This is a genomic window from Tenacibaculum sp. AWR4_210 (genome assembly GCF_056160945.1).
On the sequence record NZ_JBSWYF010000001.1, the window covers coordinates 230,685 to 288,355 of the forward strand.

Annotated in this window: 50 protein-coding genes and 1 pseudogene; 40 read left to right on the forward strand and 11 right to left on the reverse strand. The window is 36.9% G+C overall.

Going from position 1 to position 57,671, the window contains the following annotated elements; all coding sequences use genetic code 11:
• Positions 1 to 86: 86 nt before the first annotated feature.
• Positions 87 to 1,052 carry a LysR family transcriptional regulator gene (locus ACXAG7_RS00965; RefSeq protein WP_476665632.1) on the reverse strand — a complete coding sequence of 322 codons (966 nt, stop codon included), beginning with the start codon at positions 1,050 to 1,052 and terminating at the stop codon, positions 87 to 89.
• A gap of 95 nt (positions 1,053 to 1,147) precedes the next feature.
• On the opposite strand from ACXAG7_RS00965, the gene ACXAG7_RS00970 reads away from it, so the two are divergent.
• The 18 genes from ACXAG7_RS00970 (at position 1,148) to ACXAG7_RS01055 (ending at position 18,817) form a co-directional block, all read left to right on the forward strand.
• Positions 1,148 to 1,570, forward strand: a complete 423-nt coding sequence (locus ACXAG7_RS00970; protein WP_476665633.1) for an OsmC family protein — start codon at positions 1,148 to 1,150, stop codon at positions 1,568 to 1,570.
• 383 nt (positions 1,571 to 1,953) lie between these two features.
• Entirely contained in the window at positions 1,954 to 2,202 is a 249-nt protein-coding gene (locus ACXAG7_RS00975) for a hypothetical protein (protein ID WP_408043646.1), read from the forward strand.
• A 453-nt stretch (positions 2,203 to 2,655) separates the two neighbouring features.
• Positions 2,656 to 3,588 (forward strand): FHA domain-containing protein, encoded by a 933-nt coding sequence (locus ACXAG7_RS00980; protein WP_476665634.1) that lies wholly within the window; start codon positions 2,656 to 2,658, stop codon positions 3,586 to 3,588.
• 41 nt (positions 3,589 to 3,629) lie between these two features.
• Positions 3,630 to 7,565: a protein kinase domain-containing protein gene (locus ACXAG7_RS00985; RefSeq protein ID WP_476665635.1), complete on the forward strand. Its 3,936-nt coding sequence runs from the start codon at positions 3,630 to 3,632 to the stop codon at positions 7,563 to 7,565.
• 41 nt (positions 7,566 to 7,606) lie between these two features.
• Positions 7,607 to 8,107, forward strand: a complete 501-nt coding sequence (locus ACXAG7_RS00990; RefSeq protein ID WP_476665636.1) for a hypothetical protein — start codon at positions 7,607 to 7,609, stop codon at positions 8,105 to 8,107.
• Positions 8,107 to 9,093 carry a hypothetical protein gene (locus ACXAG7_RS00995; protein WP_476665637.1) on the forward strand — a complete coding sequence of 329 codons (987 nt, stop codon included), beginning with the start codon at positions 8,107 to 8,109 and terminating at the stop codon, positions 9,091 to 9,093. Before ACXAG7_RS00990 ends, ACXAG7_RS00995 begins: the two co-directional genes overlap by 1 nt.
• Positions 9,071 to 10,750, forward strand: coding sequence for an FG-GAP repeat domain-containing protein (locus ACXAG7_RS01000; protein ID WP_476665638.1), 1,680 nt, complete (start codon positions 9,071 to 9,073; stop codon positions 10,748 to 10,750). The genes ACXAG7_RS00995 and ACXAG7_RS01000 overlap by 23 nt, the downstream gene beginning before the upstream one ends.
• A 415-nt stretch (positions 10,751 to 11,165) precedes the next feature.
• The gene (locus tag ACXAG7_RS01005; protein WP_408043652.1) at positions 11,166 to 11,630 is read left to right on the forward strand and encodes a DUF1842 domain-containing protein; all 465 of its coding nucleotides are present in this window, start codon (positions 11,166 to 11,168) and stop codon (positions 11,628 to 11,630) included.
• Between the two features lie 18 nt (positions 11,631 to 11,648).
• Entirely contained in the window at positions 11,649 to 12,125 is a 477-nt protein-coding gene (locus ACXAG7_RS01010) for a hypothetical protein (RefSeq protein ID WP_408043653.1), read from the forward strand.
• A gap of 138 nt (positions 12,126 to 12,263) precedes the next feature.
• Positions 12,264 to 12,746, forward strand: coding sequence for a cupin domain-containing protein (locus tag ACXAG7_RS01015; RefSeq protein WP_476665639.1), 483 nt, complete (start codon positions 12,264 to 12,266; stop codon positions 12,744 to 12,746).
• 160 nt (positions 12,747 to 12,906) lie between these two features.
• On the forward strand, positions 12,907 to 13,197 hold the full coding sequence (locus tag ACXAG7_RS01020; protein ID WP_476665640.1) for a hypothetical protein: 291 nt from the start codon (positions 12,907 to 12,909) through the stop codon (positions 13,195 to 13,197).
• 40 nt (positions 13,198 to 13,237) lie between these two features.
• The gene (locus ACXAG7_RS01025; RefSeq protein WP_476665641.1) at positions 13,238 to 13,654 is read left to right on the forward strand and encodes a hypothetical protein; all 417 of its coding nucleotides are present in this window, start codon (positions 13,238 to 13,240) and stop codon (positions 13,652 to 13,654) included.
• A 188-nt stretch (positions 13,655 to 13,842) separates the two neighbouring features.
• Positions 13,843 to 14,322 carry a hypothetical protein gene (locus ACXAG7_RS01030; RefSeq protein WP_408043657.1) on the forward strand — a complete coding sequence of 160 codons (480 nt, stop codon included), beginning with the start codon at positions 13,843 to 13,845 and terminating at the stop codon, positions 14,320 to 14,322.
• Positions 14,315 to 14,800 carry a hypothetical protein gene (locus ACXAG7_RS01035; RefSeq protein WP_408043658.1) on the forward strand — a complete coding sequence of 162 codons (486 nt, stop codon included), beginning with the start codon at positions 14,315 to 14,317 and terminating at the stop codon, positions 14,798 to 14,800. The genes ACXAG7_RS01030 and ACXAG7_RS01035 overlap by 8 nt, the downstream gene beginning before the upstream one ends.
• 3 nt (positions 14,801 to 14,803) lie before the next feature.
• Positions 14,804 to 16,465 (forward strand): PhoX family protein, encoded by a 1,662-nt coding sequence (locus ACXAG7_RS01040; RefSeq protein WP_476665642.1) that lies wholly within the window; start codon positions 14,804 to 14,806, stop codon positions 16,463 to 16,465.
• A gap of 33 nt (positions 16,466 to 16,498) precedes the next feature.
• Entirely contained in the window at positions 16,499 to 17,128 is a 630-nt protein-coding gene (locus ACXAG7_RS01045; RefSeq protein WP_408043660.1) for an ATP-binding cassette domain-containing protein, read from the forward strand.
• Positions 17,125 to 18,381 (forward strand): ABC transporter permease, encoded by a 1,257-nt coding sequence (locus ACXAG7_RS01050; RefSeq protein WP_476665643.1) that lies wholly within the window; start codon positions 17,125 to 17,127, stop codon positions 18,379 to 18,381. Before ACXAG7_RS01045 ends, ACXAG7_RS01050 begins: the two co-directional genes overlap by 4 nt.
• Entirely contained in the window at positions 18,374 to 18,817 is a 444-nt protein-coding gene (locus ACXAG7_RS01055; RefSeq protein ID WP_476665644.1) for a hypothetical protein, read from the forward strand. Before ACXAG7_RS01050 ends, ACXAG7_RS01055 begins: the two co-directional genes overlap by 8 nt.
• 714 nt (positions 18,818 to 19,531) lie before the next feature.
• Here the strand turns inward: ACXAG7_RS01055 and ACXAG7_RS01060 are convergent.
• Entirely contained in the window at positions 19,532 to 20,620 is a 1,089-nt protein-coding gene (locus ACXAG7_RS01060) for an adenylate/guanylate cyclase domain-containing protein (protein WP_476665645.1), read from the reverse strand.
• 248 nt (positions 20,621 to 20,868) lie between these two features.
• Here ACXAG7_RS01060 and ACXAG7_RS01065 point away from each other — a divergent pair, with 248 nt between their 5' ends.
• From ACXAG7_RS01065 to ACXAG7_RS01090, 6 genes and pseudogenes are all read left to right on the forward strand, one after another.
• The gene (locus tag ACXAG7_RS01065; RefSeq protein ID WP_476665646.1) at positions 20,869 to 21,438 is read left to right on the forward strand and encodes a dihydrofolate reductase family protein; all 570 of its coding nucleotides are present in this window, start codon (positions 20,869 to 20,871) and stop codon (positions 21,436 to 21,438) included.
• 3 nt (positions 21,439 to 21,441) lie between these two features.
• Positions 21,442 to 22,005, forward strand: coding sequence for a TetR/AcrR family transcriptional regulator (locus ACXAG7_RS01070; protein WP_476665647.1), 564 nt, complete (start codon positions 21,442 to 21,444; stop codon positions 22,003 to 22,005).
• A gap of 4 nt (positions 22,006 to 22,009) precedes the next feature.
• Positions 22,010 to 24,268, forward strand: a complete 2,259-nt coding sequence (locus tag ACXAG7_RS01075) for an ATP-binding cassette domain-containing protein (RefSeq protein ID WP_476665648.1) — start codon at positions 22,010 to 22,012, stop codon at positions 24,266 to 24,268.
• 603 nt (positions 24,269 to 24,871) lie between these two features.
• Positions 24,872 to 25,215, forward strand: a pseudogene (locus tag ACXAG7_RS01080) (nucleotidyltransferase substrate binding protein).
• A gap of 20 nt (positions 25,216 to 25,235) precedes the next feature.
• Positions 25,236 to 25,580 (forward strand): nucleotidyltransferase domain-containing protein, encoded by a 345-nt coding sequence (locus ACXAG7_RS01085; protein WP_476665649.1) that lies wholly within the window; start codon positions 25,236 to 25,238, stop codon positions 25,578 to 25,580.
• 694 nt (positions 25,581 to 26,274) lie between these two features.
• A complete protein-coding gene (locus ACXAG7_RS01090) occupies positions 26,275 to 26,874 on the forward strand; it encodes a DUF6642 family protein (RefSeq protein WP_476665650.1) in 600 nt (199 codons plus the stop codon).
• Between the two features lie 211 nt (positions 26,875 to 27,085).
• Here ACXAG7_RS01090 and ACXAG7_RS01095 read toward each other — a convergent pair whose 3' ends face one another.
• A complete protein-coding gene (locus ACXAG7_RS01095) occupies positions 27,086 to 27,295 on the reverse strand; it encodes a hypothetical protein (protein WP_476665651.1) in 210 nt (69 codons plus the stop codon).
• A gap of 146 nt (positions 27,296 to 27,441) precedes the next feature.
• Between ACXAG7_RS01095 and ACXAG7_RS01100 the strand changes: the two genes are divergently transcribed.
• The 5 genes from ACXAG7_RS01100 (at position 27,442) to ACXAG7_RS01120 (ending at position 32,859) form a co-directional block, all read left to right on the forward strand.
• Positions 27,442 to 27,663 (forward strand): helix-turn-helix domain-containing protein, encoded by a 222-nt coding sequence (locus ACXAG7_RS01100; protein WP_476665652.1) that lies wholly within the window; start codon positions 27,442 to 27,444, stop codon positions 27,661 to 27,663.
• Between the two features lie 507 nt (positions 27,664 to 28,170).
• Positions 28,171 to 29,217, forward strand: a complete 1,047-nt coding sequence (locus tag ACXAG7_RS01105) for a ComEC/Rec2 family competence protein (RefSeq protein ID WP_476665653.1) — start codon at positions 28,171 to 28,173, stop codon at positions 29,215 to 29,217.
• Positions 29,214 to 30,359 carry a hypothetical protein gene (locus ACXAG7_RS01110; protein ID WP_476665654.1) on the forward strand — a complete coding sequence of 382 codons (1,146 nt, stop codon included), beginning with the start codon at positions 29,214 to 29,216 and terminating at the stop codon, positions 30,357 to 30,359. The genes ACXAG7_RS01105 and ACXAG7_RS01110 overlap by 4 nt, the downstream gene beginning before the upstream one ends.
• The gene (locus tag ACXAG7_RS01115; RefSeq protein WP_476665655.1) at positions 30,356 to 30,799 is read left to right on the forward strand and encodes a hypothetical protein; all 444 of its coding nucleotides are present in this window, start codon (positions 30,356 to 30,358) and stop codon (positions 30,797 to 30,799) included. The genes ACXAG7_RS01110 and ACXAG7_RS01115 overlap by 4 nt, the downstream gene beginning before the upstream one ends.
• Positions 30,784 to 32,859 carry an AAA family ATPase gene (locus ACXAG7_RS01120; protein WP_476665656.1) on the forward strand — a complete coding sequence of 692 codons (2,076 nt, stop codon included), beginning with the start codon at positions 30,784 to 30,786 and terminating at the stop codon, positions 32,857 to 32,859. The genes ACXAG7_RS01115 and ACXAG7_RS01120 overlap by 16 nt, the downstream gene beginning before the upstream one ends.
• A 278-nt stretch (positions 32,860 to 33,137) precedes the next feature.
• Here the strand turns inward: ACXAG7_RS01120 and ACXAG7_RS01125 are convergent, their stop codons facing one another.
• Both ACXAG7_RS01125 and ppk1 read right to left on the reverse strand, forming a co-directional pair.
• Entirely contained in the window at positions 33,138 to 33,362 is a 225-nt protein-coding gene (locus tag ACXAG7_RS01125) for a JAB domain-containing protein (RefSeq protein ID WP_476665965.1), read from the reverse strand.
• A 954-nt stretch (positions 33,363 to 34,316) separates the two neighbouring features.
• Positions 34,317 to 36,338 carry a polyphosphate kinase 1 gene (gene ppk1 / locus ACXAG7_RS01130; RefSeq protein ID WP_476665657.1) on the reverse strand — a complete coding sequence of 674 codons (2,022 nt, stop codon included), beginning with the start codon at positions 36,336 to 36,338 and terminating at the stop codon, positions 34,317 to 34,319.
• A 674-nt stretch (positions 36,339 to 37,012) separates the two neighbouring features.
• Here ppk1 and ACXAG7_RS01135 point away from each other — a divergent pair.
• The 3 genes from ACXAG7_RS01135 to ACXAG7_RS01145 are packed head-to-tail and all read left to right on the forward strand — an operon-like array spanning position 37,013 to position 39,630.
• Complete coding sequence (locus ACXAG7_RS01135; protein WP_476665658.1) at positions 37,013 to 37,759, forward strand: hypothetical protein; 747 nt, start codon at positions 37,013 to 37,015, stop codon at positions 37,757 to 37,759.
• 55 nt (positions 37,760 to 37,814) lie between these two features.
• Positions 37,815 to 38,867, forward strand: coding sequence for a sensor histidine kinase (locus tag ACXAG7_RS01140; RefSeq protein WP_476665659.1), 1,053 nt, complete (start codon positions 37,815 to 37,817; stop codon positions 38,865 to 38,867).
• On the forward strand, positions 38,860 to 39,630 hold the full coding sequence (locus tag ACXAG7_RS01145; protein WP_476665660.1) for a LytR/AlgR family response regulator transcription factor: 771 nt from the start codon (positions 38,860 to 38,862) through the stop codon (positions 39,628 to 39,630). Before ACXAG7_RS01140 ends, ACXAG7_RS01145 begins: the two co-directional genes overlap by 8 nt.
• 17 nt (positions 39,631 to 39,647) lie before the next feature.
• Here the strand turns inward: ACXAG7_RS01145 and ACXAG7_RS01150 are convergent, their stop codons facing one another.
• Positions 39,648 to 40,286: a transglutaminase-like domain-containing protein gene (locus ACXAG7_RS01150; protein ID WP_476665661.1), complete on the reverse strand. Its 639-nt coding sequence runs from the start codon at positions 40,284 to 40,286 to the stop codon at positions 39,648 to 39,650.
• A gap of 178 nt (positions 40,287 to 40,464) precedes the next feature.
• Entirely contained in the window at positions 40,465 to 41,388 is a 924-nt protein-coding gene (locus tag ACXAG7_RS01155) for a LysR family transcriptional regulator (protein ID WP_408043680.1), read from the reverse strand.
• Positions 41,389 to 41,815: 427 nt separating this feature from the next.
• On the opposite strand from ACXAG7_RS01155, the gene ACXAG7_RS01160 reads away from it, so the two are divergent.
• Both ACXAG7_RS01160 and ACXAG7_RS01165 read left to right on the forward strand, forming a co-directional pair.
• Positions 41,816 to 42,118: a hypothetical protein gene (locus tag ACXAG7_RS01160; RefSeq protein WP_408043681.1), complete on the forward strand. Its 303-nt coding sequence runs from the start codon at positions 41,816 to 41,818 to the stop codon at positions 42,116 to 42,118.
• Positions 42,119 to 42,134: 16 nt separating this feature from the next.
• Entirely contained in the window at positions 42,135 to 43,100 is a 966-nt protein-coding gene (locus ACXAG7_RS01165) for a sodium-dependent bicarbonate transport family permease (RefSeq protein WP_476665662.1), read from the forward strand.
• 58 nt (positions 43,101 to 43,158) lie between these two features.
• Here ACXAG7_RS01165 and ACXAG7_RS01170 read toward each other — a convergent pair whose 3' ends face one another.
• Positions 43,159 to 44,346 carry a MalY/PatB family protein gene (locus tag ACXAG7_RS01170; RefSeq protein ID WP_476665663.1) on the reverse strand — a complete coding sequence of 396 codons (1,188 nt, stop codon included), beginning with the start codon at positions 44,344 to 44,346 and terminating at the stop codon, positions 43,159 to 43,161.
• Between the two features lie 179 nt (positions 44,347 to 44,525).
• On the opposite strand from ACXAG7_RS01170, the gene ACXAG7_RS01175 reads away from it, so the two are divergent.
• Together ACXAG7_RS01175 and ACXAG7_RS01180 are read left to right on the forward strand one after the other, a co-directional pair.
• Positions 44,526 to 44,891, forward strand: coding sequence for a hypothetical protein (locus ACXAG7_RS01175; protein ID WP_476665664.1), 366 nt, complete (start codon positions 44,526 to 44,528; stop codon positions 44,889 to 44,891).
• A gap of 119 nt (positions 44,892 to 45,010) precedes the next feature.
• Entirely contained in the window at positions 45,011 to 45,883 is an 873-nt protein-coding gene (locus tag ACXAG7_RS01180; RefSeq protein ID WP_476665665.1) for an alpha/beta hydrolase, read from the forward strand.
• On the opposite strand, the gene dinB is transcribed toward ACXAG7_RS01180, so the two are convergent.
• Positions 45,880 to 47,097, reverse strand: coding sequence for a DNA polymerase IV (gene dinB / locus ACXAG7_RS01185; protein ID WP_408043686.1), 1,218 nt, complete (start codon positions 47,095 to 47,097; stop codon positions 45,880 to 45,882). The genes ACXAG7_RS01180 and dinB overlap by 4 nt on opposite strands.
• On the reverse strand, positions 47,090 to 50,098 hold the full coding sequence (locus tag ACXAG7_RS01190) for a DNA polymerase III subunit alpha (RefSeq protein ID WP_476665666.1): 3,009 nt from the start codon (positions 50,096 to 50,098) through the stop codon (positions 47,090 to 47,092). The genes dinB and ACXAG7_RS01190 overlap by 8 nt, the downstream gene beginning before the upstream one ends.
• A 303-nt stretch (positions 50,099 to 50,401) precedes the next feature.
• On the opposite strand from ACXAG7_RS01190, the gene ACXAG7_RS01195 reads away from it, so the two are divergent.
• Together ACXAG7_RS01195 and ACXAG7_RS01200 are read left to right on the forward strand one after the other, a co-directional pair.
• A complete protein-coding gene (locus ACXAG7_RS01195) occupies positions 50,402 to 51,172 on the forward strand; it encodes an XRE family transcriptional regulator (RefSeq protein ID WP_476665667.1) in 771 nt (256 codons plus the stop codon).
• Positions 51,172 to 52,569, forward strand: a complete 1,398-nt coding sequence (locus ACXAG7_RS01200) for an exonuclease domain-containing protein (protein ID WP_476665668.1) — start codon at positions 51,172 to 51,174, stop codon at positions 52,567 to 52,569. Before ACXAG7_RS01195 ends, ACXAG7_RS01200 begins: the two co-directional genes overlap by 1 nt.
• Before the next feature lie 299 nt (positions 52,570 to 52,868).
• On the opposite strand, the gene ACXAG7_RS01205 is transcribed toward ACXAG7_RS01200, so the two are convergent.
• Positions 52,869 to 53,759: a LysR family transcriptional regulator gene (locus ACXAG7_RS01205; RefSeq protein WP_408043690.1), complete on the reverse strand. Its 891-nt coding sequence runs from the start codon at positions 53,757 to 53,759 to the stop codon at positions 52,869 to 52,871.
• 76 nt (positions 53,760 to 53,835) lie between these two features.
• Between ACXAG7_RS01205 and hutH the strand changes: the two genes are divergently transcribed.
• Together hutH and ACXAG7_RS01215 are read left to right on the forward strand one after the other, a co-directional pair.
• Positions 53,836 to 55,332, forward strand: coding sequence for a histidine ammonia-lyase (gene hutH / locus ACXAG7_RS01210; protein WP_476665669.1), 1,497 nt, complete (start codon positions 53,836 to 53,838; stop codon positions 55,330 to 55,332).
• Positions 55,333 to 55,334: 2 nt separating this feature from the next.
• The gene (locus ACXAG7_RS01215) at positions 55,335 to 57,332 is read left to right on the forward strand and encodes a urocanate hydratase (protein ID WP_476665670.1); all 1,998 of its coding nucleotides are present in this window, start codon (positions 55,335 to 55,337) and stop codon (positions 57,330 to 57,332) included.
• The last annotated feature ends 339 nt before the right edge of the window (positions 57,333 to 57,671 follow it).

The following is a 57,671-nucleotide window of genomic DNA, read 5'->3' on the forward strand; positions in this document are numbered from 1 at the left end:
TAAAGCCCTATGCTTGCCGTCGATAATTCCCCTAATACCTATACCTAAAACCCCTACAAATGGCAACATTTTCAGCCTAATAAAACTCATAGTTCTTTTGTTTTTTGTCTAAAATAAGGGGCATCATCCCAGCGAATTTTCGTGAAGGTCGTTCCTTGGCGCAAAGAGGGAGGTAAGGCGTTCCAAATACTCTCTTTCATTTTTTCAAGAGCAGCTGTTTTGGTAAAATTTTTAGAAACAACCAAACTAATTTCTCTCACCGGACGCGGTTCTGGAAACCGAAGTAGATAAGCATCATTGGTCTCATGAATGGTAGCCAAACTAGGTATAAAGGCAAAGCCTGCTTTAGCTCTTACCAAGTTTTTTAAGGTAGTGATGGAACTGACTCCAAAGTGAAAAGATCGCTCTTGTGTTACCGGACTTTTCAGATCACAAATAGCTAACAACTGAGAATTATAACAATACTCTTCTTGTAATAATAACAAATTCTCTAAATCCAACATGTCGACCTGAATGTTTGTTGCTGAGGGTTTTAATGTAGGATGAAAATACCCTATGAACTCTTCGTAAAACACAGGGAATTCACGTAAGCGATCTCGTCCGGTAGGAGTTGCCATTAAGGCGATGTCTAAGGTTCCTTGTTGTAAGGAATTTATTAAATCGACAGTAGATTTTTCTACAATTTCAAAGCGAATTGCTGGGAGTGCTGTGCGCAGTGGTTCCATGATTAAAGGAATCAAATAAGGAGCCAAAGTGCTGACAATCCCTAGTTTTAAGGTCCCTGCGAGTTCGTTCTTACTATCGACAATAAAATTGCGAATGGCATCTACATCCTCTAAAATAACACGAGCTTTATCAATGATTTCTTTTCCTTTACCTGTTGGTGAGAGGGGAGTAGTACTACGATTAAATATTTGGATTCCTATGGCTTCTTCTAATTTTTTTAGCTGTATGGTTAATCCGGGTTGCGAAACTGCACAACGCTCGGCTGCTCGTCCAAAGTGCCGTTCGTCATCCAAAGCGACGATATACCTAAGTTGCTGAAGTGTCATGATAAATAATTTTAATCAAAGATAAAAATTATTAATTTGATTTATATGTGCTGCTACCGCTACTTTTACCGCAATAACAATTAAAATTTATACATATGAAATTTACAAGACAAGCTACAGCAACATGGAAAGGAACTGGGATGGAAGGAACTGGAGTACTTTCAACACAGAGTGCAGTACTCAACAATACGGCCTACTCTTTTCATACGCGTTTTAAAGATGAAAAGGGGACGAACCCGGAAGAGCTTATTGGGGCGGCTCATGCTGGCTGCTTTGCCATGCAATTAAGCTTTTTAATCACGGAAACAGGAAGGACGCCCAAAGAGTTAACTACTAGGGCTAAGGTCTACTTTGAAGACGGAAGCATTACGCGCATCACCTTGTACCTCAACGGGGAAGTGCCTGGAATGTCAGAAAAGGATTTTAGAGAGCTCGCACAAAAAGCGAAGGAAATATGCCCAGTATCAAAACTGTTAAGCACTCTGATTGAACTTGAAATTACCTATGTTACCGCTTAAATATTTATGACGAATACAAAATTACCCTAAAAAGGAACTAGCAACCTGATTGGGGTATATTTTTTTAACTATTTACAGGTTTTTCAGTTAATTAAATCAGTACACGTATAGTTATTGAACACCGGATAAAGGCAATATGGTTGCTCCCTAATAGCAATGTATCAGAGACTTGAAAAGAACGATAATTTAACTTTATGAAAGATGAAAATAAGACGTTATACCATTCAGATTTTGAGAATTTATGAAAAAAATTAAGGTAGTAGTTTATCGTTTGCAACGTTGATATTCCCGTTTATTCCGTAAACAAGCAATGCCTTTCCAAACATCATTTTCCTTATTAAAAAACGTTTTACCTTTTTATTGTGCTATAAAAACAAATTATTATGATACAATTAATTAAGAGCTTCGAAACCTTTGTCAATGATGTTCCAGAACTAGTTAAAAACTCCAATTACAAAACGAAATATTTTATTCAACGATTACACATTTCCAAGCCTACCTTTTACAGAAAATTAAAAGACAATAGCTTTACTGTTGAGGAATTGGTGTTACTTGGTGAATTACTGTTTCCAGAAGAATACTATGATTGGCAATTAAAAAATAAATTAAAATTACACAATCAGGATTCCTAAATGATTCATTTCTAGGGATACCTATGCTGGCAATCCTATACTGGGGCAATTTGTTAAATACGAACCTTATTTTTTTCTAAAAAGCTGTGAAATTAGGACATTATGTATTTTTTATTTTGATGCCTATTGAGAATAGCATCATCAGTACGCTACAAAAGTTGTTCCTCTACGAAATTTTGATATTGACCGAGTGCTTACTACCATTTAACGAATATTCAAGATTCAAGTAATGCTTTCTCGCTACTTTTGGATAAAATTAAAAGAAAGTAAGTAAAACCCAAACAGTAAATAATATAACTTGTCAAGTATTTAGAGTCCTCCCTATTTTGAGCTTCGTTTTACGAAGCTCATTTTTTTTGAAATTTTCAATCAAATTCGTTCAGTTAGTATTTCCAAAAGATTTTCTTTTTTATTATATTTGGTTAATAACCAATCTTTTAAAACGTCCCCCACATGGCGCTAGTTCAAAATCAACAACTCAATAGGGTGGTTGTACTTCACAGTCAACACACCATTGGAAGAGATAAAAACAATACGAGTGTATTTACACAAAGTGATATTTCAAGAAAGCACGCAATCATTTTTTGGGAAAATAATCATTGGCAATTGACAGACTTGAGTAGCAATGGTACTAAAGTAAATGGTAAGTTGCTGCACAGAGCGACCTATACGCTAAAGATGAACGACGAAATTCAGTTTTCTTCGAAGTCCAATGATGTTTGGACCATAAGCAATTTAGATGCGCCACAATGCTATTTTAAAGAACTTGATGGAAGCTCGACCCTTTGGATTCACCCCGATGGAGAACTCTTGGAATTAGGAGCACAAACCTATGCGGTTTTTAAAAACCTAGAGCAGTTGTGGGTATTGGATAACGGTAGTGAAGAAGTTGTTCTGGAAGAAGGAATTGCTTATACGTTAAACGGTAAAAAGTTCACCTTTACTATAAACGAGGCCATGGAAAATACGCTTTTAACGGCCGATATTACAAAAAATGCATGCTTCAAATTGTTTTTGAGTTTTGACGAAGAACAAATCATCTCAAAAATTGCCATCAATGATTTAGAACTGGATTTAGGAAATCGTGTATTTAACCACTTGTTATTGTATTTAATACGAGAAAAACAAAAGGATTTGAGTTTTGGAGTAACTGATACTTCTTGTGGATGGGTATACATGGATGATTTGAACAAAGCCATGAGTAAAGAATTGCTCAAAGAAGTGGATGCTTATTATATCAATACCTTGATTCATCGCTTGAGAAAATTTTTGATGAAACTAAAGCCCTATGGTTTTTTATTCGCTAACATCATAGAACGTAAAAAAGGACAACTGCGATTCGGACTGTCTAAGTTTGAAATCAACAAAGAAAGAGCCTTGGCATAAGCTCAGACTTTACTACGCTCACTAATTTAACCTACACTACTATGAATGCGGAACTCAAGTTAGCGCATGGTTTTGAAGGAACCTTGCAAAACTATACCATCATTGAACAACTCGGCGAAGGTGGCTACGGTACGGTTTACAAAGCCATACAATTATCAACAGGGCAATTTGTAGCCATAAAAACAGTCAAGTTTAATAGCGATACGAACGCTATTGACCGACAACGAAAGATCGCTCGATTTAGTAGAGAGACTGAAATTTGCGCTGCATTTAACCATCCTAATATCGTTAAACTTTTAGATAAAGGTTTATTGTCTAACCAAATACCTTATGCTGTTTTTGAGTATGTTGAAGGAGAGAGTTTAAAAGAGCACCTCGTAAAAAATGGCGCTATTACTCCTGAAAACATGGCTATTATTATGCTTCAAGTGTTAGAGGCCTTGAGCTGTGCTCATGCAAAGGGAATTGTTCATCGCGATTTAAAGCCTGCCAACATTATGGTTCGTAAACTGGCTTCTCAATGGCATGTTAAAGTCCTTGATTTTGGTATTGGCGCGTTTTTAGAAGACGCCGTTTTTCCCGGTAATAAGGAGTTAACAATGACACAGGATGTTTTAGGAACTCCTAAGTACAGTGCTCCCGAACAATTGAGAGGTGAACCCGTAACCGCTAAATCGGATTGCTATGCTTGGGGCTTAATTACCATCGAGTGTCTTACAGGTAATCCGGTGTATAATTTCACCTCCATTGCAGAAATATTTCAACAGCAATTGGCCGATGAAATGATTCCTCTACCAACATTTTTGCTAGGCCACGATTTGGGAAGTCTGCTAAGGAGAGTACTAGCAAAAAGTCCATTAAAAAGACCGGCAAATGCCAATGAAATATTACGAGAATTCAATGCCTTAAATTTTTCCAGCATTATTAGACAACCCGCAGGCAAAAAGAGTCAATTTTCTGCTGAAGAAACTGCTGTTACGGAGCATTCTAATTGGTCGCATAGTGACAGTTTTAGAAAGCAATTAACGGTTTTGTCCCTGCAGTTGGATTTGATTACACCACAAGATACTCCCAGTGATATTGAAGTGATTGAGACCGTTCTCAAAGATCAATTGAACCTATGTAAAGACACGGCATCCCGTTTTGGTGCTACCGCATCTAAAATGTACCTCAAGTATTTAACGGTATTTTTTGGTTATCCAGAATCGAGTGACACCGACAGTAGAAGGGCTGCTAGAGCCGCGCTGGAATTGGTGTCGGAGGTTCGAAATAGATCACAAGTTTTAGAAAAGCGTTACGGTATCCGCTTGGAAATTCGAATTGCTTTGCATACTGGAGTAGCATTGATTAAACGAAATAGATTGCCAGAGGGGATGGTCGCATCAGAGGCATTTTCAGCGCTTTTACAAACAACAGCCAATCGTATTTTTGTTACAAAGACCTGCCACAAACTGCTGGTTCCTTATTTACATTTTAAGGGCCCCTTAAAAGAAGGACCCGATCATTGTTATGAATTACTTGGAGAAAAAGGCTTGGAAGCCTACGATCGTTTAAAGCCCAATGCAGGTTTAACTGCGTATTTTGGAAGAGAAGCCATTTTAAAGCGTCTTACAGCGAGCTGGCATGCCATTGCGGACAGCGCCAAGAGTTATTGGATTCAAGGACAAGCTGGAATTGGAAAATCACGGTTACTTTTTGAGATTGAGAAATCATTTATATCTCCGCGAGAACGCTATGTTCAATTCACCTGTTTACCGGAAAATAGTCATGTGGCATTGGCCCCGTTTTTATATTGGTTTAAACTACATTGGGGAATTCGAAAGGAAAATGAAGAAGCTATAAATCATCAAATTATACAGGAGGTTCTCGAGAAACTTACTATCGATGTTACCCCGGCAACGATGGCTGTGCTGTGTTCGTGGCTGGGAGTGCAATTACTAGCTAAGGAGGCACCGAATTTACAGAGTGCCGAACAACAACGCATTTTAATGTATGAAGTATTGAGATTATCTATTTTTGAAACAGCGAAATCTGCTCAAATCCTTGCGATAGAAGATGCGCATTGGATGGACACCATGAGTAAGGAGTTTTTAAATTACCTGCAGTCCAATGCTTTTCCTATTCCTACCTTGTTGTTAGTGAGTTCAAGGACCGAAAGAGACAAAAACATATTGACGGGAACTTGGGAAACAGCACTTCTGAATTCGTTAAGTGAACAGGAAACGGAAATTTTTGCGCAAGAGTTATTGTATCCGCATACTGCCAGTGCTGATGTACTCAGTTTAATTGCGCAAAAATCTGATGGAATCCCATTATTTATAGAAGAATTAACGACTGCTTTAAAGGAGCAGCGAAAGCTTCAATTAAACGAAGGTAAATTCATTTTGGCTAAAGAGGTTGATTTCCTGATTCCCTTAACCTTAAACGACTTACTCAATGCGAAATTGGAAGGATTGGGGCCTATAAAAGAAACAGCCCAACTCGCTGCTGGAATAGGAAGAGCCTTTAGTTTAAAAGTACTTCAGACAGCCATGTTAAAAGACGCCAGTAGCGTTTTGAGTGATTTGAATGTCATGGAACAACAGCAGTTGATTGTAAAGCAACGTTCTGTAAAAGGAACCAAATACCTGTTTAAGCATGCCTTAATTCAGGAAGCGGCCTATCAAATGATGTTGCCCTCTCAACAAAAGGAAGCGCACTGTGCTATTGCGGAAGCCTTGCTTACCATGGAGAATCACATGCACAAATTACACGTTATAGCACTGCATTTCGAACGTGGTGAACAGGATGAAAATGCCCATGAATATTGGTATCGTGCAGCATTGGACAACCGAGAACGATCGGCATCGTACAGTGACACGGTGTTTTTCCTGAATAAATCTCTTGCTTTGCTGCCTAAACTAGCGAATAAAAATAATTGGGTAGAACGAACGGTTGAAATTCACAGGTTGCTTGGTGATAGCCAACTCTACACCAGCGGGTTTACTTCTAAAGAAGTAGAAGATAACTGCGAAAAAGCCTTTCAGCTAGCGTTCGCCAACGACATAGATCCTGAATTGCGATACCAAGTTTTAAATAGTCGCTGTTTTAATAAAATCAACCGAGGAGATCTGCGAACCGCTAAACAAATTGTTGCCAAAATTGCTGAAATTTCTGAGGGAAAAGTCGGATTATCCAGTCGTGTAACTGCACTGACCAACGAAGCCTATGTCGCTTATCTTGAAGCTGACTTTTATGAAGTGCTCAGGCTGGTGAAGGCTATTGATGGATTGATAGCTAGTAAACGTTTGGCGAGTTATGAAATGACCATTATTCACAATTGGATTGTCGTCAAATGTTTTGAATTTATCTCGAATACTGCTTTAGGCAATACAGCCTTGGCAGAACAACAAATTGAAGAGGTATTGACGCGTACGGAAGCGTTAGATTTTAAAGATATGATTGCCGGTGTTCACGGGCAAATATCATCGGCATATTTGCTGCTCCATTCTTTTTTAGCGACCGATACACACTATTTAGAAAGGGCTACTATTCACGTTGAGAAAGCTATAGAAATTGCAGATCAAAATGAATTGGCATTTATTAAATCGTTTGGCCTGCTCATGAAAGCGGGGATTGGTCTTTTGGATGGTACCTATACTTCTGAAAAAGAATTTATTGCTAAGTTTGAAACTTCGGGTTTGCTCGTTTTTAAAGAGTGGTACTATTTGTTCGTGATAACGTTTCACTATAAGAGAGGCGAACATATAAAAGCTCAGGAGCTCGTACATCAAGGAATCACTGCCGCAAAAACCAGCGGTATTCACTTTTCACTCGCTTATTACCATTTGTACAATGCCTTACTCAGCGAGGAGCTCGAAAGCTCAGAAGTCGAAGCGCTGTCATTATTGGCACTTGAATTCTCAGAAAGTAGAGGCTTAAAAACGATTTCAGATACTATTCGACAAAAATATTACCCTAATATACCGACATCATAAAATCAAATACAATCTTAATAACTAACCTAAAACTAGAAACTATGTTAATACACTTAATCTCAGATTTGATGAAAAACAAAGAATTAAACGCTCAATTCCAAACAGATCCTGTGAGTGTTTTCAAAAAATATCAAATTGAGGCAAAAAACCAACTAAAAAAAGAGGGGATAGAGGGGATCTCTGAAGCAATTACCGAGGAAATTAAAAACTTCTTTTCTCATGAAACTCCCATCTATGGTTGGCCAGGTGGAATTATGGAAATTTCTTCGATTGAGCCGACACAACGATCTGCAGGAGAGGCTATTGGAGAAGTTATAATTCACGGGCAATCTTTCAACGATATTGAAAATGAAAAAGAAGTCAATATCGTATTAATTTCGGGGGCTATGAAGCAATATATCGCAAAAGATTTCCAAATACTCTCCGAAGAAAAAATAGCTGCATCCTTTCCGTATTCAATACCTGCCGGAACCTATGTTTTAGCTATCATAAAAGAGGAAAGCGTATTAGCGAAGCTCCCCAATGCGTTAACAGTAGCATAATGGAGCACGGATTAGAAACTTTATTAGAATACTCCAAACCTTATCTAGGGAATTCACTAGTTTCAATAGAGCAATTGGGCTCTATTGAAACTTTGTGTTCTGGCCTGCCTGCTATTTTTCACAACTGTTATTTGGAACTTCGCGAAACAGAAGAGCGGGTTGATTTCATCGCGATGGCTCAAAAATGGAACGTCCAAAAATTTTTGAATATGACCACAACTTCTGCTATCGAAAAATCGCGTATACTGAAAGCCTGGACGGCACAAATTCACCTGCCTATGGTAAGCTATGAATACGATATGATAGTCGGTCAATCAGTGAACCCCATGCTTATGTGGACCTTAGACGACGGCTATATAACGCATCGGAAAAAGGCTACTACGAAAACCGACATATTAGACAAAATAGATCGTTGTTTTCGCTTAGAGCAAGTAACCTTTGATCGGAATACCATCACTGAATTGAATAATTTTGTCACAGCGCTCAAAGTACCGATTCGCTTATTACATTTCGTGAATTTACGTCAACGCGGTTTGGAAGCCTTTAGAATCGTTATTGGTTGTCAAGTCAGTACTTGTTTTGAAGTCCTAGAAATATTGAATTTAGATTTCAGCTTATTAGCGTTTAAAAAATTGCTCAACATCCTTCAGAAGTACCCATTGGGAGTTTCCTTACAACTCACATTTCCACGACTAGAACGCAGGTCTTTTGGTATTGAAGTGTATTTTTCAAATCCACAGGCCTTTGAACAAAACAAGGTTCGTTTAGTACAATTTTTTACAGAGCTCGAACAAGCACAGCTTTTGAGTTCACATAAAACCAAAGCGCTCATTTCTTGGTTGGGAAAGACAGTTGTTACAGATGAGATAACCCCTTATAAATTAGAAATTTTGAGAGACTTAACGATTAAATTCGTTTTTCACCGAGATCAGCCCATCGAAGTCAAATTTTACTTAGGAATTAATGCCACGTACAAACTTTTTTAACAGCCAATTATTGCTATTGATTACAGCGTTGAGTATGTCATATTGCTCGACAAAAACAAGTTCACCCAGCACGAAAAACACTGCGTTGTACAATGAATTGCAAACCTTCGATTTTATTCAAAATGGAATGTACGCAACGGGAATTTCTTGCGCAGACCTCGACAGAAATAATTTTATGGATATTGTGAACAGCAATGGCAATGACATGGCGCCCAACCCCTTAACGTATTATCCCAATTGGGGATTAAGTACGGGGATACCGTACCCGTATATTCCCAATTATACACAACAAATTGGCTTTAATACCCGGTTGCAGTTAGGAGACCTGAACAACGATGGTTGGACAGATATCGTGATGGTAACGGTATTTGATAAGGAAGCTTTACATACAGCGGCTTTTAAACAGCAACACGACGTACATTACTTTGATATTCACAAACCGGGATCGCTTAAAATTTTCATGAACAACAAAGGGAGTATTCCGAATAGCGCTACCTATGAATTAACGATGACCAGTTTCCCTTTTGACATCGATTTAGGAGATGTCGATGCGGATGGCGATTTAGATTTATTAGTTGCTTATTTATGGCAAAAGGGAACTTATAACACCCCTGTGGGTGCCCGCGCTGAAATTTTTGAAAATAGGGCCGGAAAAATCACTCAAAATACACTTTGGAGGTCTAAAAATGCCTACCAAGCCTTGAGTACTTCGTTTGCGGATATCAATCAAGATGGCTTGTTAGATGTCGTTTTAGGTGTCAAAGCTTTTAAACGAGGAGACAATGGTATACATGCGTTTTTAGGTAAGACTGAAAACGATCATTTTACTATCGATACACTACCTGAATGGAATTATGCTATCCAAAGCTCCTTAAGTGCTTTTAGTTTGAATATTGGCCTCTTAAGAGAAGGAGGGAGCCCACCTGAAAAAGAGGATGTTTTTTGTGTCGTTGGAGCACAATACATGGCAAATCAAGGCGTGACAAAACAGCTGCGTACTCCGGGAGTAAAGCATTTGGCAGCTACTCAAAATGAATCGGAAGATTTTTATGCCATTCGATTTTCTGACAGTACTTGTCTGTGGAAAACAGAGGCTAAAACTTTACAAGTTCGAGAACCTTCTTTTGCGGCCATTGGCGATGTGAATAACGACGGACTCGCTGATTTGGTATCGGGATTTTTTAAAACCGCAGATGGGTCATTGAATGAAGGAGGTCCATTTTTTGTGTTCAATGGGAGCCTGACACCGGAGCAGCAATACACTTTCAATGAGAGTTTCCGTTCCAAAACCTTGGGCGTTCACCAAGAAATATCTTTGAGTTATGCCGGAAATTGCGATCCAACACAACAAGCAATAGTTCAGGAAAAAGTTTTCGTGACAAAGGTCCAACAAAAGGGTACTACGATTAGTATTCCGTGCAATACTGTCATGGACATTGTAGGAGTAACACTCGAAGGTAATGAAGTATCAAGAGCGCAATTCAGTTGGTCTACGAACTCAAACCTGCTTACTTTATCAAAAAGTGCTGGTTGGACCACAGGGGCAGCACTTAAGATCCGATACCTCACCACGTTGAGAAAGGATATCTTTTTGTCGTATTGGAATGCCAATAAAGGAAATAGTATTTATTTCAGTTCTTTTCAAAAGCAGCCATAACTCAATACAACGCTTATACATTTTAAATTTTAATACGCCCTTTTTCTAGTGCTTTGTTTCCCGTGGTTAACTTTGAACAGATCGGGGCGATTCCTGCTACTGTAAAGTTTCAACGTTGCACGGTTCATCAACCTCTCATGGCGCTGCACATGACTGCAGAAAAAATCAAAGGAATAATGCTGTTCGGTTTGCAGTTATTTGGCGGACAAAGCGAGGGAAATTACTATACTACCACCTAGAAAGAATCAAATTGATGATATAATGTGATATATTTTTTTGACTCTATTTTTCCGAATTTTATACTAGTAATGTTTCAAATGTGAGGCCTCAATGAAACGTATAATTTATAAACAAGCATAAGAAATTGAAATCGATGACTTATTGCTTGTACTAACCAAGCTAAAAATTAATAATCATGGCTACACAAAAACCAATAATTCATGCCAAGTACTTTATTGGCGTTAAAAACCTAGCAGGGGGTGTTTCTCTTACCGCAGATTTAGTAATTCATTTGGATGATAACTCAGTAACGGGATACAGTCAAGTAACACAAGCTACTCATCCAATGTTAGATGTAAAAAGTAGAATTTCAGGAGAGTTTAGCAGAGTCGATATCAAAGATGAAAATATCGTGATCATTACAGCAACAGGCTATCCGTATTTTAACTGGCCTCCTGGTTTTGGTCCTGGTCCAGCAGTGCAGCCAAATCTTCGACTAAAAATGATTTTGGACAAGAGTGCACAAGTGGGGGTAGCAACCTTCTCTTACCTTGACAATCGTTCGGAAGTATATAAATGGGAAACTCAAAAAGATGTTCCTGTTCATTTAGAGAAAGTTGCACAACAGCTCGAACAAGAGGAAGCCGTAAATCAAGCATAAACTTTAAAAATAACTATTATGACAAATACAGAAGTATACAAAGAGCATGGAATAGGAACCGACAGTGAGGTTTTTGCTCCATTAATGGACGAAGTGTTTAGTTCGAAATCAAGAGTGTTTAAAACTATTGAAGATATTGATCAGGTAAAAAGAACATCAGGAGCTACCAACGAAACTTGGTTGGTTTTCACGAGTAAAGTGACCTGGCCAGGACCACAGTATCATTTACAAGGAGGGCCTCAAGAAATTCCTGCAAGAGTAGGGATTAGAGGGATTCCAATCGATAAAATTAAGGTGGATATCACAGAAGCCTTTGAATTAGCAGCCAATGTAATGCACAGAACAAACTGTGGAGATACCTTTGTTGGAACTATCGATTTATTTTGGCCTTTAACTGCACCAGGATTGAATCCTGAGCCTAGTTATGTTTTTACTACTAATTGTAATAATACCATCACAGTAGGAGCCTTTACAGGAAATGTACATTTTAACTAATTATTGCAACGGTAACTCCCGAAAGGGGCAATAATAGCGCACCCTCCTCAGCTACAACTGAGGAGGGTATTTGATGTACACAACTACTTTCGTTAGTTCTTTTTCCGCAATACACTCGCAAACTTTAAACCTAATCACATGGACACTGTCTTTAGAGAAGTGAAAATAGAAGCCTTTCCGTATTTGGCACCTTTGACAGGTAAAATTCCGGGAACAAATCCAATACGTCTACAAACCAATACTTTTGGCTACCCGACAGGGATGCAACGAATAAGTATTCCTCCTGGTTACTTGGTAACACCTCATTTTCATCCCGATTCGAATGAAACTACCTTATGTCTTCAAGGTAGGGGAAAAGTAGGGCTGCTATTGCCAGATAAAAATTCGATTGGCGGCCATTTTGAAGAGCGTTGTTTTCAAACAGATGATGTAGTTTTTTTACCTCAAGGATTTCCTCACTATTTCATAAATACAGGCGAAGAAGCATTAGTGTTACTGGCAACCTTTGATAATTTTCAGTTTAACACCATAAACTTTACGGATCTCTTAGCTCAATTTCCCAAACAGGTTCTTTCTGCAGTACATAGCAACTCGAATAACAAATCGATAATTGCGTATTAAAGGGGATAGTACAAAAGGCTACATCGTGATTATGACATACGATGATATATTTTTTTCGATAGATAATTAACAACTTTGCTTTGGTTATTATGCTGCTTTGCCAAGCGAAACAGTGCTGTTGTAACCAATCAAATTACTAACCAATAAAACTCAATAGCTTATGGGTGCATGTTCAAAACAAATCTTTAACAATGTTTCAGAAGCCTCTTGGGATCAGCTAAAAACCGCTGTGAAAAACCAATTGGGAATTGTCATTACTAGCGATAGAGGTAGCGACTCAAAAGACGGCTTCACTATTTCATGGAATTACGCTGCAAATCAGCACGAACTGGCTATTCAATGTACAGATTCTCCTTGGTACGTGCCCTGTTCTCTCATCAACGGAAAAATCCACGATCTCGTCGAGGGCATTTTACACGGAGCCTCTAAGGAGTTGACAGCAATGCTTTAAGTACAATTTCACTTTTCTTAATCATTAAACTAAGTACACTATGAACCACAAAAATGTCTCCATTCAACTGTTTAACGATTTGAATCGTTGTTGGGAAGCGTATCCTAATAGTAAACATCACGAAATAGCCCTGAACACGAAAGATGTTTCCAATCAAGACCAAAAATGGACAATTATTGACCATAGAATCACGGTAAACACGCGTAATTCTGGTGCTAAAGTAGCGGAGTGCTACCCGAAATCCAATCGTCTTGAAACTTCAAAAAACGATGGGGGAAATCAGGATCAAGTATTTCAATTTGAACCAGTACCTGAGGAACCTAATGTGTTTTATATCAGTTGTAATACCAAAAATCAGGGAAAGTTGTACGTCTATGGAAACTCAGAAAACAAAGAAGGCATTGGATTGCGTTCTTTCAATGAATCTGACACAGAACTCTACTGGAAAATTAATTAATATTTTCCAGTAATGGGTACTATTTGCACTATCTCCCTAGTATATGGGGAGATTTTTTTGGTTTAGTGACCCCGTTAATTTTAATAATTTCTTTATCGCAATCAAGTTGCAATAAATTGGGTTTTTGTTATATTTGCAACCTAGTTGCTTTAATGTTTCTAGAAACTATTAACTATAAACCTAAATTTATGATTACAGAATCACATGTAACAGCTGCCCAAGAATCTTGGGGACAAGGAGTAGTGGCCATTGGAGCACTGCTCGAAAATTTTGAAGCTTGTAAATCCTATGCTACTGATTTTCTGGATTCACATTATGCTTTTGGATTATCTAAAGTACTTTTTAAACCGACTAAATGCAGTCAACAACAGTTCAGAGCAACGCGTGAAGAAGCTCTTTCCTATTTTATCGCTGGAGACGATAGGGCTTGCAATGAAGATAAGGGTTTTGCTCTTGCACCGTGGACGAATGTCAGGTTTGAAAATACCGGGATAATTATTGATGAACAACGTGCCATTGCTATGGGAAATTACTACTTCACGGATACAGATGGCAAAGAGGCAAAAGTTGAATATACCTTTGCGTATCGTTTAGTGGAGGATAGTTTATTAATTGATGTTCACCATTCATCTTTTCCTTATAACACAGTAGAATTAATTAATGCATAAGCAATTATATTTTATCTGTCCTACGGACTGCTTAGAACCATTGATTAACAAATCATTTTCCTCTGAAAATTATTTTTACACCTCATTAGGAAATTCAATAGCCTCCGAAATTCAATACAATGCTCATCTCTTAGAACTGATTAAAATAAAAAATATCAAAAAAATTCGTTTGGTGTTGTCTGATGAGAATCGATTGGTTTTGGAGGCCTTAGCAGGTATCAATTATAATGGCATTCAAGGAGTGTCTCATTTTGCCAAGGAATTTCACCCTGAACAGCAAGAATATTGGTGGAATAGTCAGACCATGCTTTTATCGGTATTATCAAGCTATTTACGCAAGGTAATTGCACGCATTCATCAAGAATTACCGCTCACCTCGACAATTGATATTAAAGGGTTGATATATCAAAGAACAGCAAATCGATTTCTCGAAATCTACCCCGAGTTCCTGTGCTTGAAAAAACGTGACTTAAATTAACAAATGACATATAATAGAAGAAAATTTTTGACCTTTCTAGGAAAGGCTGGAATTGGAGCAGCAGTACTTCCGCACGCTTTTTTGGCTTGCAATACCGCCACAAAAAACACGAAGAACAATGGTACTAGCGCTGGAGGTTCCTTCGATTTTAAAGGACTGGAACCGAGTACAGATGACGAACTCAAATTGGCCAACGGACTGCGATACCGTCCTATAATAAAATGGAATACTCCGATAAACGATCAAGACACCTTTGGGTATAATAACGATTTTACCTGTTTTTTGCCCTTGGATAGTCAAAACCCTAAAGACGGTCTTTTATGGGTGAATCACGAGTACGTAAATAGCTTATTTGTTTCTGGTTATGACCGTCACGATAAGGAACAAAAACGTAGTATAGCGCAGGTAGACAAAGAGATGTACAATGTTGGAGGAAGTATTATAAGAATTCAACAAAACGCTGCTGGGCATTGGAATTTAGTAGAAAATGATGCCTTTAATCGAAGAATTACAGCCAAAACTCCCATCGAATTTAATTGGGATGTTCCTATCAAAGGAGCTAGGGAAGCCATAGGTACGCTGAGCAACTGCTCGGGAGGTATAACCCCTTGGAACACTTTTTTGAGCTGTGAAGAAAATTACGACAATTGCTTTGGAGAAACGATGTACGATCAGGACAACGTTCCTAGTCATATGCCGAGTAGTTATGGATGGGAACAGTTTTACGACTATCCGCCTGAACATTACGGTTGGGTAGTTGAAATTGAACCCTTAACCGGTAGCGCACAAAAACACGTAGCCTTGGGGCGTTTTGCTCATGAATGTTGTACGTTTGTTTCACTGAAAGACAAGCGCGTAGTTGCTTATAGCGGTGATGATAAAAATGACGAACACTTGTATAAGTTTATCGCTTCGAAACCCGAATCGTTAAAAGAAGGTACTTTATATGTCGCTAGTTTGGAAAAAGGGCAATGGCTTGCCTTAGACTGGGACAAACACCCCGTTTTACAACAGCGCTTTGACAATCAGACAGAAGTACTTATCAGGGCACGAGAGGCGGCCAAACTTTTGGGAGCAACCCCGCTTAACAGGCCAGAAGATATTGAGATAGACCCAGTAACGGGAGCTATTTTTGTCAGCTTGACCAATAATAAAAAACGAGGTGATTACCACGGATCAATCTTAAAAATAGAAGAAGCTGGTGGACGCTATGATGCATTGCGATTTACTTCAAGTACTTACAAAGCGGGCGGAGAAGAAACAGGGTTTTCCTGTCCTGATAACCTCGCTTTTGATCAAGTTGGAAATTTATGGATGACATCAGACATGTCGGGAAGTGCCATGAATAAACCAGATAACGCATACACGAATTTTAAAAACAACAGTCTTTTTGTGATTCCTCGTTATGGAGATAGGGCCGGAGAGGTTATTCGAGTGGCAAATGCTCCCAGCGATGCTGAATTGACCGGGCCATGGTTTGCTCCAGACGGAGACACGTTATTTTTAAGTGTCCAGCATCCTGGTGAACAAACTACAGATTTAACAGCACCAACAAGTCTATGGCCGTTTGATAACGATGGAATACCAAAGTCAGCGGTGGTAGCTATCCAAGGACCTTTACTGGGATATTTAAGAGCGCTGCCTACAAAAGAATCAAACTCTTAAGAGCTGATTAACTCATTTATACTACTACTAATTATGATATGTGCTACCAACCTTAGTTATCAATATCCAAGAGCTGAAAAGCTCTTGGAATTTCCAGATATAGAGCTTGGAGAAACCGAAAATTTACTCATACAAGGGCCGTCAGGAGTTGGCAAAACAACCTTACTTCATTTATTGGCAGGACTGTTAACTCCGCATTCCGGGGAAATTACGATTGCAGGTTGTCAGATTCACGAGCTCAGCAATCAAAAACTTGATAGATTTCGAGGCCAGCAATTAGGAATTGTATTACAAAAAAATGATGCTATACATTCACTCAGTGTTTGGCAGCATTTAGAAGCAAGGCTCTTATTCAGTAAAACTTCCACTACATTTATGGCGATGCAAAGTTTGTTATCCGAGCTTGGTTTGACGGCATATAAAAACCGAAAACCCTCACAACTCAGTCAGGGGCAACTACAGAGACTAGGCATTGCCTTGGCAGTCGTACACAAACCGAGGGTTATTTTAGCTGATGAACCTACGGCAAGTTTAGATGATGTGAATTGTCAAAAGGTAATGAAGCTTTTACTGCGACAGAGTAAGAAGTTAAAAGCGAATCTTTTAGTTATTTCTCATGATCAACGCATTCAATCGTCCTTTCAAAAGATTATATCTTTATGAATCTCTGGAAAATTCATCAAAAATACCTCGAAAAAAAGCCACTCTTAGCCATACTTACGTGTATTAGTTTGGGATTTTCGTGCATGCTATTACTCGGAGTACAGCAATTAAAAACATCTTTTGAACAGCAATTCAAGGCGAATGTTGGAACTATTGATATGGTTGTGGGGGCTAAAGGAAGTCCGCTGCAATTAGTATTGTCTTCTCTTTTACACATCGATACTCCAACGGGGAATATTTCGTGGCAAGAGGCTCAAAAACTGGCAAAAAATCCATTGGTAAAATCGTCGATACCTTTAGCTTTTGGCGATAATTATAAGGGCTATCGGATAGTAGGAACGGATACTTCATTTTTCGAAAATTACAAGTTACTACTCAACGAAGGTCGTCGACCAGAACGAAGTTTAGAAATTGTAGTAGGCGTGGAGGCTGCTAAAAAGTTACACCTAAAAGTTGGGAGTTTAGTGACAAGTACTCATGGTCTTATCAATGAGGGACTAGAAACCCACGAGGAAAAATTTCGCGTTGTAGGTATATTAGCCCCCACCAATACCCGCATAGATCATTTGCTACTTACTAGCATCCAAAGTATTTGGGAACTCCATCACCATGAGAAACCACGGCTTGCAGGAGCCGAGGAGCACCTTCATAGCGAGGAACACGAACATGAAGATGAAGATGAGCACCGAGGGGATTCCTCAGAACCTACCCGAGAAATAACGGCACTTTTAGTACAATTTAAAAGGCCTTTAGCACTTTTAACATTACCCAGAAACATCAATCAACAAACCAATATGATGGCAGCCTTGCCCAAATACGAGTTAGACAAATTTTACAACTATTTGGGTTTAGGTATGCAAACAATTCGGGCAATTGCCCTTGTGATCTTAGTCATCGCGTTGGTCACTTTGTTTGTTTCTTTATATAAAATGGGTCGTGAGCGAAGTTATGATTACGCCTTATTTAGAAGCTATGGAGCTAGTCATTTTCAGTTGTTTTTACTTTTGGTTTTCGAGGTATTTACCATAGTGATACTAGGAGGAATGTTGGGGTATATAGGGTTTAGATTGTTGCCTATTTGTATTGGCATATTTCAGAAAAAACCAAATTTTGACACTTGGTTGCTCCCGTTAAACTCATCGGTACTGGTTCAGTTTGTACTTTTGTTGTTAGGAATAGGAATCACAAGTATTTTACTCGCCATATATCCGATTTTAAATCTCAATGTTTCAAAATTACTGAAGGATGAATAAAATAGCTGTAGGTCTCGTAGTCTTCATAAATATGTTTTCCTATGCATACGGACAAAAATCCATTTCATGGGCAACCCTATCAAAAGTTCGTTTTACCGAAAAATATTTTCCCGCTTATAAAGAAACCTATTTGCATCCTACATTTTCGTCGACAGTTAAGGCTTTGAACGGTCAAATGATACGGATAAAGGGATATTTTCTAAATCTCGACCCGAAAGGACAACTTTATATGCTTTCAAAAGGCCCTATGGCTGCTTGTTATTTTTGTGGTGTTGGAGGACCTGAAACAGCCATAGAGCTCGTGTTTGATACCCAACAAAAACTCCCTACAGATACTCCTGTAATCGTAGTGGGGAAACTAGAACTCAATGATTCTGACATAGAACATTTTAATTATATCCTTAAAAATTGTAAAATGGAACGCATCAAAGCATAAGAATCCGATTTTTAGTGTAAACGATATCGGAACAACCCCTTGTTTTAGGAAATTCGACTCTGTCTACCCTTAAAACGAGTAATCCCATACCGTAAAGTAGCTGGTAATCTCCTAGAAAAATGTTGAGAATGCTATTAGGGAAATCAAGACCAATTGCATATTGTAGTTATTAGTGGAAATCAGGCAATGATGCAATTAGCCTTGGGGGGACTCATATTTTTTTGTCTAAAAAAAAATAGAGGTATTTCAATTTCAATTTCATTTCGTAAAAAATTGATACTTAAAATTACAATAAAAAAACGTAAAACCCTAATTGTTAAGTGAATAATATTTGTTTTTGTTTTAAAAATGAATGGTTTGGACAAAAAAAGAAAGAAGTGATCCCCTCCGTGGAAAAACTTCTTTCTTAACTAACTACTACTAAAACTACATTACTACGTGTAATCTTACCCACAATGTATATTGTTTTGATCTCTTTAAAATAAAATATAGTTGAAAGTACTTTTAATATCGATGAATGGTAAATTAACATAGGTTAATGGAAAAAAGCTCCCTAAGGAGCTTTGACATTCAGAATTAACATAAAACAATAACCCCATCATTGTTATATGTTAGCCGTAAAGCTAGTTATATGCTGTAATGAAAAAGCTAATGGAAAGTTAAGAACATGTTGTATTGTCAGAAATGGCAGCCCGGTGCTTTTAGCAATTCAACTTAGAAATTACGCTGGATAGCATGGATTTTTACACGATTGTTTTTTCCCTTCAATAAAACAGCTCCAAGATAATCAGCATCAATAACTGTAGAGGAAGTTGACTGCAGCTCATGTAATAACTGTTCGGAAATAAGCAAACTCACTTGGTGGGTATTGCAAGCCGCCTGAATTCTAGCACAGGTATTCAGGACATCGCCGTGATACGCCAATTCTTTCTTAACAAAGCCTACTTCAGCAACCATTACGGATCCTCCGTGCAATCCGGCCTTAAATTCAGGAAACACACCGTACTTTTGAAGGTAATAACTCAAACGATTTTCACGCTTTTTATTAAAAGCAAAAAAGATAGAAACGCAATTTTGCCTGTTTAAACCTCGGTCATAGTTCCATGATAACACAGCTTCATCACCTACATATTGGTAAATTTCCGCATCATGAGCTCGTAATATCTCGTTCAAATCAAAAAAGCAATCTTGAAGAAACTGACTGTAAAGGTGATGCCCTAATTTCTCCGCGATTCCCGTCGCGTCCTTTAAGTCTAAAAACATAAAAATACGTTGTTCTTCCTTCGGTATTTTATAGGTTCCCAATAGCATTTTTATAAATGTGCCTGCTCCAAACCGCTCTCGAGCGATTTTTATAAAAGAAGCTACCACAGAGCAAAGTAGGACATACCAAATGACCGCCCAAAACCGTTTTTGATGAAACCACCAGCCCGCTTCCAGTTGTATACCCACTGAAAATATTTTAGAAATAACAGTCAGCGAAGCTGTAAAAACAAAAATGATGGCAGCAAAATGCAAAAAAGTGTTCACTACCAGTCCGAGTCCCAAACCTAATTTCTTGAGGAAATATTTTTCGTAAAAAAAGTCCACGATCCCATATAAAACACCAAGTCCTAAACCAATGTACAAAGCGATACTATAAGGACTTACGAGTATTACTTTTTCAACTTCTTGAACACCAGGGACTAGAGAAGCTTGTTCCAGACCGAAATATCGAAAGAAAGCATAGGATTGAAAGGCAAAAATCCAGAATATTACTGAGTGCATCAAGGTATTTACCAGTTGTCGGTTATGAGTTCTCATAGGTTTTGTTTACAGATTTGAAGGTACAAAACTCTATATACAGTTTCAATTTTGGTAAAAGAAATAGTTGAATCGAGAATTTTTTAGGAATAATGCTATGCTGTAATTAGAAATTTTAGTTCAAATGTTAGCATCCTAATAGTATTTTCTGAACTTTAAGACGATACCTATGATTTATAGTAGGTATAGCTCTTTTGCATCTTAAAATTATACACTGTATATTTGTAGCGAAATTACAACATTACAGTATGAAAAGTAGCACGCAGGGATTTGTGTATATCGCAACGAGTTTAGATGGTTTTATAGCCCGTGAAGACCATTCTATTGATTGGTTGATGAAGTATCCGAGGGATCCTGAAGACAAAGGATTTGAAAATTTTACCGAAGCAATGGATGCCATCGTTATGGGGAGAGGAACTTTTACAACCATTTGCGATATTTATAAAGACACGACAAGTCCAGGGGATATTATTTATAAAAAACACATCTATGTAATCAGTAGCAGTTTAAACCCAACGGCAATCCCAGAAATTTTTAAGGATAAAGTAACGGTTTTAAACATGTCTCCACAGCAAGTAATGGACTACCTGCACGAGCTTGGTCTTCAAAAGGTTTATGTGGATGGAGGACAATTGGTTCAGGCATTTATTCGTGAGGGACTCATTTCTGAGATTATTTTGACACAGGTACCGATACTCATCGGACGAGGAAAGCGTCTTTTCGGAGCAATTCCTGATGATATTGATTTAGTCTTAGTGAAATCGGAAACCAATCCGCAGGGGTTTGTTCAAAGCAGGTACCAACTTCTTAATAAATAACTCATGAAGAAAAGTAACTTAGGACGTCCTACCAATGACAAGCTGGTATTAACTAAGAGGATAATAGTAGCTAAAGCTATTGAGTTATTGAATACAGAAGGAGAAGCTGGACTTTCTTATCGCAAATTGGCAAGAGAATTTGATGTCACGGCCATGGCTTTAAAGCATCACATCGGTACGCGCAAAGAACTGCTAAAGAGCATGGTACAACAGGTGTTTTCAGAAGTCAATACATACGATATGCTCGAAGATCCTAAAAGTAATATCCGAGCACTCTTGGCAAACTATTACAGCTGTGTTTCACAACATCCTCAGGTAGTGAAATTGGTATTAATGGATCATGATTTGTTTATCAATGAATTACAACAACTCACTGAAACGATCAGAAATCAAGCAATTGTAATTGTTAAAGATGAAGTAGAAGGGGGGGTGATGGCTGATATTATTGTCGATTACACACATGGGTTTGCCCTAGCAGCAACTGCTCAGAATACAAATACCTATTTGGGAACATTGAGCATCACAGATTTTCAGAAAGGAATCAATTGGATTTTGGCCAAAGTTTAATCGAATGAATGATATTGTAGTCAAAGGCGCGCGACAAAACAATTTAAAAAATATCTCCGTAAAAATTCCTAAAAATAAGCTGGTCGCTTTTACGGGGATGTCAGGATCTGGTAAGTCATCATTGGTTTTTGAAACCATTGCCGGAGAAGCACAACGACAGTTGTTTGAAACCTTTAGTACTTTTGCCCAATCACGACTCCCGAAATACGAACAAGCCGATTACGATGAGATTTCCAATCTGTCACCTGTAATTGTATTGGCACAAAAGCGCATTGTCGGAAATTCGCGATCTAGTGTTGGCTCTCTTTCGGAAATTTCATCTTATTTACGGTTGCTCTTTTCAAGGATGGGAACTCCTGAAGTCGGGATGTCTAATCACTTCTCACCTCATACTGCAGAAGGGAGCTGTCCAAATTGTGGAGGAGTTGGTCAACTTAAAGAACTTCAAATAGATCGACTGATAAATACAAAATTATCATTGAATACAGGGGCGCTCTTATTTCCGGATTTTAAGGTAGGATCTCTGGCCTGGAAACTAGTAGTGAACTCCGGACTTTTTGATATCGATACAGCGCTTATGGACTTTAGTGAAGAGGACATGCAAACCCTATTATATGCCGAGAATATAAAGTTTAAACTTTCTCCAGGAGATCGAGGTTTTGAGGCAAACTTCCACGGAGTTGTTACCAAGATACAACGCGGTTATCTTACAAAAAATTTCGATGCCCTATCTAGTAGCCGTCAGAAAGCAATTGCTCCATTTATTAAAGCAACCGATTGTAAGAGCTGCCATGGAACCGGTTTAAAAGAAGAAGCTTTAGCCTGTAAAATTAAAGGAAAAAACATTGTTGACTTAAGCGCTATGCAACTTACTGAGCTCTTGACCTTTTTCAGGTCTATTGATGCTCCCGAGCTAGTAACAGTGCTGTCGCAACTAATTAAAAGAACAGAGAGTTTGGTGAATATCGGGGTGGGATATTTAAATTTGTCACGCCCCGTAAAGAGCTTGTCGGGAGGTGAAGCGCAACGTGTTCAACTCGCCAAGCAACTAAGAAATAGTTTAACAGGAATGATATATGTGCTTGACGAACCGAGTACAGGATTGCATCCGAGAGATGTGGCCATCCTTGCTGATATCCTTAAAGCACTCTGTAAAAAAGGAAATTCAGTATTGGTAGTAGAGCACGACCCAGATTTAATAAAGGTTGCCGATTGGATTATTGACATGGGACCGTTAGCAGGTAAAAACGGGGGTGAAGTAGTTTTTGAAGGTACTTATGAGGCTTTATTGTCATCAGAAACTACAAGTGGTAGGCTACTTAAAGCTAAAATTACTCCAAAAACAAATTATAGGTCTTGGTCAAATAGTTTTGTTCTTAACAATGCAACTGCCAATAATCTGAAAAACATTAGTTTGCGAATTCCCAAGGAAGTATTCGTATGTGTTACGGGAGTCGCAGGATCTGGTAAGAGCTCCTTGATACATAAGGAGTTTCTAGTTCACCATCCAGCTACCATAGTTATTGATCAAGCTCCCGTAGGAAAGTCCATCCGATCCAACCCAGCTACCTATACTGGAGTTTTCGATGGTATACGGAAGTTGTTTGCCTCAGAAAATCCTGGAACAAAAGCTTCCTTGTTTAGCTTTAATGCTGAAGGAGCTTGTTTGCATTGCAAAGGATTAGGTTTTACTTTAATGGATTTGGCTTTTATGGAGTCAGTAAAGTCTACTTGCCGTCATTGTGAAGGCAATCGATATCGTAAAGAAGCCTTAAAGTACAAGTACAAAGGGAAAAACATAGCAGAAGTACTTGAGTGTACTATAAACGAGGCTTTGGATTTTTTTGAAGAGCCCAAAATCCTCGCTAAATTGGCATTCTTGGAGGAAGTAGGTTTGGGATACTTACAACTCGGACAGACCTTGTCTACATTGTCTGGTGGTGAGTGTCAACGCGTAAAATTAGCCAGTGAATTGCATAAAAAGGGACAAGTATATGTCTTAGATGAGCCCACTACAGGCCTACATATGTCAGATGTTGAGCGGATGATAGACCTTTTGAATCGATTAGTAGATGCTGGGAATTCAGTTATTGTAATTGAACATAATTTAGATATCATGAATCAAGCAGATTGGATAATTGATCTAGGACCAGAAGGAGGAGAAATGGGGGGAGAACTGCTTTTTGAAGGAACCCCTAGAAATTTGCAGTTGACAGGTTCAGGCCATACAGCAAACTATCTTAAAAAGTATAACTTAGGTTGAGAATTTCTGCCCCATGTTCTTTAAATTCGTAAGAAAAGAATATACCAATAGTACCCATGTATCTATTAGATCATAGCAACAATTTCATTTCGTCTCCTTATATCATAGTTAGTACTTACCTTTAAACAGCCGTTGCTAATTACCGTAGAAAGAAGAGAACTGTAAAAAATAAGTTGTGATAATCAGGGTGCCATGTCTTAATAAGGTTGCTATTTATATGATTGATTATCAGTGATAAAACTAGGTTGCAAAAATAAAGCCAGAAGAATTGAGAATAACTAAGAAAAGGTTATTCTGGTCAAAGAAAACTTTAAGATTCATCAACATAGCTAGAGCAAAACTTTGTCAGTACAATAGATCCTATAATATTTTGACACGATGAAAGTTGGCAAAGACAGAACAATACTACATGCGGCGAATACGATACAAGAAGAGGTGCATTTGGTAAATGTTTATACACCCGTCAGTTGCGATGAAAACGAACAATAATAATTGATTGCTATATATAATATGAAGAAATCTACTGGTGTTAAGGTAAAGAGTATACGCTGGCATTTACGTCTGGAAAATTACAACAAAGCGCTAGCGCAATTGAACAATGCCATGAACATTGTCAATGATCGAGAATTGAGTGAACTTGAATGGCAAGGGGTAATTCAATCCTTTGAATTTACCCATGAATTGGCTTGGAAGGTGATCAAAGACTACTTTTATTTCAAGGGAATTCGGAAATAAGGGGAAGTAGAGATGCCACACGAGAAGTAATAAAGTACCAATTAATTTCGGATGGTGATGTCTGGATGCATATGATAAGTAGCAGAAATAGTACATCTCATACCTATGATGCCTGTACGGCTAAGCATATAGTACAACGGATTACTAAGGAATATATCGTGCTCTTTAATAAATTAAGTGAAACGATGGAAGCTTTGATTGAATTAGAATAAAAAACATTAAACAAATAACTATGAGACCTTTTGGATTAAGTAATCGAACACTGGATACAATACTAAGGGTATTTTCAAAAAATCCACTTATTGAGGAAGCTGTTATCTATGGTTCTAGAGCAACCGGAACCTATAGAGCAGGCTCTGATATTGACATCAGTTTAAAAGGAGCAAACCTGTCATTTGATAGTCTTTTAACAATTGATTATCAACTGTTAGAAAGTTCTATTCCCCATAGTATTGATTTGGTTATTCACGAGCATATTACTAACTCTAAATTTAGATCAGAAATTGACCTGCACGGGGTAACGTTCTATCAAAAAACGCCATCAAAGAAGTTAGCAATTCCAATGCTGGAAGCATAGTCTAAGTATTTCTACTCGCAAAATTGAGCGTTGAATTTCGGAAACAGCGTACTGAATACCTATGCATGTAGCACAGCTCTCTAAGAACCTCGTAAGTCATTAAATGAGAGTAGAGTAACAATAGGGGGTGATTTGATTTGAGGTTACTAATTGTGGATGATATCATATTTAACCAATACTAGTAAAACGAAAAGGAGGGAAGGGGCTAGTAATGTGGGTATAGCTCAAAAGCATGCTGGAAACCTTGTTTTGGGACTAAATGTCAGAATAAAAATAAAGTTCAAGGAAGGCTGTAGTAAAAACAATATTCACAAAAACATGCCTCATCCCATATTGATTAGGAAATTGGCATCAACAGTGAATCACTTTTACCGTAAAAAATAAATTATTGAAGGGACAAAATTCTTAATTGAAATTTTAAAACAAAGCTACTCTCATAATTTCAAAAAAGTATCAGTCAAACTCATAATTTAAGCATTTATGAGAATTCATTATTCCGTATCATTATCCATGAATTTAGAAATATTCAATTCTCAGAGAGTGTCAAAAAAACTGCAAATGTCGGGTGTGAATTAAAAGTAATTCAAATACACAGACTGAAAAGTATGATGAGCGAAACATAACACTTTGAAGATTTTTTTTAATTCCCAGACTTGTATTATTTTTGTTCTTCAGCTCCATTAAATACTACAGTTTGTTAAACAGAATAAATCAATTACCTCAAGAAGCATACAATAACACAGACTACTTTATATACTGTTTAGAAGGCGTGGATGATATTGAAAATCAAGAAACGACAACTTCACAAATTAAACTAGAGGAATTGACAATGCAATATGGAATTTCAAGTATTTACAAAACTTGTGACTCTATTGAAGGACTTGAAGAAAGCCTAAATACCTTAATTTTAGACGATCACCACTTCAAGAATTATGAAATCATCTATTTGGTAATGACAGGTGAAGCAAACAGCATCTGCTTAAATGATTATTACTATAGCCTACAGGAGATCGCAGAGATTTTTGAGGGAAGTCTAAATGATAAAATATTACACTTTTCAAATGCTAAAGTACTTGATTTAGAGGAGGAAGAAGCCCAGTATTTTTTAGATATTACGGGTGCTAAAGCCATTTCAGGCTATGGTAATGAATATACTAGCATAGCTAGTTCAGAGCTCGATAAAGCTTTTTTCAACCTATTTAAAAAAGACGATGATATGTTTAATGTAGTTGAAGATCTACACAAAAAACATTATAAACTCTGTAAACTTCTAGATTTTAGACTCTATTACTAACCTTTTAATGTTCTCATTTACAGGTGTTAGCTATTGTATTCATCAAGATATTCACTAAGGTATTTTAATGATTAATACTGGGAGAGAATAGTAAATTATTAACTTAATTCAGAAGCATATCTATCCTAAACTTAAGGAATAATCAATACTTTGTTTTCTTTTTTAAAAAAAGGATAGAGAGAGTAATACGACTGAAAAGGGGTATGAAAAATTATTCTTTCTTCTTACGCAATGCTGTTGGATACTTAACGAATGTCTGTTTAAACTCCGTAATCTCATCTTTTAATTTCATATTCGCTTTATCTAACAATTCATTTTGCAGCTTCATAATTCGTAGTAAATCATTCATTGCATTAAGGTTTTCGAGTTGTGTAAAGACTATTTGTTCTAATTGTGCTTTTGTATATGTAAAACGTCCCATTTTTCTTTTTTAAGGTAAATAATTCCGATTATATGAACAAATATAGTGAAAATCGGATAAAATTACCCGTATAAGAAAATAGAGTTTTTAGAAATTCGGAATAAAATAGCATATTATGTAACTTGCTTATCTTAACAACTGAAAAAATGACTGATTTAGGACTCTATTTATCAAAGAAATCTGTAAACAGGTCAGATGTATCTCGTAAAACAGGGATAAGTAAAACTCGACTTAGTGAATTGGCTAATAATCAAAAAACCAAATTGAGGGCTGATGAGTTGTATTTAATAGCATTAGCTATTGATGTAGAACCTTGCGAGATATTTAAAGAAGTGTGTAAGAATTTAGCTTTATTAAGTAATAACTAAGAACTTTTAAATTTAATAACGTGCCTGTTCCGCAATATGAGTCAATGAATCCAACTCCTAAAGCAGTGCATCTTTTTGGTGGAAAAGCATCTATATCAAAGTTTGAAGATAAAATTGGCGAAGTACTCTAATCATCAAATAAAGATATTAATGAAGTTTTCAATGGAACTATCTTTTGATCGCTTCATAAGTAATATATTTAGTTACATTTAAATATTTTTTACTCTAAACTCTCTAATTCTAAGCTGTCCGATTAAATGGTTGGAAGTCAGATAAATCGGTTATGCGTTATGTTACTTTGCTTTGGAAAAAGGAGTTAGCAAAACAAAATTTTTCTTCATTTTTTTTAACTCAAAAGTTTCTTTAAACATATAATGGAATACGATTTTTGCTGAAAGGACAGAGGCAAAATGTGTATGGAATGGGATTAAATTTTATTTTTTATTTAATTACGAGAACCCGTAATTAATAAATGGTAAAATTTGTACATTTAGCATTAAAATTTGAATGAAAGTAAAAGAACTAAATATATTAAAAGCTCATCACGGAGATTGTTGTATTATTGAATTAAACAATGCGGATGGAATTCCATATATCATTATGATAGATGGAGGTCCAAGAGTAAATTATAGAACGTCATTAGTACATGATTTAGATAGATATAAAAAAATAGATTTAATAATTCTTACACATGTTGATCATGATCACATAGGAGGTTTATTAGAGTATCTTAATAGTTCAATTGCTGATAAACACGAATTTGATAAAATAATCATAAATGCACCTAATTTATTAATAGTTAATAAAGAAGGAACTCAAATATCGATTGGAGAGGGTATCAAATTTGAAGAAATGTTAAAAGAAAAGCGATCTGAAATAAAGGTGGTAGGAAACATTACTTCAGAGGCGACCATAAATCAAAATATTCCTGATGGAATTGATTTTAGAATTTTATCACCAAATAATAAGGCTTTGGAAGAACTTTATTCAAACTGGCCTAAAGAAACTGAAAAAGACAACAAGACACAGATTTCAACAGATGAAATTAAAACGGCAAAAGACTTCAATACTAATTTTCATGAGTTGTCGCTCAATGTAGATAAAGAAAAATCTATTAAAGCTGATTTTATTAATGCATCATCAATAGCTTTTTCAATTAAAGTTGATAATTTTCATGGTTTATTTATGGGAGATGCTCATCCATCTATTATTCTAGAGAGTTTGACTAAATTATATCCAGAGCATAATACTATTTCCTTTGATTATATTAAGTTATCACATCATGGAAGTAAATATAATATCTCTAATGCTTTCTTAGATAAAGTAATATGTTTTAATTATATAATTTCTACTAATGGAGGTTTGGGTAGATCTAAACATCCTGATAGACAAACTATAGCAAAGGTTGTAAATCATAAAAATATGCAGAAAGAAAAGGTTAAGTTTTATTTTAATTATCCTCTTACTGTAATTGAAGAAAAGACAGGAAAACTATTTAAAAAAGAAGAACTTGAATTATTTGAATGTTACGAACAAAATAAATTTATTATATGAATTTAGAGTTTTTAAAAGATGTTACTGTGAGAATATCAGTGCATGATGGTAACATAAAAGCCATAGGTAGTGGTATAATTACTCGTAATAACGATAATGTTTATCATATAATAACAGCAGAGCATTGCATTTATGGAAAAAAAGGAGCAAGACTTTCAAATATTACGGTTTCTAATATTAATATAGAATATAAAAAACAAAATGGGGATTCCTTTAAAAAATTGAATGTATCAGAAATAGTTTATTCTAAAGAGGAAGAAGATATTTGTGTTTTATTGGTAAAAGTAGATGATGTTAATTTAGAAAACATTGTTTATTCTAATATCCTAAATGAATCTGATTGCTCGAAATTAGCTTTTAGAGGTTATCCTAAATGGTTGTCTGAAAAAAATCAAGCCAAAACTTTTCATTGTGAAATTGAAGAGAATGATAATAATACATTTTATATTAAATCAGATGAAATTAAAGATCTTACATTAAGTAAAGCTATCGACCAAACATCAAGTGGTTTATCAGGAAGTGGAGTATTTGATGTTAAAAATGGTAAGATATTTCTTGTGGGAATTATTACTGATTTAAGAGATTCAACAGGAATATTTGGACATTTGAAATGTTCTAAGCTTAATAATGTATTTAAATCGTTTAAATATGATACACATCCGCTTTCTATTAGTGCACAGCAACTATTTTTGAAAAGCGAAAAAATTGACTTAGAGTATATAGCTTTAAAAATAGATACTTTAAAAAAAGAGAATAATGACAGATTTAATAATCTATATAATAAATGTAAAGTTCTTTATGACATTAATGATGTAGATAAAATGGTAGATGAAATATTAACTGAGTTTTTTAAGGCTAGTATCGAATTAAATGAAATAGGAAAATTAAATGGTTTTATTCAAAGTGAGTTTGATGAGGCACAAGCATTATTATCAAAAAGAGTAAATAGAGCATTTAGAAATCTAAAGGTTAATAGCAATAGCGAAGCTCAAAAAATTTATAATGAGGTTAAAAATTTATTTTCTGATTTCATGGAAAAAACAAATAAATCAGATCTTACAGTTTCTATTATTGAAACATTAGGAGATAAGGCTGTAAATGAGTTACTGTTGAGCTGTGATCTTAATTTTGTTAAAGTATGATAGAAATAATATCAAATCCTAAAAGAGTTTATGTTCCCTTACATTTACAACCTGTTTATAGGGTTTCTCAAATTCTATTAATTCTTAATTTTAATACAGGCTCATCGAAATCAGCTACAATTTCTCTTTTACAAACAATAGCATGGTCAATGCGTGATGAAGAAAATTTTAAAATTCTTATGGATTATAAAGAAGAAAAGCGACATAGCCTTGTTCCCTGGTGTTTTGAAACAGCATTAGATAAGGCATTGATACTTGCCTTAGTAAATGGATATTGTGAAAGATTGGTTGGGGGGAAAATAAAATTAACTAAAAAAGGTAAAAGTTTAATAGATCTAATAATCAAAAATAACCTTTTTAAAAATCAGATAGATTCTTTAAAAACAATAGGGAATGTATCTAAAATATTAACAGAAAAACAAATTTGGCAAGTAAGATAATGTTACAAATAAATAGATTAAAACTAGATATTCAAGGTTATTCTCCCTCAAATACCACAATTAAAAAGAAATATGGTTTTGATATTCCCTTTTATAAGGGGTTAAATGTTATTAAAGGAGAAAATACTTCTGGAAAATCAACTATTATTTCTTGTTTGTTCTATTCTTTGTGTTTAGAAGAACTAAAAGGATCAAAAAACGTAAGAGCTTTAGATAATTCAGTAAAAAAAGAATTTTCAATAGATGGAGATAGATATAAAGTATTTACTTCCTGTACTTATGTAGAAATAGAAAATGAGCATGAAGAAATTTTCACACTAAAAAGAAATATAAAAGGAGGTGAATTTAATATAGTTAAAATATTTAGTGGTCGTATTTCGGAACTTGATACTAACTCTGAATTTAAAACGGTTTTTATTGACCGAAAACGAAATCATGAAAGTGAAATGGCATATTATAAATGGTTCGCAAATTTCATGAATATGCCAAGTATTCCTAAAGTTATTAATCAAAAAGGCGATTATTCCGATTTATATTTACAAACTATTTTCCCCGCTTTATTTATAGAACAAACTAAGGGATGGTCAGATTTGTTATCTTCTATGCCTTATTTTGGAATTAAAGAAAATAAACAACGTACAATTGAATTTCTATTTAATTTAAAAGCGCTTAAAAACGATGTTGAAAAAGAACGACTGACTGAAATAAAAAAAAGAATTATAAAAAATTGGACAACAACGATAGGAAAGTTAGATATTCTAGCAGCAGCTAATTCAGGTAAATATACTAAATTGGAAGAAGAGCCTATTTTAAACAGTGATGATCTTAATTATGTTACTTTACAAATTTTGAAAGAAGTAGATTCAGATGATTTTATTCTTCTAAATGAATTAATTAAAGGTTTAATTGAAAAGAAGAATCTACTTGATTTAACCCCTAAGTTTACTAAAAATAAAAAGCCCGAATTAAGACATATACTTAAGAAAAAAAAAGAAAAATATCTTGAGTTTGTAGACTATTATAATAAATTTAATATAAAGTATCAATCCCAAAAATCTCAATTAAAGTCGTACCAAAGTCATATTGAAGAATTAGATGAAGAAATAGAGATTAATAAAGATATAAAATTTTTGACTGAAAAAGATCCATCAGTTAATGAATTAGATTCATGCCCTACATGCTCTCAAAAAATTACCCCTGAGATAGTCAAAACAGATTTATCAGTTGAATTTAAAACAATAAAAGGAAATCTAAATTATCTAGAAAATCAGAAAAAATTACTTAAGTCATCAATAAATGGACTAATTAAAGCACTAGAAGAAAAAGAGATAATAAATTCAACTTTTATTAAAGAAATATCTAGTTTAGAGCTGGATATAAGGCAAATTAAAAATGAACTTATAGACCCTGACCTAATGCCGTCTAGATCGGAAATTCGAAGAGATATTAAATTAGAAAATGAAATAACTAGGTTAACTAAAGTAGAATCAGATTTTAATGAATTAGTTGAAGAACTTAAAAAAATAAGTGAAGACTTTGGAAGTAACAAAAGATTATTAGATAATTTAAAAATTGATGAAGTGGAAGATATGATAAAATTAAATAATTTCGAAACCTCCTATAAAAATTTGCTTTACAAATTTAATTATAAGAGTAATGAAAAATATAATATCTTAATTCAGAGAAAATTTCCTTTCAAATATTTCCCTATCACAAAATACGGAAATGAAATTCAAAAAATTCAGATAAGCTCATCTTCTAGTGATTTTATACGAAATATATGGGCTTATACAATTAGTTTACTAGAAGAAGCAGAAAATCATCCTGGAATTATTTTATTTGATGAGCCTAGTCAACATTCGATGAAAAGTAGTAGTCTTGAAAAGTTTTTTGAAACTGTTTCCAAACTTCAACAGTATCAGGTAATAGTAGCCGCATCAAGTGAGGAAAATGATAGAACAGAAGATAAAAAAATCTATTCTTTGAATAATATTTTAAATAAAATCGACCATAATGAGTATATTATTTCAGATAAGTCAATTAAAGAAATGGAAAGTTAACTAAAGAGTTATAGAATCCTAAGATTAATTTTGTTAAGATTGGTGTTATAAAAAAAAAAATTAAAAAATAACGAATAGTGAAATGAAAGTTACTAAATTAACTAAAATGAGGAGGAGATAGGAGAGAAGGAGCTAATTTTTAAACTATCATAATTTTTTAATATCCCATTTAGTTAAGCCTGTAGATTTTTTAATAGTATCTATATCAATGCCTTGCTGTTACTGAAAAGTTCTCTTTCAGTTTCTATATACGCCATTCTTCCAGATCTTTCTTTTCCTTATTTATGATTCTCAAATGCACCTGAGTTTTGCAATTCCTTTATAATACCATTGTCCGCCAAACTAGTATATTTTTCTTCTGAAATTATTAAATGATCAACAATTTCTATGTTAATTAATTTACCAACTTTTAAAAACTTGTCAGTTATACAAACATTGAGATTATATTTATAGTAGTAGGTAATAATATTGAAAAAGAACTTAAAAAGCTGTTTTACAGTTATTTATTAAATTGGTTGTTTTAGCGTTTTTAACATTATGTTAAATAGAAGTTAGTACTTAGAAGACATCCTCAGAAAACTTAGGTCAAAACAGGAGGTAAAATAACTGATCTAGTCAATCAATTATTCTGACTGCCAGTGGATTCAGCTGCAAATAAGCGTTTATATTTTAGGGAGAGTAGTTTATATTACTGATATTAAACATCTTAAAACACATTAAAACAGTCACAATGAGTTATGTATTTCTAAAATATTACGAATGAACCGCGATTGTTTCCAAAGGTTTATTTTATTTAATAAGGTTTGATGAGAATCAGTTCTTAGAATTCATTATAGTGTTCGCATCAATGCAAAAGATAGCATAAATATGAACAAAGTCAATTTTTAAGTATCCAGATAATCAGTATAAAACTGACAGACTGGTTTTAAATTGAATTATCCGGAGTAGATGTTAAATTTCTAGTAGTGTCCAAACAATCATTAATTTTTTACTCTTGACATCATAATTACGATTAACCAGAGCATCCTGTATAAGATTATGGCAAACATATTTTCAAATACGCGAATCTCAAACAACGACGTATTCAGCATATAGAATTATAGCTTCAAAGAAATCCATAAGTATTAACTAGCTGTAATTTCGTTTAACAGCATATCTGTCGATATAAATCAAAAAACATTAAATCTGATAGCATGGTAAAGAGTCTGATAAACGACTATACAGAAACCAGTATACAATTGTACTATAATTAATATTATGTTAAATAGAGTGTATTGTTCATCCTGCCTATTCAAAACCTAAGAGAGATCATTTTGATTGAAGGGCTCTGCTAATAGCTTTTAAGTGTCAATAATACAGTAAATTACAGCTTATTTACATTGAGAATACCTTAATTCCTAAACTCATTACGTACTTTGTTTACTCTTTAATGTTCATAGAAACACCATTCTATGCTTCTATGTACTGATAGTCAGATTTTTATTTAAATCAAGCAAGTACTCATAATACGATTCCTGAGCGTTGTTTATAGCTAAGTCATTAACTTGGTAGTTATTCTGAAGTTCGGTATCTAAAACTCGAGCGTTAACATTGTCATTCCACTGTAAATCAAAGCAATCAATCAGTTGTTTCTTTAGTTTTGGATTCAAAATGGGAACTCCGATTTCTACTCGTTTATCTAAATTTCTGGTCATACAATCTGCCGAAGCAATATACACCTCTTCTTTCCCCCCATTATGGAAGTAATAAATTCGGCCATGTTCCAAAAATCTCCCCACGATACTGATCGCTTCAATGTTGTCACTGAGACCGGAAACTCCTGGTTGCAACCTGAATATCCCTCTGACAATTAGTTGTATTACAACTCCCGCTTGTGAAGCTTCATACAATTTTTGAATGACACCTTCATCTTCTAAACTATTCATTTTAAACCGAATAGTCGCTTTTCTTCCGGCCTTGGCTTCGGAAATTTCACGATCAATTTTGTCATATAAGGCTTGTCTTGTGGTAAATGGAGACATTAACAAACTAGAAATCTTGGGGGGTATACTAGGAGTACCCAAAAATTCAAATACTTGTTTGAGGTCCGATGTTATTTGAGGACTGCTTGTTAATAGCGCAAAGTCCGTATAAATTTTTGCACTGTTCTCATTGAAATTCCCAGTACCTATATAGCCATAGCTGTTGTTCAATCCTTCAATTAAATAGATTTTGGAATGTACTTTAATACTGGGCATTGAATACAAAACACGCGCTCCATACTTTTGTAGCTTTTCTCCCCAATAAATATTATTTGCTTCATCAAACCGCGCTTTTGCTTCTATGAAAACGGTTACTTGTTTTCCTTTTTCTAGGCAAGTAAGTAAAGCTTCTGCAATTGCTGACCGCTTAGAAACCCTATACAATGTGATATATAGGTGCTCAACATCCGCTGAGTTTGCGGCTTCCTGCAGTATCGCTGGGATATAATCAAATTTCTGATAGGGAAAATTGAGTAAAACCTCGGTTTTTGAAATCACATCGAGCAAGCTTTCTGCAGATTCTAATAAGGGGTGAGCTAAGGGGACTAGCTTTGGAAATTGCAAATGATCATGATCTTTAGGAGATGGAAAACCAAAAAAATCACTGAAATTATGATACTTGGCACCTGGCATCAGGTCCGTTTTATTAAGGCGAAGTTGCTTGCGTAATCGTTTCAATAACGCTGCGGGCATAGCAACATCATACAACATACGTGTTGGAATTCCGGTTTCACGCTGTATGAGGTTTTCTTTAATGAGTTCAACCAACGTGCCTTCATATTCATCAAAGTACATTTCTCCATCGCGGGTAATTTTAACACTATAAGCAGGATTACCTGCATAATCGGGGTACAACTCTCCCAAATTTGCGCGAATAACCTCGTCTAAATAGGTGACTACAAAGCTGTCTTCGGAAGGTAACACTACAAATCTATCACAATGTTCGGTAGGAATATTAATTAAAATAGATACCTCTGAATCCAAACATAGAAACAACTCTTTATCGTGATAAAAATCAATTACCTCTAAATCATCTAAATAATGCACCTGAATGTGCTCTTGAACTTGGTTTGCAAAATAACCCTCTAAGAATTTACGTTGCTCTTCAGTGTATTGTTCATGATTGATAATTCGAATTCCCTGTGCTGCAAGTTTTGGTAGGAGATCTTCGCGATAGGTATAACCAAAGCGCTCTTGTAAGGAAAATATTTTTTCCTGAAGTTCCTTAATAACACGTTTGGGCTTTTCATGTAGTTTTTTGCGGATATCTTTCTGTAATCCTTTAAAATGACGGAGTTCCGAAATTCGAACGCGGTAAAACTCATCTAAGTTCGATGAAAAAATAGCGAGAAATTTTAATCGTTCATAAAGAGGCAAGGTGCTGTTTTCAGCTTCTTGCAATACGCGTTCATTGAAGGATACCCAACTGAGGTCGCGATGAATCAAGTGTTTGTTCATAATAGGCAAAATTAGCTTTCTAAATATGGATTGTTGTTAAGTAAAGATTATTTTTAAACAGCCAAATAGAAGAGCACAGTACACTGTTTATGAGGTTAGTAGCATCGTAGGAGTGTTTGTGCCTCGTAAAGGAGAGCTGTATAACAGGGAGTTATGATCATCTGAATACGCCAGTGGGTAAGTTAATACAACGTTTTCCTTCTGAAATTGAAGTAGATGACTTGCTAGGGTACTCACTTGCTCAACGTTTTGAGGAGTTGGATTTTTTTTCAGCCCCCTACTCTACTTTCTGTAATGATTTTTCAGCTCAAATTTGGATGTATCTCAATAAATCGACTGTTTTTTACTAAAAATAGGTCATTTTTATAATTTTCGATTTAAGCTACTTATACCCAATCTCTCGATGAATACATCGAGACTACTAATTTTGAAGGCTTAAATCGTGAATTTTAAAAAACACTCATTTCCCTCCTATTTTGATTAATTTTCATCCGAAATCACCTTAAATATTCAGACTGGAGCCCTCCCATCCTGTTCTTGCTTCGATCTTTCGTTCTATACATTCATTTGAAATTTTCCTTGGTTCATTGGAAATGTTCCTGAGTACATCAAAAAAGGGTTTTAGAAGTATCACCTCTCTTCTACATTTGTGTCCAACGATAAAAATTTAAAATATGAAGCATACTAAAGAACTCATTGTTTTACGATCATTTGCCATCACGGTAGGCCTAGGAATCGTGGCGCTCCTATCCTATTCTTTTACTACAGGATCCTCGCTACATAAAAAGTTGACAACCCTTGATGTGGAGCGCATAAACATCGTTGAAGCAGATGGTACGGTAAAAATGGTGATTACCAACGCCCAGCACTTTCCTACTAAAGGGGATGTCATTAATAAAACTACGTATCACGAAAGAAAAAAACGGGCAGGAATGTTGTTTTTTACAGAAGATGGGAAGGAATGCGGTGGATTTATCTATGACGGGCAGAAAACCAACAAAGGTCACAATGCCGGACTATCACTGACCTTTGATCAATACGATGGTGACCAGGTAGTTCAGCTTATAGCAACCGATATCGCTAAAAATGGAAGGAGGAGAAAATCATCACGTCTCGTTTTCAATGATCAAGGTGACCACAGTACAAATGCATTGAGTACAAAACTCTGGGCAGAATTAGATGCGATTAAAGACCCTAAAGAGCGCAGCAAAAAATATCAGGAATACAAAAAGAAAGGCTTGCTAATGACGCATACACCGCGCGTAGCACTCGGAAGTTTTACCTCAAACAAAGGTTTATTTCTCTTCGATGACAATGGCAAGCCCAAAGCCAAATTCGGGATAGACAACAATAATGAAGTAAAACTCGAAATTTACGACGAGCAGGGAAATGTGATTAACTCTTGGCCCTCAAAACAATAGTATTCTTAGCAAATGCGGTGAAAAAATCATCGCATTTTTTTATCTTTCACACCCTATGAAGACCTTAAAGAATTTTATATTACAGCACCGTTGGTTTATCTTTTTCCTATTTGCATTTTCTTCCTTGTTTCTCCTAAAAAACAAAATTCAAATCGCCAACAGTTGGAACGATTTCTATTTTCATCCTGATGCTCCCTTTTGGTATTTTTTTCGTGCGCTGAGTATTTTTATGCTCGTCTATTTTATAAAAAGAAGGATTGAAAGTCGATATAGTCCGAAAGCAACGCCCGGAAAATTCTTGGGATATTTCGGTATAGGATTGCTTTGTTTTATGCTACTAAAACTTGTGGACGGTCTTCTTATTTCTTGGATCTTCGGGAATTTGGAACGAAATTATGGAAGTTCTTACTTATTAATTCAAAGTCAAGTAAGTAATAGTATTGATTATTTGATTTTTGGTGGATTCTCTCTAGCCTATCTCTACTATAAGGATACTAGAAGCTATTTATCAAAAGTAAATGCGTATCAAATCAGTGATGCTAAGAGTAAGATTCAACAGTTACGAAACCAATTAGACCCTCATTTTTTATTCAATAATCTCAATGTATTGGACCAGCTTATTTGGGACGATCAAGAACGAGCGACTAACTACCTTCATAAATTTTCTGAAGTGTACCGATTTTCCTTAATCAATGCCCAGCAAGAATTGATTGGAATTCAGGATGAGTTGCAGTTTGCTAAGAACTATTTTAGTTTGATGTCAGAAAAATATCAAGGAGGATATAGCTTAACCATCGATGAGCAGCTTGCGTCTTCGAGTCAGTTTGTACTGCCACCTTTCTGCTTACAGGTTCTTATTGAAAACGCAATAGTACACAATCACGGAAAACCAGCACATCCCGTGCATATCCATTTAGGCATACACAATGAGTACCTAGTGGTTCAAAATAACAGAGAAGCCTTGGCGCGAAAAAAAACATCCAACGGAATGGCACTTAATAATTTGTGTAGTCAATTTGATCTTTTAGCACATAAATCTGTACTCATTAATGAGACTGAAAAAAACTTTATTGTACAACTCCCTTTAATCAGCACGACTCATGTATAAAATTGCGATTATCGAAGACGAGGCTCCCGCCCGTAAAAAACTGCAACTCTTTCTAAACAAGCTACATATCGACTATACAATTGTAGTCGAGCTCGATACAGTATTTGAAACTCAGGTATTTTTGCAGGAAGCTCCCGATATTGATATTATTTTCTCGGATATCGAATTGAGAGACGGTAACGTATTCGAAATTTACAATCGTCAGAAAATTTCAGTACCTATTATTTTTATCACTGCCTATAATGATTTTTGGATGAATGCCTTTGATACGAATGGTATTGCCTATTTGCTAAAGCCCTACCCTTTTGAGCGTTTTGAAAACGCCTGGAACAAGTTCGTTGATTTAAAAGAGACCTTTGTAAAACAACAACAAAGTATATTCAAGCAGCTAGACTACTATTTTCAACAAAAGACTCCAAAATCTTATAAAGAAACGCTGGCCGTGAGAATGGCAACGGGAATTTATTTCCTAAAAGTTGTAGATATCTGTTATTTACAGGCAGATCAAGGCATTGTTTGTGCTTTTGATAAGAAAAATAAAAAATACGTATTGAACGAGAACTCTTTAGGCACCGTACAGGGACAACTAGACCCCGATTTGTTTTTCAGAATAAATAGAAGTGAATTGGTGCACAAAACTTATATTGAAAGCATACATCGTTATTCAAAAAATACGATCGCTATCGAGCTTTACCAAAACAATACAATTTTAAAAACGAGTCAATCTCAAACGGCTCCATTTAAAACATGGATGGGCCTTTAATACATTGATTTAAAGTTTTAAAGAAAGAAATTCACCTCAGTATTCCCTTGATTTTTTTCATAAATTTCAGGGTAATTCGCTCTAAATATATCCATCATTCTTTCAAAAGGTACATCTTGATAGCTACCGTAATCTTCAAGATAGCTCATAAACTGCTCATTATTTTTGTTATACTCTTGAATTACGGCATCTTCACTACCATCGAAATCTAAAACATCAACTTGGTATTTGGCACATAGTTCTCGGTTAAAGGCTGGTACACATTTTACCCACTTTCCTGAATAAAACACCTCTACTACACCGTGAGGGGCTAATTCATTGGTTCCTAAAATACGTTCTAAATGTTCAGTGGCTATGTGATTAGAAACTTTAGCCAGTCGTAATCGAGCAGGAATTGCAAGTGCTCTATAACAAGTAATAAGGACAATGGCTTTATCTATACAATGTCCTTCGGCATTTGAGAGTATCGTACTTGCTTGGTAATGATCTTTGGTTATCCCTATTTTGAATGGGTTGTAACGCCATCCATCTCTAATTCTCAAATAGAGTTGTTGGAGTTGTGCTTTTGGTGTAAGCGCTTTATACGGTTGAAGGAATTCTTGAATCTCAGGGTGTTCATAATCGAAAAAATAGGTCGCAGCTGTAAATTCTTCCATAAAAAAGGCTTTTGTTGGAAAGGAAAGGTATTGATTAATTTACAAAAACTGTACGAAGTCCCATTTTTCTATACCTATGTTAATCACTAACAAAGGCTTCTAAGCTTGAATAAACGAAGTTTAGAATAGCATAAAGTGTGTACTTCTCGGGGAAAAGATGTTTTAGCGTTGTAGAATATTAAAAATCATCTACCCATGAAAAGTGTTGCTCAATAATTTCTGCCTTGTGCTCTTTGATATAATCGATAAAGGCACTGGCAATAGGCGTTAGCTTCTTGTCTTTTCTCCAAACGATATTCCACTCGGTTTCTATGGGGAGTCCCGGATAAGGAATAACAGTCATCTCCTTGTTCAACAACGCATTTTTAATTCCTATTAAGGGCATTATACTGTAGCCGATACCAGCTATAACTGCTTGTTTTAAGGCTTCATTAGAGGTGAGTTCTATCTTTTTAGAAGATTTCAAATTTCGCTTATCGATAAACGTTTCCATGGCATTTCTTGTCGCCGATCCTTTCTCTCTAAACAACATAGGCCCCTGAGTGAAGATAAGAGCTTTTTTTCCTTTGCGCTGTTCTACGCGTTCAGTGCCGCCAACGAGATATAAAGAGTTTCGAAGTAAGGGAATATGTTGTAAATCCATTTGTTTGGGCAATACAGAAACCAAAGCAAAATCAATATCATTATTTTCTAAATGATTTACTACTTGCTGCTTGTTGGTAACATCCATTGAAAAATCTATGGCTGAGTTTTCGTTTAAAAACCCCGATAAAAAATAGGGCATTACGTATTTCCCTGTAGACACCACCGATAGTTTGAGTTTTCCAGCAAGTTTCCCTTGAAATGCGTGTGTTTTATGATTAATCCTATCAACTTCTACCAATATTCTTCTTGCTGTTGCTGCTATTTCCAACCCAAAATCTGTCACGTACAGTCGCTTTCCGACAACTTCTGTTAAAGGTATAGGAAATTGATCTTGAAAATTTTTTAACTGTATGGATACCGCTGGCTGCGATAAATACAAAGCTTCGGCAGCTTTCGTAATGCTTTTTTTCTCTACAATTTCTATAAAAACCTTGAGCTGATGTAATGTATAGTTCATGTGAACGAAGTTTCCCCTAATAAAAGCATAAAAATAACATTATAAAGTTAATTATAACCATAAATAAATGTTAATATAAGGTTTTGCTTTTTTTATAGGTATGGCGCCAACACTGATATGCACTACCCTAAAAGTATTGATATTAATTTTATTTATGTTTAGATTCAGATATATAAATAAAAATATATGAATTAAATCTACCAATTTTGTCTCATCAAATACGAGTAGTAAAATTAAAATGATGTTTTTTAAAATAAACATAGTGCATACACTGAGAATAGCAGGAATGGTTTTACTGGCAATAGCTTACGCTTATTGCTTGTACAAAACAGAATATTCACCCATACTTCACAGGTCTTTATGGTATAGCAGTGGTATATACACCTTGTTGATTTTTCACAGCATCCTACTCCAAAAGAAATAATTTATGGAAACATTAGACATTAGTACCGCCAAAAAGACGATCAAATTAGTTGATGGAGACTTTACTCCTACGCACACGTCTGATTTATTAAAAAGTTTTTTAAACACAAAAATTAACTATCACAAATTACACCGTCTGATTTTACAAGAAAAAGATCATTCTGACACAACTCCTGTTGACAATGCTCGAATACAAGAGTTACAGCAGGCCAAAGCGGAAGTGGTTGCTTTGGTAGAAGAAGCCAGAAGTCAAGGTAAAAACATTCAAATAAAGAGTATCGTTACTCTAGAATTCACAGATCAATAACTAGCAATTTTATCCAATGGATATTCATTTATTAGTAGATAACTTAACAAATCCGGCATTGCTGTTCTTTTTTTTAGGAATCTTTGCCTCACAAATTAAAAGCGATTTAGAAATCCCTAAGAACTCCTCAAAGTTTATTTCGTTATACCTTCTCTTATCCATAGGTTTCAAAGGTGGACAAGAACTTGCACACAGTACGTTCAACACCGAAATCTACAACGGGTTGCTTTTGGGATTTCTGCTCGCTATTACCGTGCCGCTGTATACTTTTTTTATACTCAAAAAGAAGTTTTCAATTGAAAACGCAGGAGCTATTGCTGCGGCATACGGTTCTGTAAGTGCCGTAACCTTTATCACCTCAGTGAGTTTCCTGGACATGGAAAAAATTGCCTACGGAGGACATATGGTTGCTGTAATGGCGCTTATGGAGGCTCCATCTATTATTGTAGGAGTATTACTCATGCGATTGTTTTCGAATGGAAAGCGATCTACTAATGAATTATTACAACTGGTAAAACACGCCCTAACTAACGGAAGTGTGTTGTTGATTATTGGAAGTTTGTGTATTGGGTATTTTGCCAGCGACGCACAGGCTGCAGGTATCAAGCCTTTTACCACAGATATCTTTAAAGGATTTTTAGCAGTGTTTTTATTGGATATGGGAATTACGAGTGGTAAGAAAATAGGCCTACTCTTAAAAAAAGGCTGGTTTGCCTTGCTTTTTGCCATCGTAATCCCTTGTCTTAACGGTTGTTTGGTAAGTTACTTTTCTGGATTTTGGTTAACGGAGATCGGCAATCGATTTTTAATCGCCATCTTAGCCGCCAGTGCATCGTATATCGCCGTCCCTGCGGCCATGCGTATTGCGGCGCCTAAAGCAAATCCTGGACTTTACTTACCGATGGCTTTGGCCATTACCTTTCCGTTTAACATCACCTTAGGAATGCCTTTATACTTATTTATTATAGAACTTAGTCATTAGAAATAGCATTTCATTATTTTTCATTTGTCTTTCATTCACCCTGCAGATGGCCTAGTTATTAAACTAGGTCATCTTTCTTTAAAGCGTTAACAGCTATGGACAAGCGAACTAAGGCTTCTTGAATATTAGCAAGTGGAGTAGCAATATTAATTCGGGCGAAACCTTTTCCGGCCTCTCCAAACCAATGTCCCATGGCCAAACCGATTTTTGCTGTGACAAAAAGTTGCTTCAATTCTTTGTCAGTAAGTTCTAATGCGCGAAAATCTAACCACAGCTGATAGGTTCCATCAGGCTGAATGACTTTTACTTCTGGTAATTCAGCACGGATAAATTTTGAGATCCACTGAATCGAGCTTGTGAGGTAAGCCAGTAATTCATCTAACCAGAGCTCTCCTTGGGTATAGGCGGCAATACTTGCATAATTGGTCATGGCATTTCCGTGATGTAAATACATCGCCTCAATTTTTTGTTGAAGCTTTTTAAAATACTCCTCATTTTCAGTATAAATATAGCCGTTGGCAATACTTTGCATGCCAAAAGTTTTTGCAGGAGACCCTAAAAGCACCAAATGCTTGTTGGCCCGATCCAATGCAGCAATACTCGTAAACTGATGCGAGTGATACAAAATATCAGCGTGAATTTCATCGCTAATAATTCGAACGTTGTAGGCTTCTGCTAACGATAGCAAAGCTTGTAACTCTGAACGAGTCCAAACGCGTCCTACAGGATTGTGGGGATTACACAAAATCATGGCTGTGGGTTTTGCTTGTTGAAAGGTTTTTTCCAACCCTGCTAAATCCATAGTATAACGCCCGTCGTCAAGTACTAATGGATGCGGAAGCGGCTTTCTGCCGTTCCCTTTGATCACTTGATCAAACTGATGATATACTGGCGTTTGTATAAGTACGACATCACCTTTTGCTGTAAACTCCTGTAAAAGAACGGCAATTCCTGTCAGTACACCATTGAGTTGTAAAAAAGCAGTGCTCTGCAAACGCAAATTATGCCTACGCTGATACCAAGCTACCATGGCTGTGTACAATTTTTCGGTATTGAACTCATAGGCGTATAGCCCTCTTTCTGCAATTTGTTTTAAGGCTGCTGATATCGCAGGTGCAACTTGAAAATCCATATCCGCAATCCAAAAAGGCTGGATGTCAGTGGTCCCGAACATGTGATTTAAAAAATTGGGATTGTTTTTTACAAAATAGTTTGCTACCTGATGCTGTTCGTCAAAAATACTCATATAGGTTACTCTTTGGTGTTTAAAAGTACTAATTGTTTTTCGGAAAATTTAACTCCCTTAACTATACAGACGGGCATTTTGTAAGATTGATGCATTAGGAGTTTTAAAAACCTTAGGTAGCATCTAATTTAAACAGACAAATTTTCTTAATTTTACGGGTATATTTTTACGAAATTGCTATGATTACAGGTATTTTTACGGTACTTCTCGATGGAAAATTACTAGGTTACACAAACCTTGAGTATGCAGATAACGCTATGGGAATCCTATGCGGCAAATTGTTTTTTACGGACGTACAATCACCGTATCATTTTCTGAAGGCATATGCCCTCATAAATGCTATTGAACTATATGATGATGATGAAAATGAAAAATTGATCAGTCTTGCAGTGCTGCCTAAAATCGAAATTTTGGTAACGCAAACAGGCGCATTAATACATGTGGGAGCAGCTATTGAAGGAATGGAAAGCGATGATTTTCAAATTACCTTATTCGAATGTCTTCCTGAAAAGTTCCAATTAGCATTCCAAAATGCCAACAGTTAGCCTTCCTTAAAATAAAGGAAGCATCCTCTAAATAGACTGCACTTTTTTTGATTATTGGTCGCAGTGCTTCGCTGTAGATAAAAAACACTATCTTTCTTTAATAAAATACGAGATTAGCTATGAGTTTGAGTTATTACGCCGTTTTATTGGCTTTGCGAATTAAAGGAATTAAAAATGTGTTTAGCAAGGCGCCTATTGACTATATGGCATTGAGGAAAGAGGATGTTGAACAGGTAAAAAAACGTCGAGGATACCAATATGAGACCTTACAAATAGGTAATAACACCATTACAAAAGTCAATATGCTTGGCAGTACGAGTAAAAACACGATACTCTTTTGCCCTGGTGGTGCATATGTGAGTGGTCCTGCGAAGCATCATTGGACTGCTGTGCACCAATTAGCTAAGCAAACCGATTATGAAGTTTGGTTACTCAACTACACCAAAGCCCCAGAGGTAAGCATAACAGCCATGGCTGAAACCTTAGATACGGCCTATCAAAAGGTACTAGAACGCGAAGGGAAAATTGTACTGATGGGCGATTCTGCTGGAGGAGCCTTACTTATCAGTTTGTGTCAGCGTTTAGAACAAAACTTTAGGCTCCCTAATTTACTAGTGGCATTATCGCCTGTGATGGATGCCTCTATGTCAAATCCGGCCATTAAAGCACTGGAAGTCCAAGATCCTATGCTCGGTATTGCAGGTGTTCGAAGTGCCAAAGAATACTGTGCAGGTTCCTTGGCCTTAACACATCCGTTACTGTCTCCCTTATACGGGTCGTTTCTGCATTTTCCTCCAACTATTTTATGCATTGCTGATTGTGATATCACAGCACCAGACCAAGAGTTATTTGCTGAAAAATTGCGACAATGCAATAGAGATCTTAGGCTTATTCGAGGAACAAAGCTTCCGCACATATGGCCTCTACTTCCATTTTTATCAGAAGGAAAACGCACCTTTACGCAACTATTGCGAGCAATCCAAGAAATTTAGCGCCTTCTATTAGGAAGTAATGGCGGGGGTTCTCCGTTAAAAGGATTCCAACGGCTGATGCTTTTTGCTCCCATACCCGTGGCTCTCATAACTGCTCGATCTCCGTAACGGGCCCTCATTTTGTCCATAGCCTGATAGAGGTTTAGTATTTTTTCATCATCATCAAAGAGATCAACTTGATGCCCTCCTTCTACCAAGTGACTAAACTTAACCCCTATCAACCGTACTAGCAAACGACGTTTGTACAAACTCTTATACAATTCTTTTACCAAGGGAATGATTTTGTGATCAGCAGCACTGTAAGGTATTCTGCGCTGTATTGTATAAGTTTGAAAATCGGAATAGCGAATTTTAAAACTCACGCAAGCTGTAAGTTTATTTCCTCTGCGCAATTGGTAAATCAAATTTTCGGTCATCGCCACAATAATACCTTCGAGCTTCTGAACGTCAGTCGTATCTTTATCAAAAGTACGCTCTGTTGAAATAGATTTGCGCTCTTGGTATTGTACTACAGGACTGTGATCAATTCCATTGGCCTTTTTCCATATGGCAATACCATTTTTACCAAATACTCGCTGCATCATATTCACAGGCATCTCTTGTACTGTCTTAATTTTTTTTATTCCCAAATCGCAAAGAGCCTTGTAGGTGACCTCTCCTACCATAGGAATTTTCTTGACAGATAAAGGAGAAAGAAACGGTTTTTCACTTCCTTTCTCTATGCGAATCTGGTTGTTAGGCTTGGCTTCACCTGTTGCTATTTTCGACACCGTTTTATTGATCGAAAGTCCAAAGGAAATGGGTAATCCCGTTTCCTTTATAATGCGCTGTCGCAACTCGGAAGCCAGCTGATGACAGCCAAAAAAGCGATCCATACCACTCAAATCAATGTAGAATTCATCTATCGATGTTTTTTCGTACAAGGGTACGGCCTCTTTAATAATTTCCGTAACTGACTCCGAAAACTTTGTATAAGTCCCTGCATTTCCACGCAGTACTACGGCTTCCGGACACAGTTGTTTGGCCATGCGCATGGGCATGGCGGAATGAATTCCAAAAGAACGCGCTTCGTAGCTACAAGAAGCCACAACTCCTCTATCAGAAGTACCTCCTATCAAAACGGGTTTGCCTATGAGCCTACTATCAATTAAGCGTTCACAAGACACGAAAAAAGTATCTAAGTCCATGTGGACTATGGAGCGTTCATTATTCATTAGTCAAGATTTTTTTAGGTCGTGGACGCTGTGCCTTTCTACTATCAGCATAACGAGGATCTTCTATAATCGCCATGCGTTCCATATGTGTAATTTCAATGCTAATACAGTCAAATTCTTCTATTACTTTTCCTCGTAATCGATAAATACCCTTACCTCGAAAAGGATATTTCGCTGCTATTGGAGGAAAATGTACACTGTCGATAAAATGACCTTCTCTATCTAAAAATGTACCGAAAAACATCGTCTTTCCATTTGAAGTTCGGGTCTTTTTTACCGTAACCAAATACCCTTCAATAGCGATATTTTTTCCAATGTGGAACTGTAATTCTCGAGCGTTTAAACCGAATTTCTCTCCAGCATTAATTAAAAGATCGAAAGGGCTGCATAAAGGAAAGCCCAAGAGCTCTATCTGATCAAAGGCATCTTCTAAAGCTGAAGATGAAAAACTAGGAGTCTGATAACTTAGGGGGGCAGTCCTGAACAAATTCACTCCAGTTTCTTCTACGGGTTGCTTGGTCACTTTCATATGGGCTTCCCACAGGAGTTTCCTCTTATTAATTCCGGTAAAAGCAAAGGCATCGACCTTTAGTAAAATACTTATTTGCTCTACGCTAATGCGCACGCGTTCTACAAAATCGTCTAAACTCTTAAAACAACCGTTTTCTTTACGCTCAGTAAGGATGCGCTGAATTGTTCTTCGTTCTAGCGACTGCAAAAACATAAAGCCCATATAAATGTCTTTCCCGTAAATCACGGTCTGTTCGCCGCTTTTATTAATACACGGAGGATGAATGCGTGCTCCGTGCATCCGCGCTTCGTGTACGTACAATTCCGTACTGTAAAATCCGCCGTAATTATTAATTGTGGCAACCATGTACTCCAACGGGTAATAGGCTTTTAAATACAAACTTTGGTAACTCTCCACAGCATAAGATGCCGAATGTCCTTTGGCAAAGGCATAGCCAGCAAAACTTTCTATTTGTCGCCATACGTCTTCTACCAGAGCCTTCGCCTTTCCGGAATTGATACAGTTCGTAAAAAACTGCTTTTTGACCTTTAAAAACTCTTCGCGAGAACGAAACTTTCCAGACATTCCCCTTCGAAGCATGTCTGCTTCTCCCAAAGTGAGTCCTCCAAAATAATGAGCTACTTTAATAACGTCTTCCTGATATACCATGACTCCATAAGTATCCGGCATGATATCCCGTAAAATAGGATGAGCTTCACCGCGTTTTTCGGGGTAGCGGTACCGCAAAATATAGGCTCGCATCATTCCTGATTTTGCTACCCCTGGCCTGATAACAGAACTCGCTGCTACCAACCCTAAATAATCTGTGACTTGGAGTTTTTTTAGCAGCATGCGCATTGCAGGCGATTCAACGTAAAAACATCCAATAGCCTTGGCATTTTTTAACAGTAGTTTAATCCGTTCGTCTTTTTTAAAACCCGCAATATCGTGTATGTCTATCGGAGGGTGTTCCGGGTTATTTTGAGTGGCGATAATCACAGCCTCTTTAATTTTCCCCAATCCTCGCTGGCTGAGAATGTCAAACTTGTGCAGGCCTATATCTTCTGCAACAACCATATCAAACTGAGTCGTTGCATAGCCCTTGGGAGGAATAAAGGTAGCGGTGTAATTCGTAATGGGCTGCTCTGAAATCAAGATTCCCCCAGCGTGAATTCCCAAATAGTTAGGAAATCCTTGGATGTATTCACTGTACTTGACCACTAACTTCGAAAATTGATCGAGTTGTTCGTATTGATACTGTCCCTGTGATAATTTGTCAATTTCCGCTTTGGGCAAGCCAAAAACCTTCCCCAATTCACGTATGGCTGCTCGATATTTAAAAGTATTGTATACACTTATCAATGCAGTATGGGGAAAGCGTTCAAAAATATAACGGGTAATATCATCCCTGTCGGTCCACGAAAAATCAATATCGAAATCCGGAGGATTTTTTCGGTACAGGTTAATAAAACGCTCAAAATACAAATCCAACTCTATAGGGTCTACATCTGTAATGCGCAATAAGTACGCAATCACACTATTGGCTCCACTCCCCCTACCCACGTAAAAATACCCCTTTGAGCGCGCGTATTTTAAAATTTTCCAATTGATTAAAAAATAAGATACAAAGCCTTTTTCTTTAATGATTTCCAGTTCTTTTTTTATGCGAGCAGCAATTTCAGGGGTCACTACGCGATACCGATAAGCAAGCCCGTCATTTGCAAGTTTCTTCAATAAACGATAGTCTAAATCCTCACTCGTCGTATAGGATTTTTGATTGCGAACAACCTCCGAAGAAACCTCCATACTACTGCTACAGCCGCCTAACAACTGCATCGTATTTGCCACAATTTCAGGATAGCTTTCAAAGGCTTTTTTCAAGGTCTCGACTGGAATAAAACTGTCATTGGGACTTCCTTGAGCTGCCGTCTCAAGCTTGCTCAGCAAGCTATTTTCATCAATAGCTCGCAACAAGCGGTGGGTATTCCACCCTCTTTTATCCTCGAACGTCACAGTTTGCAATACTACAAATTGAGACCAATTGTGTTTCCATGCCGAAAAAGGTAAGCTTCCGAGTTCTTCTTTCGTAATTCCGATGTATTCATGCGGTTGCAATGCAAAAAATAACTGTCGATACTTTCTGAAAGGATATATTACTACGGTATGGGCTAGCTTAGGTGCCCGCGGAGGAATGTCAATCTTCGACTGCTGTAAAAACTGTGAGAGATACGTATTAATTTCGGCAAACCCTGCATCGTTTTTTGCTATCACAATAAACTGTTGATCGGCAGAATTTCTAAAATCTACGCCAAAAACAGCTGCTAAACCTTCTTTTCGAGCCAAGCGCAGTACATCCATGCAAGCAGTTGTACTATTTATATCCGTCACGAGCACTCGGTCTAAACCTTGCGATTTTGCTAGGGCTACCAAGCGTTTAGGCGCAATTGTTCCGTAACGCAAACTGTAATATGTATGACTATTCAAAAACATTTTACAAAAATAACTACAAATAATAGTTTTTCTTGCTTCTATTTGTAGTAAGTTGTTTTGATGCTGTTTTTACTCACCTACAGGCTTCAATTATAGAGTAAGGTTATTGTTCAAATTTACCTTTGCGATCTAGCGCTTCCTCGATACAAAAGATTCCTTATGTTTCCAATACAGACTCAAAAATGATACTTGTGAATTCTTATTTATATATGCGTCAGTTTTCAATCGTTGAGAAAAGTACTTTTACAATATTTTTCAGCAATACTACAGATTATAGTTTTAATTACCTATATTTGTAGCATTATGAATTACATTGCTAAAAATATTCGTCATTTAAGGAAATTAAAGGGCTATACACAGGAACAATTGGCAGAAGAGCTCAAGATGACTCGTTCAAAAATAGGCTCTTACGAGGAAGGTCGTTCGGACCCTCCTATTGAAATGCTCATTCAGTTTTCAACGTATTTTTCACTGCCTATAGATGTTCTTATCAAGAACGATTTGACCTATGCTACCGATACTTCATTTATCGAAATAGGTAATCAACGAGTATTATTTCCTATCACTGTTGATGTTGATCACGGCGATCTTATCGAAGTGGTTCCTGTAAAAGCATCTGCGGGGTATTTATTAGGGTATGACGACCCCGAATACATAGAACAATTAGAGCGTATTAAGCTCCCTTTTTTACCGACGGGGAAGCACCGAGCCTTTCCTATTAAAGGAGACTCTATGCATCCGATGAAAGACGGTTCGTACGTGGTTGCCAAGTACATCGAAGATCTGCGCGATATTAAGAACGGAACTTCGTATATCGTAGTTACTGAAAACGACGGGATGACTTACAAACGCGTATACGATCATATCGAGGAAAAGCAGGCGCTGTGGTTAGTTCCTGACAATAAAAATTACCAAGCCTACTACGTGCCTGTTACGGAAGTTTTAGAGCTGTGGGAATTCACTTGTAGCATCAATACGCAAGAATACGATGAACGTGATTTAAAAGTCAGCAGCATTGCTTTAATGCTCAATCAACTAGGTGTTGAACTCAAAGCCCTTAAAAAGATTCTTTAATGAACTATGCCATTGTTGACATAGAAACTAACGGAGGCGTAAAAATTACGGAGATCAGTATCTTTATCTTTGATGGAGAAAAGGTGATTGATGAATTTACAACCCTCGTTAATCCAGAAGCCAACATCCCTGCCTTTATAACACAGTTGACAGGGATTAGTGCTCCTATGCTTGCCCAGGCACCTAAGTTTTATGAAATAGCAAAAAAAGTGCACGAGATCACTGAACACGCTGTTTTTGTGGCTCATAATGTTAATTTTGACTACGGTATTATTGCCAAGGAGTTTAAAAATCTCGGTTTTCCATTCAAGCGACGTAAATTGTGTACGGTTCGCCTCTCACGCAAATTACTCCCCGGAAAAAACTCGTATAGTTTGGGTAATTTATGCGCTTCGGAAGGCATCACTATCGCTGAACGACATCGCGCACGCGGAGATGCCGAAGCGACCGTAACCCTTTTTAAGAAGCTCTTAAAAATTGACGCTCAGCAAGAAAAAAGCGTTCTAAAAACCTTTTTGAATCCCAGATCACGAGAAGCCACACTCCCTCCGCTTCTTCCCAAAAGCGTTTTTGAGGCGCTGCCCGAAAAACCCGGAGTTTACTATTTTAAGGACCGAGATAAAAAAATTATCTACGTTGGGAAAGCAATCAACATCAAGCAACGCGTGTTGAGTCATTTATACGACAAGAAGAAAAAGGAGGTTGCCATGTGTATGGAAACAGCTGATATCGGCTATACCTTAACTGGCAGTGAGCTGCTCGCTTTATTATTAGAATCGTCAGAAATAAAACTCCATTACCCCAAGTACAACCGAGCGCAACGACGCACCAAGGAAAGCGTAGCTTTGTTTAGCTACGAAGACCGATCGGGAGTATTGCATTTGGCTTGGAACAGTCATAAACTAGTTCAAAAGCCCATTGCTAAATTTTATACCATAACAGAAGCTCGTAGCTTTGTCGAAAAGCTCTGTGACACGTATGAACTTTGTCCTAAATACTGTCATTTGCAAAGCAATGTAAGCAGTTGTTTCCATTATCAGTTAAAAAAATGCAAGGGCATTTGTAGCGATAAAGAAACCATTGCCGACTACAACAAACGAGTTAAAGCAGCACTGCAATCAATTTGCTATCAATCCGAAAATTTTATCGTAAAACAACCCGGTATCAAAGGGAAAGAGTTCGGCTACGCACTGGTGATTAACGGGTTTTACAAAGGCTTTGGCTACCTCTCTGCTCCAGCTACCAGTACCAAAGAATACTTAGAAGCACTCATACCGCACAAAGATACTCGCGATATTCACAGGATACTTTTGGCCTATGTAAAAAAGAATCCGGAACAACTCATTGAGCTTCCAAGTCCCAAACCTGGAGATTTGCACTTAGACACCCTCTTTTAGAAAAGAAGCATTAACTCCTAATAAACAGCAATTTAAAGGTGTTTAAAGTTTGTGAAAAATCATAAGCAATACTTATAGAAATCATAATAAATATAAATACTACTTTCCCGAAAAATAACAGCATCTTTGCAGCTCAAAGGAGCGTTTATATACAAAAACATATATATCCCCTATCCCTTTTATGCTATTGCAATTGTTTGATTTAATACATAGAAGAAATAGGAGTTCCCCCCATAAAACACCAAAGTCTCTTTTCATTTTCGTGAAACTTGCTCGTTATGAGCAGTTTCATGGAATGATTAAATAACCTCCGATAACAGACTGATAGCCTTTGAGATAACTGGATTCCTATTTTCTTTATTCCACACTGCCGAAAGCACTGTTCGCTGAGGAATTTTATCGAGTGAAACATATCGTATGGACTGGTAACTCGTATTTGTAAGGGACTGAGGTACAATGGATACGCCAAAGCCATTTTCGACCAACTTAAAAATAGATTCAGCATGAATGGTATTGTGCGATACCAATGGTGAGAAATTATAAGCATCAAACAGCTGCATCACTTTTTCGTAGTACGACACACTGTACTTGGGGTCAAACAATATAAACGATTCGTCTTTTAATTGTCGTAAATCTATAAAATGCTCTTCGAGTATTGGATGCTCTTTCGGAACTACCAAACAAAAGGGTTCGACCAATACCGTTTTCATATGCAAACTTCGAGGCGCTCGTTCTAATCGTACAAAACCTATGTCAATTTCATTTCCCAGTAATCCGGCTATTTGGCTCTCATTATCCATTTCTTTAAGCGCAAAGGTAATATTAGGATATTTTTGATTCAATCGCACCAATAATTCTGGAATCACTTTTCGCATAGCCGACCCCACATAGCCTAGGCTCAGCTTCCCATCCTTTCCATCACTGATGAGCTTTGCATGCGAAAACAAAGCGTCTAATCCTTGCAAATGCTGGGTTAGCTCTCGCTGTAAATACAAGCCTGCTGCTGTCAATGCTACTTTTCGATTATGACGTTCAAATAACGGAAAGCCCAAGCCTTCTTCTAATTGCTTAATTTGTCTACTCAGTCCGGGTTGGGATATAAACAACTTTTCCGCAGCTTTTCGGTAATGTAACTCTTGTGCTACAGCTAAGAAATACTTGAGATGACGATACTCTATTTGATAACTCACAGTTATTAATTATTAAATTAATTGGTATTGTTAAGCATCAAAAATATGGATAAATTTGTAAGAAATACGAATTATCATGTTTAAATACGGAATAGATACTTTAACGGTTGACACAGTTATCGCCATTGCCAAGGGAGAAATAAAAGCTGGACTCGACCAAGAAGCCATAGATAAAGTAAATAGCTGTAGAGCTAAAGTAGAAACCATGGCGGCCTCTGACAAGGCTGTTTATGGAATTAATACAGGGTTTGGCCCCCTGTGTGATACGCAAATATCACCAGAAGAAACGAGTTTATTACAGAAAAACTTGCTAATTACCCATGCGGTAGGTGTTGGAAATCCGATTGATTCTTTTCTGTCGAAAATCATGATGATTACCAAGGTACACGCCTTGTCACAAGGATTTTCTGGAGTGCGCTTAGCAGTAATCGAGCGCATCATCTATTTTATCGAAAACGATTTGTTACCAGTGGTTCCTGAGCAAGGGTCTGTAGGTGCCTCAGGTGACCTCGCTCCTCTTTCGCATTTATTCCTTCCTTTATTCGGAGAAGGTGAGTTTTGGGAGAACGGTGAGATTGTACTCGCTAAAGACGCCCTAACACGTCATCAATTGGCTCCGATTGAACTCAGTGCTAAAGAAGGATTAGGGTTAATTAACGGAACCCAATTCATTTTAGCACACAGTATTTTAGGCTTAAAGAAAATGGAGTACCTATTGGACCTAGCCGATGTAGCAGGTGCGATGAGTTTAGAAGGATTCCAAGGAAGTGGATCGCCATTTAAAGAGGCCCTTCACCAAATTCGTCCTTTCAAAGGAAACTTGAAGGTGGCCGAACGTATGCGTATGCTCCTAGAAGGGTCTAACAACTTGCATTCTCACAGTGGTGATAGCTGTCCGAGAGTTCAAGACCCCTACTCTATTCGCTGTATGCCACAGGTACACGGTGCCTCTCGTAATGCGTACTATCACTTAAAAGAACTAGCTGAGATAGAGATGAACTCCGTAACAGACAACCCTATTGTTTTAAGTGCAACGGAAGCCATTTCAGGAGGAAACTTCCACGGTCAGCCCTTAGCTATGGCACTGGATTACGCATCCATTGCAGCCGCAGAATTAGGAAATATTTCGGATCGTCGTTGTTACTTACTTTTAGAAGGACAATTTGGACTTCCGCGTTTACTGACTACGGCAGGAGGCTTAAATTCAGGTTTTATGATTCCTCAGTACACCACTGCTGCCCTAGTAACCGAAAACAAATCTTTGTGCTTCCCTCCGTCAGCAGATAGCGTACCGACCTCTATGGGACAGGAAGATCACGTGTCTATGGGAAGTATCTCTGGAAGAAAGTTCAACCAGATTTTAGGAAACTTAGAAAAGATATTCGCCATTGAATTCATGTATGCCGCTCAGGCCATGGAATTTAGACGTCCGAACACTTTTTCAGAGATCATCGAAGAAAACTTCGCAATTATCCGAAGCAAAGTGGCTAAATTAGAAGAAGATAGAGTTTTGAAAGACGATATCTATGCATTGATAAAATTAGTTAAAGAACAAGCATTTAAAGTAGCGTAATTATGAGTTTTAAAGAGTTAATATTACAAGGGATTCCAACTGAATTACCTGCAAAAAGAAACTACCCTGAAGGAATTAACAGAGCGCCAAAGCGCAAAGACATTTTGGGTAAAGACGATAAAAAATTAGCCATTCGAAACGCGTTGCGTTACTTTCCTGAAGCTTGGCACGGTGAATTGGCTAAGGAATTCGCTGAAGAATTAAATGAATACGGTCGTATTTACATGCATCGTTTTAAGCCTGAGTACGCAATGTACGCGCGTCCGATAGACGAATATCCAGCACAGAGCACACAGGCAGCTGCGATTATGTTAATGATACAGAACAACTTGGATCCTGCCGTAGCACAGCATCCGGAAGAGTTAATTACTTACGGTGGAAATGGTGCTGTTTTTCAAAACTGGGCACAGTACTTATTAACAATGCAGTACTTGGCAACCATGACCGAAGAACAAACCTTACACATGTACTCAGGACACCCTATGGGCTTGTTTCCTTCATCTAAAAACGCTCCACGTGTCATTGTGACCAACGGAATGATGATCCCGAATTACTCCGCTCCTGATGATTGGGAAAAGTTCAATGCTTTGGGAGTAACACAATACGGTCAAATGACTGCAGGTTCGTACATGTACATTGGGCCTCAAGGAATTGTGCACGGTACAACGATTACCGTGATGAATGCCTTCCGTAAAATCTTACAAAAAGGAGACACTCCTAAAGGGAAAATCTTTTTAACTGCCGGCCTAGGTGGTATGAGTGGCGCACAGCCGAAAGCAGGAAATATTGCCGGATGTATCACCATTGCCGCCGAAGTAAATCCGAAAGCCGCTACTAAGCGTCACGAACAAGGTTGGGTAGATGTATTGATTGACTCTCTCGACGAGCTCGTACAACGCGTACGCCAAGCACAGGCACAAGAAGAAGTAATTTCTATAGCATTTATCGGAAATATCGTTGACGTTTGGGAACGCTTTTACGACGAGGAAATTTTTATCCACGTGGGTTCTGATCAAACCTCATTACACATTCCGTGGACTGGTGGTTACTACCCTGCTGACATCTCTTATGACGAGTCAAACAGGTTGATTCGTGAAGAGCCTGAGGTATTTAAGCAAGAAGTACAAAAGACCTTAAGAAGACATGCAGAAGCCATTAACAAACACACAGCAAAAGGAACCTATTTCTTTGATTACGGAAATGCCTTTTTACTCGAAAGTTCGAGAGCTGGAGCTCAAGTAATGGCACCTAATGGCATTGATTTCAAATACCCATCATACGTTCAAGATATTTTAGGTCCTATGTGCTTCGATTACGGATTTGGACCTTTCCGTTGGGTGTGTGCCTCTGGAAAACCTGAAGATTTAGATGCAACTGATGAGATTGCTGCTCGTGTTTTAAGTGAAATCATGAAGAATTCACCCGAGGAGATTCAGTTGCAAATGCAAGATAATATCACTTGGATTCAAGACGCCAAGAAAAACAAAATGGTCGTAGGATCACAAGCACGTATCCTCTATGCAGACGCAGAAGGACGTGCCAAAATAGCTGCCGCCTTTAATGACGCCATTGCTGCTGGCAAAATAGGACCTGTCGTATTAGGTAGAGATCATCACGACGTAAGTGGAACGGATTCTCCGTATCGCGAAACGTCAAACATATATGACGGAAGTAAGTTTACAGCGGATATGGCCATCCATAACGTTATAGGAGACAGTTTTAGAGGCGCTACCTGGGTATCTATTCACAACGGTGGTGGCGTTGGCTGGGGAGAAGTTATGAATGGAGGATTCGGTATGCTTTTAGACGGTAGCGCTGAAGCCGAAGCTCGTTTGAAAAACATGTTGTTTTACGATGTAAATAACGGTATTGCACGTAGAAGCTGGGCCAGAAATGAAGAGGCTATGTTTGCCATTAAACGAGAAATGGAAAGAACACCTAGCTTAAAGGTTACCATTCCAAATTTGGTTGCCGACGATTTACTCGACACTTTATTTTAACACCAACCATACAAGAAAGCCTGCCTAAGTGCAGGCTTTTTTTATCTCCTCCAGTGGGCAAAACCCGGTATCTAGTCACCAAATTCAATCAACTTAGGGGCTAATACTGGGAATAAAATTCTCAAACCCCAATACTATAACTAGCCCTTTTAGACTATTCAAACAGAAGCAAAACTTCGCTCCTTTGATAGTTTTGAACTTCTCAAGCGTTTCCTTAACACCCCCAGCATGAATTGAGAACGCTTCACAGAATGACTAAAAGACGTTTTTTTGATGTAGTTTTATTCTTTTATTTTAGAAAATTGTTTTCTATATAATTTTTATTATTGATCGGTCAGC

What these genes read in the sequence shown, in the direction of transcription:
- ACXAG7_RS01010 (WP_408043653.1), top strand. Translation starts at nt 11,649, where the DNA reads ATGACAAATACAGAAGTATACAAAGAGCATGGAATAGGAACCGACAGT.
- ACXAG7_RS01035 (WP_408043658.1), top strand. Translation starts at nt 14,315, where the DNA reads ATGCATAAGCAATTATATTTTATCTGTCCTACGGACTGCTTAGAACCA.
- ACXAG7_RS01115 (WP_476665655.1), top strand. Translation starts at nt 30,356, where the DNA reads ATGATAGAAATAATATCAAATCCTAAAAGAGTTTATGTTCCCTTACAT.
- ACXAG7_RS01180 (WP_476665665.1), top strand. Translation starts at nt 45,011, where the DNA reads ATGAGTTTGAGTTATTACGCCGTTTTATTGGCTTTGCGAATTAAAGGA.
- ACXAG7_RS01075 (WP_476665648.1), top strand. Translation starts at nt 22,010, where the DNA reads ATGAATGATATTGTAGTCAAAGGCGCGCGACAAAACAATTTAAAAAAT.
- ACXAG7_RS01005 (WP_408043652.1), top strand. Translation starts at nt 11,166, where the DNA reads ATGGCTACACAAAAACCAATAATTCATGCCAAGTACTTTATTGGCGTT.
- ACXAG7_RS01040 (WP_476665642.1), top strand. Translation starts at nt 14,804, where the DNA reads ATGACATATAATAGAAGAAAATTTTTGACCTTTCTAGGAAAGGCTGGA.
- ACXAG7_RS01155 (WP_408043680.1), bottom strand. Translation starts at nt 41,388, where the DNA reads ATGAACTATACATTACATCAGCTCAAGGTTTTTATAGAAATTGTAGAG.
- ACXAG7_RS01150 (WP_476665661.1), bottom strand. Translation starts at nt 40,286, where the DNA reads ATGGAAGAATTTACAGCTGCGACCTATTTTTTCGATTATGAACACCCT.
- ACXAG7_RS01095 (WP_476665651.1), bottom strand. Translation starts at nt 27,295, where the DNA reads ATGGGACGTTTTACATATACAAAAGCACAATTAGAACAAATAGTCTTT.
- ACXAG7_RS00990 (WP_476665636.1), top strand. Translation starts at nt 7,607, where the DNA reads ATGTTAATACACTTAATCTCAGATTTGATGAAAAACAAAGAATTAAAC.
- ACXAG7_RS01020 (WP_476665640.1), top strand. Translation starts at nt 12,907, where the DNA reads ATGGGTGCATGTTCAAAACAAATCTTTAACAATGTTTCAGAAGCCTCT.
- ACXAG7_RS01140 (WP_476665659.1), top strand. Translation starts at nt 37,815, where the DNA reads ATGAAGACCTTAAAGAATTTTATATTACAGCACCGTTGGTTTATCTTT.
- ACXAG7_RS01045 (WP_408043660.1), top strand. Translation starts at nt 16,499, where the DNA reads ATGATATGTGCTACCAACCTTAGTTATCAATATCCAAGAGCTGAAAAG.
- ACXAG7_RS01000 (WP_476665638.1), top strand. Translation starts at nt 9,071, where the DNA reads ATGCCACGTACAAACTTTTTTAACAGCCAATTATTGCTATTGATTACA.
- ACXAG7_RS01085 (WP_476665649.1), top strand. Translation starts at nt 25,236, where the DNA reads ATGAGACCTTTTGGATTAAGTAATCGAACACTGGATACAATACTAAGG.
- ACXAG7_RS01060 (WP_476665645.1), bottom strand. Translation starts at nt 20,620, where the DNA reads ATGAGAACTCATAACCGACAACTGGTAAATACCTTGATGCACTCAGTA.
- ACXAG7_RS00995 (WP_476665637.1), top strand. Translation starts at nt 8,107, where the DNA reads ATGGAGCACGGATTAGAAACTTTATTAGAATACTCCAAACCTTATCTA.
- hutH (WP_476665669.1), top strand. Translation starts at nt 53,836, where the DNA reads ATGTTTAAATACGGAATAGATACTTTAACGGTTGACACAGTTATCGCC.
- ACXAG7_RS01055 (WP_476665644.1), top strand. Translation starts at nt 18,374, where the DNA reads ATGAATAAAATAGCTGTAGGTCTCGTAGTCTTCATAAATATGTTTTCC.
- ACXAG7_RS01110 (WP_476665654.1), top strand. Translation starts at nt 29,214, where the DNA reads ATGAATTTAGAGTTTTTAAAAGATGTTACTGTGAGAATATCAGTGCAT.
- ACXAG7_RS00975 (WP_408043646.1), top strand. Translation starts at nt 1,954, where the DNA reads ATGATACAATTAATTAAGAGCTTCGAAACCTTTGTCAATGATGTTCCA.
- ACXAG7_RS00970 (WP_476665633.1), top strand. Translation starts at nt 1,148, where the DNA reads ATGAAATTTACAAGACAAGCTACAGCAACATGGAAAGGAACTGGGATG.
- ACXAG7_RS01195 (WP_476665667.1), top strand. Translation starts at nt 50,402, where the DNA reads ATGAATTACATTGCTAAAAATATTCGTCATTTAAGGAAATTAAAGGGC.
- ACXAG7_RS01135 (WP_476665658.1), top strand. Translation starts at nt 37,013, where the DNA reads ATGAAGCATACTAAAGAACTCATTGTTTTACGATCATTTGCCATCACG.
- ACXAG7_RS01165 (WP_476665662.1), top strand. Translation starts at nt 42,135, where the DNA reads ATGGATATTCATTTATTAGTAGATAACTTAACAAATCCGGCATTGCTG.
- ACXAG7_RS01200 (WP_476665668.1), top strand. Translation starts at nt 51,172, where the DNA reads ATGAACTATGCCATTGTTGACATAGAAACTAACGGAGGCGTAAAAATT.
- ACXAG7_RS01070 (WP_476665647.1), top strand. Translation starts at nt 21,442, where the DNA reads ATGAAGAAAAGTAACTTAGGACGTCCTACCAATGACAAGCTGGTATTA.
- ACXAG7_RS01215 (WP_476665670.1), top strand. Translation starts at nt 55,335, where the DNA reads ATGAGTTTTAAAGAGTTAATATTACAAGGGATTCCAACTGAATTACCT.
- ACXAG7_RS01050 (WP_476665643.1), top strand. Translation starts at nt 17,125, where the DNA reads ATGAATCTCTGGAAAATTCATCAAAAATACCTCGAAAAAAAGCCACTC.
- dinB (WP_408043686.1), bottom strand. Translation starts at nt 47,097, where the DNA reads ATGAATAATGAACGCTCCATAGTCCACATGGACTTAGATACTTTTTTC.
- ACXAG7_RS00980 (WP_476665634.1), top strand. Translation starts at nt 2,656, where the DNA reads ATGGCGCTAGTTCAAAATCAACAACTCAATAGGGTGGTTGTACTTCAC.
- ACXAG7_RS01025 (WP_476665641.1), top strand. Translation starts at nt 13,238, where the DNA reads ATGAACCACAAAAATGTCTCCATTCAACTGTTTAACGATTTGAATCGT.
- ACXAG7_RS00985 (WP_476665635.1), top strand. Translation starts at nt 3,630, where the DNA reads ATGAATGCGGAACTCAAGTTAGCGCATGGTTTTGAAGGAACCTTGCAA.
- ACXAG7_RS01015 (WP_476665639.1), top strand. Translation starts at nt 12,264, where the DNA reads ATGGACACTGTCTTTAGAGAAGTGAAAATAGAAGCCTTTCCGTATTTG.
- ACXAG7_RS01160 (WP_408043681.1), top strand. Translation starts at nt 41,816, where the DNA reads ATGGAAACATTAGACATTAGTACCGCCAAAAAGACGATCAAATTAGTT.
- ACXAG7_RS01100 (WP_476665652.1), top strand. Translation starts at nt 27,442, where the DNA reads ATGACTGATTTAGGACTCTATTTATCAAAGAAATCTGTAAACAGGTCA.
- ACXAG7_RS01030 (WP_408043657.1), top strand. Translation starts at nt 13,843, where the DNA reads ATGATTACAGAATCACATGTAACAGCTGCCCAAGAATCTTGGGGACAA.
- ppk1 (WP_476665657.1), bottom strand. Translation starts at nt 36,338, where the DNA reads ATGAACAAACACTTGATTCATCGCGACCTCAGTTGGGTATCCTTCAAT.
- ACXAG7_RS01065 (WP_476665646.1), top strand. Translation starts at nt 20,869, where the DNA reads ATGAAAAGTAGCACGCAGGGATTTGTGTATATCGCAACGAGTTTAGAT.
- ACXAG7_RS01190 (WP_476665666.1), bottom strand. Translation starts at nt 50,098, where the DNA reads ATGTTTTTGAATAGTCATACATATTACAGTTTGCGTTACGGAACAATT.
- ACXAG7_RS01145 (WP_476665660.1), top strand. Translation starts at nt 38,860, where the DNA reads ATGTATAAAATTGCGATTATCGAAGACGAGGCTCCCGCCCGTAAAAAA.
- ACXAG7_RS01105 (WP_476665653.1), top strand. Translation starts at nt 28,171, where the DNA reads ATGAAAGTAAAAGAACTAAATATATTAAAAGCTCATCACGGAGATTGT.
- ACXAG7_RS01175 (WP_476665664.1), top strand. Translation starts at nt 44,526, where the DNA reads ATGATTACAGGTATTTTTACGGTACTTCTCGATGGAAAATTACTAGGT.
- ACXAG7_RS01170 (WP_476665663.1), bottom strand. Translation starts at nt 44,346, where the DNA reads ATGAGTATTTTTGACGAACAGCATCAGGTAGCAAACTATTTTGTAAAA.
- ACXAG7_RS00965 (WP_476665632.1), bottom strand. Translation starts at nt 1,052, where the DNA reads ATGACACTTCAGCAACTTAGGTATATCGTCGCTTTGGATGACGAACGG.